This is a genomic window from Pseudomonas sp. NPDC089734 (assembly GCF_044748865.1).
Lineage (GTDB): Bacteria > Pseudomonadota > Gammaproteobacteria > Pseudomonadales > Pseudomonadaceae > Aquipseudomonas.
In genome coordinates, this window is record NZ_JBIVGV010000026.1 from 1 (window position 1) to 57,671 (window position 57,671).

The window sequence follows — 57,671 nt, forward strand, 5'->3', positions numbered from 1 at the left end:
TCGTCGCAGATAAAGACCGAGGGGCCGGCAATCAATTTGCGTACTTCATGCTGGCTTTTGCCACAGAAGGAGCAATAGAGCAGTTTGCCGTTGTCCTCGCCGTTGCGGGTGTCAGTCATTCGATCGATCCAATCCGGTAGGCTTGCAACACAAGATGAAGGCTATTGCGGGCTTTTTCAAGTCCGCAGGCGGCTGGTTGGCCCAACCACCTACATTTTGGGTCACTTAGGCAGGCATTTGACGTTTGCTGATCACGGAATCGATCAGGCCGTATTCCGCCGCACGGTCCGCGCTCATGAAGTTGTCACGCTCGGTGTCACGCTCGATGGTTTCAAGGCTCTGGCCGGTGTGGTGGGCCAGCAGCGAGTTCAGGCGATGACGAATGTGCAGGATTTCCTTGGCATGGATGTCGATATCCGACGCCTGCCCCTGGAAACCGCCCAATGGCTGGTGAATCATCATGCGCGAGTTCGGCAGGCAGTGACGCTTGCCCTCGGCACCGCCAGCCAGCAGGAAAGCACCCATGCTGCAGGCCTGACCGATACAGATGGTCGATACGTCCGGCTTGATGAACTGCATGGTGTCGTAGATCGACATGCCTGCCGTCACCGAACCGCCCGGCGAGTTGATGTAGAGATGGATATCCTTGTCCGGGTTTTCCGCTTCAAGGAACAGCAGTTGCGCCGCAATAAGGTTGGCCATGTAGTCCTCTACCGGACCAACCATAAAGATCACTCGCTCCTTGAGAAGGCGCGAATAGATGTCATAGGCGCGTTCGCCACGGGCGGACTGCTCGATAACCATCGGGACCAGGCCGCCAGCGGCCTGGATGTCAGAGTTCTGCTGAATATAAGAATTGCGGGACATGTCCTGCATTCACTCCCAAATAGTCGAGTCTTGAATACGCACAAGCCAGCGCGAAGGCTGGCTTGTGGGTGTTTTCGAACGAAAGGAGAAATCAGTCGGCTTTTGGAGCTTCTACCGGCTTGACCGCTTCTTCGTAGGAGACCGATTTGTCGGTCACGCTAGCTTTCTGCAAAACAGTATCTACAACTTGCTCTTCGAGCACAACCGAACGTACTTCGTTCATTTGCTGTTCGTTCTTGTAGTACCAGGCTACAACCTGCTCAGGCTCCTGGTAAGCGGAAGCCATTTCCTGGATCAGGTCGCGAACGCGAGCGTCATCAGGCTTGAGCTCGAACTGCTTGACCACTTCGGCAACGATCAGGCCCAGCTCGACACGACGCTTGGCTTGCTCTTCGAACAGCTCGGCCGGCAGTTGGTCAGGCTTGATGTTGCCGCCGAACTGCTGAACAGCCTGGACGCGCAGACGGTTGACTTCGTTTTCCAGCAGAGCCTTTGGCACTTCGATCGGGTTGGCGGCCAGCAGACCGTCCATGACCTGGTTCTTGACCTTGGACTTGATGGCCTGACGCAGTTCACGCTCCATGTTCTTGCGAACTTCGGTGCGGAAGCCGTCGATGCCGGTTTCCTTGATGCCGAACTGCTTGAAGAACTCTTCGTTCAGCTCAGGCAGTTTTGGCTCGGAAACGCTGTTGACGGTGACGGTGAACTCGGCAGCCTTGCCAGCCAGCTCCAGGTTCTGATAGTCCTCAGGGAAGGTGACGTTCAGAACGCGCTCTTCGCCCGCCTTGGCACCCACCAGACCGTCTTCGAAGCCCGGGATCATGCGGCCGGAACCCAGAACCAGCTGAGTGCCGGTGGCAGAACCGCCAGCGAAGACTTCGCCGTCAACCTTGCCAACGAAATCGATGTTCAGCTGGTCTTCGTTCTGGGCAGCACGATCGGCCACTTCAAAACGGACGTTCTGCTTGCGCAGGATTTCCAGCATGTTGTCCAGATCGCTGTCAGCCACGTCAGCCGACAGGCGCTCGACGGAGATGGACTCGAAACCGGCAACAGTGAACTCTGGGAACACTTCGAAAGTAGCGATGTATTCCAGGTCCTTGCCTTTTTCAAAGGACTTTGGCTCTACGGCAGGTGCGCCAGCCGGGTTCAGCTTCTGCTCGACCACAGCTTCGTAGAAGGTAGCCTGGATCAGATCACCCAGCGCTTCCTGACGCGCACCATCTTCATAACGCTGGCGGATCACGCTCATAGGCACTTTGCCAGGGCGGAAGCCCGGGATCTTGGCTTTACGTGCGGTCTGCTGCAGACGCTTGTTGACTTCAGTCTCGATGCGTTCGGCAGGCACGCCAATGGTCATGCGGCGCTCAAGAGCGGAAGTATTTTCAACAGAAACTTGCATGGATATTCCTCGTTGCACAGACGTTAGCCGGCCGTTTCCGACCCCAGAATCAAGGGCATGCATTCTAGTGGGTCAAACTCAAGAAGTCACCCTACTGAAAAAGGGCAGGTTTAAGAGGATGAAATCGGACTGCCAGCAAGCAAAGACACCAAAGCCTTCGCTTCAATGGCAACGCGTCTGGCACGGGCTATATAAAGGAAGCACGTGCACCGGACCGCTACCGACTCCATCCACGTAGCGCGCCCCGCTCGACCGGCGGCAATACACCAACCAGCCAGCGAGACGATAAAACCAACACGCTGAAACAAAAAAAGCCGCACTAGGCGGCTTTTCTTTAAATGGCAAAATCCAATCAGTTCGCCATTCATATCTTGGTGCGGACGGAGAGACTCGAACTCTCACACCTTGCGGCGCTGGAACCTAAATCCAGTGTGTCTACCAATTCCACCACATCCGCGTTACAAGCTTTTAAAGCAAAGGCGCCAGATTATCAGTAATAAGTCTGGCGCCTTTCCGAATATGGGGTGGACGATGGGGATCGAACCCACGACAACAGGAGTCACAATCCTGTGCTCTACCAACTGAGCTACGCCCACCATATTGCATGTAACTACTACAACTTACCTACCGTGCCAAAGCCGCCTTTAATGGCGCACCCGGCAGGACTCGAACCTGCGACCATCCGCTTAGAAGGCGGATGCTCTATCCAGCTGAGCTACGGGCACTTATATAATCTGCATTCTTTAACGATTACAAATTACAAGGCTTTTAATCACGTCGAGCTTAACTTCAGCTCCACCTGACTTACATCAACCAGCGCCGTCTTGTTTAGCGGTGCGGGGTGCTGCCCGGCAAGTGCGACGAATCTTATAGATGCCCCCATGGGTCGTCAACTCTTTTTTAAAAAAAATTCAGTCAGATAAAGGAGTTAGCTGAATATGCAGACCAAGCGCCTTTGCCCGTGCGTCATGTCATGCGAGAATGCGCGCTCATTTTTTTCCTCTCGATGGTTAATCACGCGTCATGACTGCACAACTTATCGACGGCAAAGCGATCGCCGCCAGCCTGCGCCAGCAGATCGCCAAACGTGTCGCCGAACGTCGCGAGCAAGGCCTGCGTACGCCGGGCCTCGCGGTGATTCTGGTGGGCAGCGACCCCGCTTCCCAGGTTTATGTCTCTCACAAGCGCAAGGACTGCGAGGAAGTCGGCTTCATTTCCCAGGCCTACGACCTGCCCGCCGAGACCACACAGGTTGCGCTGACCGAGCTGATCGATCGCCTCAACGACGACGCCAGTGTCGACGGCATCCTTGTGCAACTGCCATTGCCTGCACATCTGGACGCCTCCCTGCTGCTGGAGCGCATTCGTCCTGACAAGGACGTCGACGGTTTCCACCCTTATAACGTCGGCCGCCTGGCCCAACGCATCCCGCTGCTGCGTCCCTGCACCCCGAAAGGGATCATGACCCTGCTGGAAAGCACCGGTGTCGATCTGTACGGGCTGGATGCTGTCGTCGTAGGTGCCTCCAACATCGTCGGTCGCCCGATGGCCATGGAGTTGTTGCTGGCTGGCTGCACCGTCACCGTGACCCACCGTTTCACCAAGGATCTGGCAGGCCATGTAGCACGCGCCGATCTGGTGGTGGTCGCAGCCGGCAAGCCCGGCCTGGTCAAGGGCGAGTGGATCAAGCCGGGTGCCATCGTCATCGACGTGGGCATCAACCGTCAGGACGATGGCAAGCTGGTCGGTGACGTTGTGTACGAAACCGCCCTGCCCCGCGCTGGCTGGATCACACCAGTACCGGGCGGCGTTGGTCCGATGACTCGCGCCTGCCTGCTGGAAAACACCCTGTATGCGGCAGAAAGCCTGCACGACTGAGTGTTTATCCAATAAAAAACGGCACCTGAAACAGGTGCCGTTTTTATTTGGGTGACGGCTTACTTGCGCGCCGCCTCCCAGCTTTTCAGTAACTCGGAATACGCCACGGTCTCGCCTTTCGGTTTCTCGTTGGCCAGTTTGCGCTGCGGAGCCGCCCAGCCATCCGGGCTCGCCTCGCCTTTCTTGTACCACTCTTCAGCCGTGGTTTCCGGGTTCAGCTTCGGTGCGCAGCCGCTCTTTTCCTGGGCCTTGGAGCGTTCAAGCCGCATCAGAATGGAATCCTGATCCTTGGCCAACCCGTCCAGTGCCTGCTGTGCCGTCTTCTCGCCGGTGACCGCTTCCGCCACATGACTCCACCACAGCTGAGCCAGTTTCGGGTAGTCCGGGACGTTGGTACCAGTCGGCGACCATTGCACCCGTGCCGGGCTGCGGTAGAACTCCACCAGACCACCCAGTTTGGGCGCCAGCTCGGTCATCTCTTTGGAGTTGATGTCCGACTCACGAATCGGCGTCAGACCCACGATGGTTTTCTTCAGGGACACGGTTTTCGAGGTCACGAACTGCGCGTACAGCCAAGCGGCCAACCGTTGCTTTTCAGGTGTCGAGTACAGGAAGGTCCACGACCCCACATCCTGATAGCCCAGTTTCATGCCGTCTTTCCAGTACGGCCCCTTGGGCGAAGGCGCCATGCGCCACTTGGGCGTGCCGTCGGCATTCATCACCGGCAAACCGGGCTTGGTCATGTCGGCGGTAAAAGCGGTGTACCAGAAAATCTGCTGTGCGACGTTGCCCTGGGAAGGCACCGGACCGGACTCCGAGAACGTCATGCCCGCGGCTTCCGGCGGCGCATAAGCCTTGAGCCAGTCGATGTATTTCTGAGTCGCGAACACCGCAGCCGGTCCGTTGGTATCACCGCCACGGGTGATGCTGGAACCCACCGGACGGCAGTTTTCGACCCGAATCCCCCACTCGTCCACCGGCAGACCGTTCGGCAACCCTTTGTCACCGCCCCCGGCCATGGAGAACCAGGCATCCGTAAAGCGCCAGCCCAGAGAAGGGTCTTTCTTGCCGTAGTCCATGTGGCCATAAATGCGCTTGCCGTCGATTTCCTTGACGTCTTCACTGAAGAATTTGGCAATGTCTTCGTAGGCGGACCAGTTGACCGGCACGCCCAGCTCATACCCGTACTTGGCCTTGAACTTCTCTTTCAGGTCGGCACGCTCGAACCAGTCGGCACGGAACCAGTAGAGGTTGGCGAACTGCTGATCAGGCAATTGGTAAACCTTGCCATCCGGCGCAGTCGTGAAGGACAGGCCAATGAAATCCTTCAGATCCAGCGTCGGCGACGTCACCTTCTTGCCTGCATCACTGGCCATCAGCTCCGTCAGCGATTGCGCCTTTCCATAACGGAAATGGGTGCCGATCAGATCCGAATCGTTGACCCAGCCGTCATAGATGTTCTTGTCCGACTGCATCTGGGTCTGGATCTTCTCGATCACGTCCCCTTCCTGCACCAGGTCGTGGGTGAGCTTGATGCCAGTGATTTCGGTAAACGCCCTGGCCAGGGTCTTGGACTCGTACTCATGGGTGGTCAGGGTCTCCGACACCACCTTGATTTCCATCCCGCGAAACGGTTCAGCCGCCTTGATGAACCATTCCAGCTCGGCCATCTGCTGCTCGGGGGTCAGGGTCGAAGGCTTGAATTCGGCGCCGATCCATTTCTTGGCGGCATCCTGATAGGCATCAGCCCACGCCGTCACGCTCAATCCACTGCACGCCAGCATCGAAGCCAGCGCCACGCTATGTCTCAGCTTGTTGTTTTTGTAGAACATAGACACCTCCAGATGATTATTACCCAGGGCACGTTGCCGCCTCCCGGACAGTCCCGGCATAAAACAGTGATTCGGCTACCCCCAACGCATTACGACAAACAACCACACCAGCGATACCAGCGAGGCGATCCAGATGCTCCAGTCCGTCACGCCGATGACCAGCAAATGCAGGTAGGCACTTGCCAGCAATCCAATGAACAGACGGTCGCCACGGCTGGTTTCGATCGGCAGAAAACCGCGACGCTCGACGCAGGGCGAGCTCAGTTCCCACACCGTCATGCCAATCAACAGCACTGCAATGGCCGCGAAGAAGCCTGCCGTCAGTGAAGTCCAGGCCATCCATTCCATATCCCGTCTCCTCAGACCCGGCCCAGGGCAAAGCCCTTGACCACATGATTGCGCACGAACCAGATCACCAGCATGCCTGGCAGAATGGTCAAGACCCCGGCTGCCGCCAGCACTCCCCAGTCGATGCCCGACGCAGAAACCGTGCGGGTCATGACCGCTGCAATGGGCTTGGCGTTGACCGATGTCAGCGTGCGCGCCAGCAACAATTCGACCCAGGAAAACATGAAGCAGAAGAACGCCGTGACACCGATGCCGGAGCCGATCAGCGGCACAAAGATCTTCACGAAGAAGCGTGGAAAGCTATAGCCGTCGATGTAGGCGGTTTCATCGATTTCCTTGGGAACGCCTGACATGAAGCCCTCCAGAATCCATACCGCCAGTGGCACGTTGAACAAACAATGGGCCAGCGCCACAGCGATATGGGTGTCGAACAGGCCGATCGAGGAGTAGAGCTGGAAGAACGGCAGCAGAAATACCGCCGGAGGTGCCATGCGATTGGTCAGCAACCAGAAGAACAGGTGCTTGTCACCCAGAAACCGGTAGCGAGAAAACGCATAGGCCGCCGGCAAGGCCACCGCCAGGGAAATGACCGTATTCAGGCAAACGTAATACAACGAATTGATATAACCGCTGTACCAACTGGGATCGGTGAAGATCACCCGGTAATTGGCCAGCGTGAAGTCTTGGGGCCACAGGGTCAGGCTGCCGAGAATTTCCGTGTTGCTCTTGAACGACATGTTCAGCAACCAGTAGATCGGCACCAGCAGAAACAGGATATAGATCAACAGCGGCACCGCCTTTCGCGCATTCATGACCGATCCTCAGTTCTTGTCGTTATGGGTCATCGCGGTATAGAACAGCCACGACACCAGCAGAATGATCAGGAAGTACACCAGCGAAAACGCCGCCGCCGGCCCCAGGTCGAACTGGCCGATCGCCATTTGCGTCAGGGTCTGGCTCAGGAAAGTCGTGGCATTACCCGGCCCGCCACCGGTGAGGACAAACGGCTCGGTGTAGATCATGAAGCTGTCCATGAAGCGCAACATCACCGCGATCAACAGCACGCTTTTCATCTTCGGCAACTGGATATGCCGGAACACGGCCCAGCTCGACGCCCGATCGATACGCGCCGCCTGGTAGTACACATCCGGAATGGCCCGCAGCCCCGAATAGCACAGCAGCGCGACCAGCGAGGTCCAGTGCCAGACATCCATGACCAGCACCGTCACCCAGGCATCCATGGTGTTGGCCGCATAGTTGTAGCTGATGCCCAGTTGATTGAGGCTCCAGCCCAACAGGCCGATATCGGCGCGACCAAAGATCTGCCAGATGGTGCCGACCACATTCCAGGGGATCAGCAGCGGCAGGGTCATGATGATCAGGCACAGCGATGACCATCGCCCCTTGGTCGGCATGGTCAGGGCGATGGCGATACCCAGCGGAATCTCGATCAGCAGCACGCAGCCCGAATAAATGAACTGCCGTAACAGAGAGTCGTGCAGGCGCGGGTCCTGCAAGACCTGGCGATACCAGTCTGCGCCCACGAAATAGCGGTTGGACTGGTCGAAGATGTCCTGCACCGAGTAATTGACCACCGTCATCATCGGCACGATGGCACTGAACGCCACCAGCAGGAAAACCGGCACCACCAGCCACCAGGCCTTGTTGTTATGGACCTTGTTCATGGCGTCCCCCGCTCCTGACCGGATTCAAGCAAGAAATCGTCGGCGTACAGCATCAACCACTGCCCCGGAAAACTGATCCAGGCCTGGCCCTGAGGCACCGGCTTGTCTTCGGGCAGGCGCACCTTGAGCTTTTGCCCGGCCAGCGACAGGGTCAGGATCTTGTAGGTGCCCAGATCCTCCACATACACCACCTCGGCACACATCGCCTCATCGTAGGGGCCGTCCCAGACATGAATGAACTCGGGGCGAATACCGATCTTCAGACTGGTGAACGGTGTATGAGCGATCAGTTGCTGCAAGGGGCCGGACAACGGCACATGCACGTCCCCGAACACCACGCCGTCGCCCTGCGGCCGGACCTCGATCAGGTTCATGCCCGGACTGCCTATGAAATAACCGACGAAGGTGTGGCGTGGCTTCTCGAACAGCTCCCGGGGCGTGCCGAACTGCACGATCTGGCCGCCGTACATCACCGCGATCTTGTCGGCGAAGGTCGAAGCCTCCAGTTGATCGTGGGTGACGTAGACCATGGTGATATTGAACTGCTCATGGATCTGCTTGAGCTTGCGGCGCAGTTTCCATTTCAGATGAGGGTCGATCACCGTCAGCGGCTCATCGAACAGGATCGCCGAGACGTCATCGCGAACCAGCCCGCGCCCCATGGACACCTTCTGCTTCTCGTCGGCCGTCAGATTGCGTGCCTTCTTTTTCAGCAAAGGCTGCAAATCCAGGACCTCGGCGATTTCCAGCACCTTGGCCTGAACCCGCTTGTCATCCAGCCCCTGATTGCGCAACGGAAAAGCCAGGTTATCGAAGACCGTCATGGTGTCGTAGACCACCGGAAACTGGAAAACCTGAGCGATGTTGCGATGTTCGGGACTCAGTGCGTTGACCTCTCTGGAGTCGAACAGCACCTGCCCCTGGGACGGGCTCAACAGGCCGGAAATGATATTGAGCAACGTGGACTTGCCACACCCGGAAGGCCCCAACAGTGCATAGGCACCGCCCTGCTCCCAGACATGGGTCATTTCCCGGATGGCGTAATCGTCAGGCCCCGGGTTGGCGCTGTAACTGTGGGCCAGGTTCTGCAAACGGATCTCGGCCATCAGGCAACCCTCGCCATGCGCAGACCGGGCGCCTGAATCAGACGCCCCTGCTGATCGAACACAAAGAGCTTGTGGGTCGGGATATACACCCGGATCGCCGCATCCACGTCATAGCCATGCACGCCCGGCAAGTGCAGGACCAGTGCAAACAGCTCGTTGCGCACATGCAGAAAGGTCTCGGAACCGCTGATTTCCGCCAGCTCGACCGTGACGGCCAGCTCCAGATCGTCATCATTGGAGGGCACAAGGCTCAGATGACTGGGCCGCACACCGAAGCGGTATTCACCGTCACCGATCTTGCGCAGGTCCGCATTGAGAGGGAAATGCACGAAATTGGCGAAACTGACTTCGTTACCCTCGATACGACCGGGCATCAGGTTGATGGGGGGCTCGGAGAACAGCTCGGCCGCCAGCACCGTGCCTGGTCGCTGATAGACCTCGGCAGCCTTGCCACTCTGGATCACACGACCTTCGTGGAGAATGGTGGTCGTACCGCCCAGCGCCAGGGCTTCGTTGGGTTCGGTGGTGGCATAAATGGCGATGGTGTGGCGCGCCGCGAACAGCTCGCGCATTTCCTGGCGCAGCTCTTCGCGCAATTTGTAATCGAGGTTGACCAGCGGCTCATCGAACAGAATCAGCTCGGCATCCTTGACCAGCGCCCTGGCCATGGCGGTGCGCTGCTGCTGCCCGCCGGACAGCTCCAGAGGATAGCGCTGGAGAAATCTTTCGATACGAAGCATCTTCGCAGTATCCAGCACCCGGCTCTGGATCACCTCTCTGGAGGCCCCCGCCTGACGCAATGGCGAAGCGATATTCTCGAACACCGTCATGCTCGGGTAATTGATGAACTGCTGATAGACCATCGATACATTGCGCTGGCGCACGGGGCGCTGCGTGACATCGACACCGTTCATCAGAATCCGTCCGCTGTCGGGCTTGTCCAGCCCGGCCATCAGGCGCATCAGGCTGGTCTTGCCGGACAGGGTCCGGCCCAACAGGACATTGAAGGATCCAGGCTCAAAACTCAGGGAGGCGTCGTCGACCCAGACCTGACCATCGACTGCACGACTGACGTGTTCCAGCGTAAGTGACATGGCGTGCCCTTTTTATTTTTTCTTCTCGGGATGCTGCTCGGCAGGTGCACAGAGCGACATTCGTGCCAGATCAACCTTCCGCTTCGAGAATGCCGGGCCAGAGCCTCTGACTTTTATGACGCTGCCAGACACTCTTCACAGGTGAACAAAAATGAACAGAAAACGCTGAACACTTGAACAGGTTGAACATTGACTTTGAACAGTTCTGAACGACACTGGATGAACGCTTCGGGCACGGATGCTCCCTGCAAGACCTGACACAAAAACAACAAGACAGCAGGGTCCATGCTCATGGCCACCTCCAGCTCATCGCTCGCTCACGACCTCATCATTCAGGACTCATGGACACGTTGCCGGGACTTCGGGCTCAGCCATCAGACGCGACCATCGTTCGACGTATTGCCGGACACGCAGATTTCACAGCTGCTCGAACGCCATCACTCCCTCGTACAGACCACCCATCAGGAGGTGCTGCCGTTCTATGAAAATATCCTGAGCAACTCCAATTGCCTGATCCTGCTGGCCGACAACCACGGTCAATTGCTCACCTCATGGGGCTCCCAGCGTTTTGCCAACGCGGCGCAGACTCAGGGCTTCATGGCCGGAGCCAACTGGAATGAACGCGGCGCGGGCACCAATGCCATCGGCACGGCACTGGTCTGCGAACAGGCGGTGCATATCGAGCCCGACGAACACTTCCTCAAGGCCAATCGTTTCATGACAGGCTCGGCCTCACCGATTTTCGATGCAGATCGACGCATGATCGCCATACTGGATGTCTCCAGCGACAGCTTCCTGCCACCCTCCCACACGCTGGGCATGGTGAAAATGATGAGCCAGTCGGTGGAAAACCGGCTGATTCTCGACCAGTTCCGCGACACTCACTTCCAGTTGACCTTCAATACCGGCCTGACCAATCTGGACAGCCAGTGGGCAGGCCTGCTGATTTTCGATGAAAGCGGCAGGATTCTGTGCGCCAATCGGCGGGCCGATAACCTGTTGGGGACGAGTCTGTCAGGGGTCAACATTGAAGACCTGTTCAAATGCCCGATCCTGCAACTGCTCAGCGAGCCCGAAGCCCGTCCCTTTGCGCTGCATGCCGTCGGCAATAACCGTTTCCAGTGCCTGCTCAAGCGCCCGCGACGCAAACCGGTCCACCTACAGGCCATTCCATCCAGCCCGCCTCCCCCTTCCCGCCCGGCACTGGATCTCCACGCCATCGACCTGGGCGATGCAAAAGTCGAAAAGGCGGTACGACAGGCGCAACGGCTGCTGGAAAAGGACATTCCGCTGTTGATTCACGGTGAAACCGGCGTCGGCAAGGAAGTCTTCGTCAAGGCCCTGCACCAGGCCAGTTCCCGCTCCAGCCAGCCCTTGATGGCCGTCAATTGCGCAGCCATCCCGGCCGAACTGGTGGAGTCGGAACTGTTCGGCTACAACAGGGGCGCGTTCACCGGAGCCCATCAGAAAGGCAGTATCGGGCTTATACGCAAGGCCGATAAAGGCACGCTGTTTCTCGACGAAATCGGTGATATGCCCCTGCCCGTACAGGCGCGTCTGCTGCGGGTATTGCAGGAACGCTGCGTTCAGCCCCTGGGTAGCAGCGAGCTGCATCCTGTGGACATCCGCCTGATTTCAGCCACCAATCACAGCCTGCGCGAGCGGGTACAGACAGGGCATTTTCGTCAGGACCTGTATTACCGGATCAGCGGGCTGAATATCGAACTGCCTCCCTTACGCGAGCGCACCGATAAACAGACGCTGATTCAAAGGATCTGGGAACGGCACCGCGAACCTCATCAACAGGCCGGATTTTCCAGAGAGGTGCTTGAACTGTTCGAGCATCACCCATGGCCGGGCAATATTCGTCAACTCAACAACGTGATTCAGGTCGCACTGGCACTGGCCGATGAGCAGACGATCATGCTGGAACACCTGCCGGAAGATTTCTTTCTGGATGCGCAGATCGATGAGAAGAGAGAGAAGCCCGTGACGCCGCGGCTGATAAAGGGAAGTTTTCCGTCTACCGATAACCTGAACCACCTGTTGCAGGAGGCTGGAGGCAATATTTCATTGCTGGCCAAACGGTTGGGGGTGTCCCGCAACACGCTTTACAAGCGGTTGCGGGAACAGGAGCTTCGCGGATAAATCCGCTCCTACGGCAGGAGCGAATTCATTCGCGAAGGCGTCAGCCAATCAATCCGCCAGACGCCAGGTCGTACCGCCCTTGCCATCTTCCAGCACCACGCCCATGGCGGTGAGCTGGTCGCGGATGCGATCGGATTCAGCCCAGTTCTTGGCGCTGCGAGCATCCAGACGCGCCTGGATCAAGGCTTCGACCTCGGCCGCATCGACACGCCCTTCAGCGCCGGCACGCAGGAAATCCTCCGCTTCGAGCTGCAACACGCCCAGCACGCTGGCCAGTTGCTTCAAGCGTGCCGCCAGACCGGCTGCCGCCGCCTGATCGCTGTCACGCAGACGGTTGATCTCACGCACCATATCGAACAGCACCGCACAGGCCTCTGGCGTGCCGAAGTCATCGTTCATGGCTGTCGTGAAACGCTCGACGAACGCCTCGCCACCCGAAGGCTCCGCCACTGGCAGGCCCTTGAGCGCATGGTAGAAACGCTCCAGCGCACTCTTGGACTCTTTCAGGCTGTCTTCGGAGTAGTTGATCGCGCTGCGGTAGTGGCTGGACACCAGCAGGTAACGCACCACTTCCGGATGATATTTTTCCAGCACGTCGCGAATGGTGAAGAAGTTGTTCAAGGACTTGGACATCTTCTCGCCATTGATGCGAATCATGCCGCAGTGCATCCAGGCATTGGCGTAGGTCTTGCCGGTAGCGGCCTCGCTCTGGGCGATTTCGTTTTCATGGTGCGGGAACTCGAGGTCGCTGCCGCCGCCATGAATGTCGAACGTCTCACCCAGGCAGCAGGTGGACATCACCGAGCATTCGATATGCCAGCCGGGACGTCCCGGCCCCCATGGCGACTCCCAGCTCGGCTCGCCGGGCTTGACGCCCTTCCAGAGCACGAAATCCAGCGGGTCGTCCTTGGCCTCTTCCACTTCGATGCGGGCACCGATGCGCAGGTCTTCGATTTTCTTGCGCGACAGCTTGCCGTAGCCCAGGAACTTGCCGACGCGGTAATACACGTCGCCGTTACCCGGTGCGTAGGCGTACCCCTTGTCGATCAGGGTCTGGATCATGGTGTGCATGCCCGCGATATGATCGGTGGCACGCGGCTCCATGTCCGGCTTGAGGATGTTCAGACGCGCTTCGTCCTCGTGCATGGCATCGATCATGCGCGCGGTCAGCGCGTCGAACGATTCGCCGTTTTCACGGGCACGATTGATGATCTTGTCATCGATATCGGTGATGTTGCGCACGTAAGTCAGGTCATAGCCGCTGAACCGCAGCCAGCGGGTCACCAGATCGAACGCCACCATGCTGCGCCCGTGGCCCAGGTGACAGAAGTCGTACACGGTCATGCCGCAGACGTACATCCGTACCTTGTTGCCATCCAGCGGCTTGAAGACTTCTTTGCTCTTCGTGAGCGTGTTGTAGATTGAAAGCACTTGGCTAACCTCAGCTCCAGGAATCCCGCAATGTCACTGTGCGGTTGAATACCGGACGACCTGGCTTCGAGTCCTTGATGTCCGCGCAGAAATAACCTTCGCGCTCGAACTGGAAACGGTCTTCCGGCTGCGCTTGCCCCAATGAAGGTTCAGCACGACAACCCGTCAGTACTTGCAGGGAATCGGGATTGATGTTTTCCAGGAAGGTGGCGCCGTCTTCAGCCTTGTCAGGCGTGGCAGAACGGAACAGACGATCGTACAGGCGCACTTCGCACTCGACGCTCTCGGCCGCCGGAACCCAGTGGATCACGCCCTTGACCTTGCGGCCTTCGGGGTTCTTGCCCAGGGTGTCAGGGTCGTAGGAGCAGCGCAGTTCGACGATATTGCCCTCGGCATCCTTGATGGCCTCGTCGGCACGGATCACATAGCTGCCGCGCAGACGGACCTCACCGGCTGGCTCCAGGCGCTTGTAGCCTTTTGGCGGCTCTTCCATGTAGTCGTCGCGATCGATGTAGATCTCGCGAGCGAACGGCAGTTCGCGAACGCCCAGGTCTTCCTTCGGATGACGCGGCAGTTCGAGCTTCTCGACCTGGCCTTCCGGGTAGTTGGTGATCACGACCTTCAACGGGCGCAGCACGCACATGGCACGCGGTGCGTTGCGGTCCAGGTCGTCACGAATGCTGAATTCCAGCATCGCGAAGTCCACCACGCCATCGGAACGGTTGGTGCCGACCATTTCACAGAAATTGCGGATCGAAGCCGGGGTGTAACCACGACGGCGGAAGCCCGACAGCGTCGACATGCGCGGGTCATCCCAGCCACTGACGTGCTTCTCGTCGACCAGTTGCTTGAGTTTGCGCTTGCTGGTGACGGTGTAGCTCAGGTTCAGGCGCGAGAATTCGTACTGACGCGGCTTGCTCGGCACCGACAGGTTGTCCAGGAACCAGTCGTACAACGGGCGATGGCCTTCGAATTCCAGGGTGCAGATCGAGTGGGTAATCCCCTCGATGGCATCGGACTGACCGTGGGTGAAGTCATAGTTGGGGTAGATGCACCACTTGTCGCCGGTCTGGTGGTGGTGGGCATGACGAATGCGATACAGGATCGGGTCGCGCATGTTCATGTTCGGCGAGGCCATGTCGATTTTGGCGCGCAGTACACGGGCACCGTCCTCGAACTCACCGGCCTTCATGCGGGCGAACAGGTCCAGGTTTTCCTCGACGCTGCGCTCACGGAACGGGCTGTTCTTGCCCGGCTCGGTCAGGCTGCCACGGTACTCGCGGGCCTGCTCGGGAGTCAGGTCGTCGACATAGGCCTTGCCCGACTTGATCAGCTCGACCGCCCAGTCGTGCAACTGGTCGAAATACTGCGAGGCGTAACGCACTTCGCCCGCCCACTCGAAGCCCAGCCACTTGACGTCGCTCATGATGGCGTCGATGTATTCCTGGTCTTCCTTGGCCGGGTTGGTGTCGTCGAAACGCAGGTGCGTCGAACCACCGAACTCGTTGGCCAGGCCAAAGTTCACGCAGATCGACTTGGCATGACCGATGTGCAGATAGCCGTTGGGCTCCGGCGGAAAGCGGGTCACGATTTGGGTGTGCTTGCCTGAATCCAGGTCTGCCTGCACGATCGGACGCAGGAAATTGGTAGGGACGACAGGGCCTGCCTTTGAATTCGCAGCGGGTTCTGGAGTGGGCTTGCTCATAGGATCCTTGGACATACAAGTGCGCGGCCAGGGTAGGCCGACTAAATCAAAGCGCTTATCATAGCCGAAGCTGTCAATCCCCTGACAACAGTGTGCGCATTAGAGGGGTATAAAAGCAGCAAAATACCTGAAATATGTAACCTCCCCTGTAAACTGCGCGTCAGGGAGATACTGCGCCCATTCATGAATGCCAAAAGAGCGACTTTCGATATGTCCAAAGTAAAACTGACTACCAACCACGGCGACATCGTTCTGCAACTGAACGCCGAGAAGGCTCCGATCACCGCTGCCAACTTCATCGAATACGTCAAGGCCGGCCACTACAGCAACACCATTTTCCACCGTGTCATCGGTAATTTCATGATCCAGGGCGGCGGTTTCGAGCCTGGCATGAAAGAAAAGAAAGACAAGCGCCCAAGCATCCAGAACGAAGCCAACAACGGCCTGCAGAACAAGAAGTACAGCATTGCCATGGCTCGCACCATGGAGCCGCATTCGGCTTCCGCGCAGTTCTTCATCAACGTGGCCGACAACAGCTTCCTGAACCACAGCGCACCGACCGTTCAAGGCTGGGGCTATGCCGTGTTCGGTGAAGTGATCGAAGGCTCCGAAGTCGTCGACAAGATCAAGGGCGTTGCGACCACCAGCAAAGCCGGCCACCAGGACGTGCCGACCACAGACGTCATCATCGAGAAAGCAGAGATCGTTGAGTGATACTGCTGATCTCCGACCTGCATCTTGAGGAAAAACGTCCGGACATTACCCGGGCGTTTCTGGATCTACTCTCTGGCCGGGCACGCCAGGCCAAGGCGCTGTATATCCTCGGGGATTTCTTCGAGGTCTGGATCGGTGACGACGCCATGTCGCCGTTCCAGAGCTCGATCTGCCAGGCCCTGCGCGAACTGAGCGACAGCGGCACCCAGGTTTTCCTGATGCACGGCAACCGCGACTTCATGATCGGCAAAGCCTTCTGCAAGGCGGCCGGCTGCACCCTGTTGAGCGATCCGAGCGTCGTGCCGCTCAATGGCGAGCCGGTGCTGTTGATGCACGGTGACAGCCTGTGTACACGCGATGAAGGCTATATCCGCATGCGCCGCTACCTGCGCAACCCGCTGACCTTGTGGGTCCTGCGGCACCTCCCTCTGAATACCCGGCACAAGCTGGCCCGCAAGCTGCGCAACGAAAGCCGTGCGCAGACCCGCATGAAGGCCAATGACATCGTGGATGTCACTCCCGAATTCATTCCTCAGGTGATGGCGCAATATGGCGTCCGCACCCTGATTCACGGGCATACCCATCGCCCGGCCATCCATAAACTGCAGATCGGCGACCAGACCGCACAGCGCATCGTGCTGGGCGACTGGGACCGTCAGGGCTGGGCCTTGCAGGTGGATGAACAAGGCTTTTCGCTCAATGCGTTCGATTTTCCGCCTGAGCAGATGGTTTTGTTGAACTGATTCGCTTGCGGGGCACAACAGGGCTCTGTAGGAGCGAATTCATTCGCGATGACCTTCGCGAATGAATTCGCTCCTACAGCATTAATGCCCGCCCGGCCCGGCCTTGGCAGCAAACGGGGGCCTGGCAAACCACACCAGCAGGATCAACCCCGCAAACACCCAGCCCAGCATGTAGAAATAGTCCACCGTGGACATCATGTAGGCCTGACTGTTGAGCGTCTGCTCCAGTTGCGCATAAGCCTGAGGGCTTGCGCCGCCCAGACTGTTCAGCGCATCGCGGGTGGCCGGTTCAAAGGTGCTGATGTTCTCGCTCAGGTAGGCATGGTGCTGATCGGCGCGACGAATCCAGATCCAGGTGGTGAGAGACGCCGCAAAGCTGCCGCCCAATGTCCTGAGGAACGTCGCCAGACCCGAGCCATCGGCAATCTGGTGGGGCGGCAGGTCCGACAGCAGAATGCTCAGGGTCGGCATGAAGAACAGCGCCACACCAATCCCCATGAACATCTGCACCAGCGCCACATGCTCGAAATCCACTTCATTGGTGAATCGCGCACGCATGAAGCAGCTCAAGCCCATGGCCAGAAAGGCCAGGCCCGCCAACAGACGAAGGTCGAAGCGATGGGCGTACTTGCCGACAAAAGGCGACAGCAGCACCGGCAGGATACCGATGGGCGCCACTGCCAGCCCGGCCCAGGTCGCGGTGTACCCCATCTGGGTCTGCAACCATTGCGGTAACAGCAGGTTGATCCCGAAGAACGCCGAATAGCCGCCGATCAGCACCAGCGTGCCGATCCGGAAGTTGCGATGGGCGAACAGGCGCAAGTTGACGATGGGATGCCTGTCCGTCATCTCCCAGATCACGAACACTGACAGCGCGACAAGAGAAATCAGCGAGCCGATCACAATGAAGTTCGACTCGAACCAGTCCATGTCGTTGCCCTTGTCCAGAACGACCTGCAAGGCCCCCACACCAATGATCAAGGTCAGCAGCCCGACATAATCCATCGGCTGACGACTGGTACTCACCGGACGCCTGGCCATCTGCGAACGCACCACCCAGGCCGCAAACAGGCCAATCGGCACGTTGATGAAGAAAATCCACGGCCAGCTGTAACTGTCGGTGATCCAGCCCCCCAGAATCGGCCCGGCAATCGGCGCGACCACCGTGACCATGGCCAGCAGTGCCAATGCCATCCCCCTCTTGGCAGGAGGGTACACCGCGATCAGCAGGGTCTGGGTCATGGGATAAAGCGGCCCGGCCACTACGCCTTGCAAGACCCGAAAGCCGACCAGTTCCGGCATCGACTGGGAAATCCCGCACAGGAACGACGCCAGCACGAACAGCAGGGTCGCCCACAGGAACAACTTGACCTCTCCGAAGCGGCGGCTGAGCCAGCCGGTCAGTGGCAAGGCAATCGCGTTGCTCACCGCAAAGGAGGTGATGACCCACGTCCCCTGCTCCGAACTCACGCCCAGATTCCCGGAAATGGTCGGCAAGGCGACGTTGGCAATGGTGGTATCGAGTACCTGCATGAAGGTCGCCAGCGACAGGCCGATGGTGCACATCAGCAGACTGGGCGGCGTAAACGAGGCTGGAGCGTTGTTGCTCATCGCAAATCCCTGGACACGAAAGCGGTACCCCGGCCGGAAGGTCGGGGCTTGCGGATTGGCGGATCAGCGCTGGGCAGTCGCCTTGCTGCCGGCGGCACTGTTGTCATGGATCAGACGGGCGATCATGGCGTCGGCATCGGCCAGTTGCTCCGCGTAGACCGTGGTGCTGAAAGTCGCCTTCTTCGGCGGTTGCTGGGCCAGCACGGGGCCGCTCTGGTCATGCAGGTCCACATCGACCATGGTCGACAGGCCGATCCGCAGGGGATTCTTCGCCAGCTCTTCAGGGTTGATATGAATCCGTACCGGCACACGCTGAACGATCTTGATCCAGTTACCGGTCGCGTTCTGGGCGGGCAGCAACGCAAAGGCACTGCCGGTGCCAGCACCCAGACTGTCGATGGTGCCGCTGTATTTCACATGGCTGCCGTACAGGTCAGAGGTGATTTCGACCGGCTGGCCAATACGCATCTTGCCCAGCTGGGTTTCCTTGAAGTTGGCGTCGATCCACAGCTGATTCAGAGGGATGACGGCCATGGTCGCGGTGCCCGGCTGGATTCGCTGACCCAGTTGCACGGTGCGCTTGGCCACATAGCCGGTGACGGGAGAAACCACGGTGGTACGGGCATCGGCCAGATACGCCTGACGCAATTGCGCGGCGGCCGCCTTCACATCCGGATGCGAGGACACGACTGTGTCGTCCACCAGCGCAACACTGCTGGCCAGTTGCTGCTGGAGATTGAGCAATGCGTTTTGCGCACTGGTCAGGTCGTCCTTGGCATGAGACAGCTCCTCCTTGGAGATCGCCCCGGTCACGGCCAGAGTCCGGCGACGGGCATAGTTGTCCTGAGCCTTCTGCACTTCGGCACGCTGCGCGGCCAACTGAGCCTTCATGCCATCGACATTGCTGTAGAGCCCGCGCACCTGGCGCACCACCTTGGCCAGATTGGCCTCGGCGCTTTGCAGGCTGACTTCGGCATCGCTGGGGTCGAACTTGATCAGCACCTGGCCCTCACGCACCAGATCCCCGTCATCGGCTCCGATGCTGATGACGGTGCCGGTGGTCAGAGGCGTGATCTCGACGACATTGCCATTGACGTAGGCATCGTCGGTACTTTCACTCCAGCGACCGTAGAACTCATGCCAGGCCCAGACCGCCGCGCCGCCAAGCAGGACGACAAAGGCAACCACCAGCAACATGAATCGGCGCTTGCCGGGGTTTGTATCCTGCGATGAACCGGCAGATGTTTTTTCAGTAGCGGCAGTGGCCATGAGTATTACCTTGTAGTCGGTGAAGCAGTCATTGCGGGAGATCGAAACGTGATCCGACGATGCCGGTCACAGCCATTCACTTCATGCCTGTGGACTTGAAGCTCAGGCGAGTGAGGGTGATGTGGTCGTCGGCGGCCACCAGCACCTTGGTCAGAATTCGCTGCAGGGTTTCGACTTCTTCCTTGTCCAGCGCAGCAAAGGTGTCGTTCATCGCATCGGCGCCGATCTGCGGCAACAGATCCGAAAGTTTGCGCCCCTGCTCGCTCAAGGCCACGTGCACCTGACGCCGATCGGCTTCCGAACGGGTGCGCACGATCAGGTCCTTTTGCTCAAGGCGATCGAGCATGCGTGTCATGGAGCCGCTGTCCAGCGACAGGTGCCGACACAATTCGACCGGCGTATCGAGCGAGAACTGGGCAATGATGATCAGCACCTTGAACTGCGAGAAGGTGACGTCATAAGGCAGCAGGTACTTGTCCAGCATGCGGTCCTTGAGAGCATTGGTGCGACCGACCAGTAACCCCATCAGGCTGGAATCGAAATTCTCGGGCGTAAAATGTTTCAAGAACTCACCATAAAAGCTGCTTAGGCAGTAATGTGGCGATATTACTGCCTAAGCAGTTAATGTCAAAATATTTATTAGCCGGCTAACGAATACCCACAAAAAAACGACCGGTGGTCAGGCGGTCGTTTTCAGGGAAGCCGGAACGCTCAAGCCTCGATGGGCACACCACTGTGGAAGCGGAACTCTTCATCGGGGCTTTCGATCAGTTCACGCTCGGCCAGACGAATTTCTTCGATCTTGGCATCGACATCGGCCTTGTCGCCGTAGGTGTAGGCCAGCTTCAGGTAATCCTGGAAATGCCGGGCTTCGGACTTCAACAGGCCGGAGTAGAACTTGGCGAGTTCTTCATCCAGATGCGGCACCAATGCAGCGAAACGCTCACAGGAACGGGCCTCGACGATTGCCCCGACAATCAGGGCATCGGTCAGCCGATAGGGGTTATGGTTGCGCACCAGCTTGCGCAATGAACCGGCATAGCGCGCCGAACTCACGTTCGCCATCGGGATTTCGCGCTTGCGGATGATGCTCAGCACCTGCTCGAAATGCCGCAGCTCCTCACGGGCCAGTCGCGACATCTTGCTCAACAGGTCGAACTTGTCGTTGTACTGAAACATGAACTGAAACGCCGCCCCGGCCGCTTTCTTCTCGTTGTTCGCATGATCGATCAACAGAATGTCCAGATTGCGCAAGGCGGCCTGAACCCAACTGTCGGGCGTGCGGCACAGCAGGAAGGCTTCGATTTCGGGGATCGGGTACATAAGCTCACGGATAGCGGGTTTGCAAGGCCGCGCATTATACGAGGGGTGCGCGTCTGCCGCGATAGAAATGCAGTGATCCAGATCAAACGACACCTCGATGCAGCACAACTATAGTTGTACGGCACAGCCCGCCTTGTGGAGGTCAGCCCCATGCAGTCGATTCGCAGCATTCTGGTGATCATCGAACCCAACCAGACCGAGAGCCTGGCGCTCAACCGCGCCAGACTGATTGCCGGCGTCACTCAGGCTCATCTGCATCTACTGATCTGCGACAAGGATCATCCTCATACGCAGCGGCTCAACGAGCTGAAAAGAAACCTGCTGGAAGAAGGCTTTACCGCCACCGCCGAGCAGCATTGGGAAGAGTCCACCCACAAGACCATCAGCAAGGTGCAGCAGGCGGAAGGCTGCGGGCTGGTCATCAAGCAGCACTTTCCCGACAACCCGCTGAAAAAGGCCCTGCTGACTCCCGACGACTGGAAACTGCTGCGTTATTGCCCAAGCCCGGTGCTGATGGTCAAGACGTCGCGCCCCTGGAGCGGGGGCGTGATTCTGGCGGCGGTCGATGTCGGCAATGCGGATGGCGAGCACAAGGCGTTGCACTTCGATATCGTCGATCATGGTTATGACATTGCGGCACTGGCCAAGGGGCATCTGCATGTCATTACGGCTCATCCGTCGCCCATGCTGTCGGCTGCCGACCCGATCTATCAGCTCAAGGAAAGTATCGAGGCCCGCTATCGGGAGCAGTGTCGGGCGTTTCAGACGGAGTTCGATATCGACGACAGTCATCTGCATATCGCCGAAGGTCCGGCCGATGTGTTGATTCCGTTCACTGCGCATCAGCTTGACGCAGCCGTCACCATTATCGGTACGGTCGCGCGTACGGGGCTTTCGGGGGCGTTGATCGGCAATACTGCTGAAGTGGTGCTTGATTCGCTGGAAAGCGATGTGTTGGTGCTCAAGACTGAGGAGATCATCAGGCATCTGGAGGATCATCTGTAGCCCGTAACAGGCACGTTTCTCATCGGTGCATATATCCGGATTTTGCTGTGTGGCGGGTATCTGGTTCCGCCTTTACGGCGGGCCCCTTTGTTACGGCAAAGGGGCCCGCCGTAAAAGCGCAAGGCGGCATCAAGCCGAACGAACCATCAAAGAACAGGTACGTTTCTCTACTGTGGGCATATCCGGATTTTGTTGTGTGGCGAGTACAGGTTCCGCCCTTACGGCGGGCCCCTTTGTTTCGGCAAAGGGGCGAAACCATCGGCTCCGGTTCGGCCCCGCCTGACGGCGGGGTTCCCTCGTTTCCGGCGTTGTTCCATGGGGCCGCGCCGATGGGCCATCCTTGGCCTGGCGGCGCTTGCTCGGCTCCTGCCTCGCACCCCACTCCACAACACCTGCACTCGGCCTTCACCAACGTCGCAGTTGGTGGTGTTTTGACTTTTTATGCTCAAAAAATCAAAAGCGAAAAAGAGCTAAAGAAAAAGAAAGCTCTTTGCCACGATGGTGCAGGCACCACTGAACGCGACGTTGGTGACGGCTGAGTGGAGGCGGTGATCCGGTGGGAATTCTGCAGGGATGCAGAATTAGCCGCACTGGGCCATGGATGACCCATTGTGGCGACCGCCGGATCAGCGCCGGAGCGAAGGAACCCTGCCGTCAGGCGGGGCCGAACCCGGAGCAATGGCTTTGCCTACTTTGTCCGAAAACAAAGTAGGGCGCCGTAAAGGCGCAAGGCGGCATCAAGTCGAACGAACCATCCAAGGAACAGGTACGTTCCTCTACCGTGGACATATCCGGATTTTGCTGTGTGGCGAGTATCTGGTTCCGCCCTTACGGCGGCCCCCTTTTGTTTCGGCAAAAGGGGGGAAAACCATCGGCTCCGGTTCGGCCCCGCCTGACGGCGGGGTTCCCTCGTTCCGGCGTTGTTCCATGGGGCCGCGCCGATGGGCCATCCATGGCCTGGCGGCGCTTGCTCGGCTCCTGCCTCGCACCCCACTCCACAACACCTGCACTCGGCCTTCACCAGCGTCGCAATCGGTGGTGTCTGGGCTTTTTGTGTTTGAAAAGCAAAGAAAAGCTAAAAAGCTCTGTGCCGCGATGGCGTGAACAACGCCAAACGCGACGTTGGTGAAGGCTGAGTGGAGGCGGTGATCCGGTGGGAATTCTGCAGGGATGCAGAATTAGCCGCACTGGGCCATGGATGGCCCATTGTGGCGACCGCCGGATCGGTGCCGGAGCGAAGGAACCCTGCCGTCAGGCGGGGCCGAACCCGGAGCAATGGCTTTGGTTCCTTTGGCCGAAACCAAAGGGACGCGCCGTAAAGGCGCAAGGCGGCCTGGAGCCAAACACATCATTAAGGATCAGGCACCCACCTCATCAGCCCCCGAGCGCATCCTTGAGAAAACCCGGCGCGATATAACGCTGATAATGGGCCTCGGACAGCAGGAAAAACTCACGATCGATGGCATCGCGCAATTCCGGCAGTGCCCAATCGCGAAACTCCGGCAGCAGAACGAAGCCATAAGCCTCGACCTGGTTGATGACCCGCGCCCCGCGAGCGATCAATTGATAAGCCCAGCAGTATTCGGATTGATGGGCCACAAAGCGGATCTTGCGTTGAACGAGTTGCATCCGCAGTTTCTCGATATCGAAGATCTCGAGCTTGGCGGTCATCACCTGAACCAGCAGATGCTCCAGTCGGAGCCAGACCGCTCGTTTCTCGTCTTCGTTATAGCCATTCCAGTGAATCACTTCATGGTGGAAACGCTTGCAACCACGGCAGACCAGGTCTCCGTAAACCGTGGAGCAGAGGCCGACGCAAGGCGTTTTGATGATTTGATCAGGCATGGCTGGCAGGACAGGGGCAGGCGAAACGAGCTGGCATGTTAGCCCTTTGTCTAACAGGGGTCACCCCCGAAGATGTAGGGTCTAACTTACCTTTAACGAAGTTTTGCCGTAGAATCAGCGTGCCTTACAAGGCGCCAATGTCCGTTAGAAGCTGTTTTCAAAGCGTCACGAGCACAGTCAAGTTAATCCCGCAGTACGGTGTCGACAGGCCGTTCCCTCATCACGAATGGCCGTGTCGACCTACACTTCCCCCGTCCTGCAGGCGTAAAACTTTGAAAACAGCTTCGTAAGGAATTGCCGATACTCTGCCAACAGGGCTCCAAAGCCTTGCGTGGGTACGGACAATTTCTGGATGAGCGTCCCGGACACCCATTTGGGACCACTGATGAGGGTAATACTGTGCTTGAAGCCTACCGTAAACACATCGAAGAGCGTGCCGCCCAGGGTATCGTGCCCCAGCCGCTTAACGCCGAACAAACCGCAGGCCTTGTTGAGCTGCTGAAGAATCCCCCAGCTGGTGAAGAAGCTGTCCTTGTCGACCTGATCACCAACCGTGTTCCGCCGGGAGTTGACGAGGCTGCCTACGTCAAGGCCGGTTTCCTGTCCGCCCTGGCCAAGGGCGAAGCCACCTCTCCGCTGATCGACAAGAAACGCGCAACCGAATTGTTGGGCACCATGCAGGGTGGCTACAACATCGTCACTCTGGTTGCCCTGCTCGACGATGCCGAGCTGGCTCCGGTCGCTGCCGAACAGCTCAAGCACACGCTGCTGATGTTCGATGCCTTCCACGACGTCGCGGAAAAAGCCAGAAACGGCAATGTCCACGCCAAGGCCGTCCTGCAATCCTGGGCTGACGGCGAGTGGTTCAAGAAGCGCCCTGTCCTGGCCGACAAGATCAGCCTGCGCGTCTTCAAGGTCACCGGCGAAACCAACACCGACGACCTGTCCCCGGCACCCGATGCCTGGTCCCGTCCCGATATCCCGCTGCACGCCCTGGCCATGCTGAAAATGGCCCGTGAAGGCATCGTTCCTGACGTGCAAGGCTCCATCGGTCCGATGAAGCAGATCGAAGAAATGCGCGGCCAGGGCTTCCCTATCGCCTACGTCGGTGACGTGGTCGGTACCGGTTCCTCCCGTAAGTCGGCGACCAACTCGGTGCTGTGGTTCTTCGGCGACGACGTTCCTTATGTCCCGAACAAGCGTGCCGGTGGTTTCTGCTTCGGCAGCAAGATCGCTCCGATCTTCTACAACACCATGGAAGATGCTGGCGCACTGCCAATCGAATTCGACGTTTCCAACATGCACATGGGCGACGTGATCGACCTGTACCCGCATGAAGGCAAAGTCACCAAGCACAACAGCGACGAAATCCTGACCACCTTTGAAATGAAGACCCCGGTCCTGCTCGACGAAGTTCGCGCTGGCGGCCGTATTCCTCTGATCATCGGTCGCGGTCTGACCGGCAAGGCACGTGCCGAGCTGGGTCTGCCACCTTCGGACCTGTTCAAGACACCCGAGCAGCCAGCTGCCAGCACCAAGGGTTTCACCCTGGCGCAGAAGATGGTCGGCAAGGCATGCGGCGTAGAAGGTATCCGTCCAGGCACCTACTGCGAACCGAAGATGACCACCGTCGGTTCCCAGGACACCACTGGCCCGATGACCCGCGACGAGCTGAAAGACCTGGCGTGCCTGGGCTTCTCCACCGATCTGGTCATGCAGTCCTTCTGCCACACCGCTGCTTATCCAAAGCCGATCGACGTCAAGACTCACCACACGCTGCCTGACTTCATCATGACCCGTGGCGGTGTTTCCCTGCGTCCGGGCGACGGTATCATCCACAGCTGGCTGAACCGCATGCTGCTGCCTGACACCGTCGGCACCGGTGGCGACTCGCACACCCGCTTCCCGATCGGTATCTCCTTCCCGGCCGGTTCCGGTCTGGTTGCCTTCGCCGCAGCCACCGGCGTCATGCCGCTGGACATGCCTGAGTCGATCCTGGTCCGCTTCAAGGGCAAGCTGCAACCTGGCATCACCCTGCGTGACCTGGTTCATGCCATTCCTTACTACGCGATCCAGGCTGGCCTGTTGACCGTCGAGAAGAAAGGCAAGAAAAACGCCTTCTCCGGCCGCATTCTGGAAATCGAAGGTCTGGAAAACCTCAGCATCGAACAGGCTTTCGAGCTGTCCGACGCCTCGGCCGAACGTTCGGCTGCCGGTTGCACCATCAAGCTGGCAAAAGAACCGATCATCGAGTACCTGAACTCCAACATCACCCTGCTGCGCTGGATGATCGAGCAAGGCTACGGCGATCCTCGTACCCTGGAGCGTCGTGCCAGGGCGATGGAAGCCTGGATTGCCAATCCTGAGCTGCTGGAAGCCGACAAGGACGCCGAGTACGCCGAAATCATCGAAATCGACCTGGCCGACGTCAAGGAGCCTGTGCTCTGCGCGCCGAACGACCCGGACGATGCTCGCCTGCTGTCTTCGGTACAGGGCGAGAAGATCGACGAAGTGTTCATCGGTTCCTGCATGACCAACATCGGCCACTTCCGCGCTGCGGGCAAGTTGCTGGATCAGGTCAAGGGCCAGTTGCCGACACGCCTGTGGCTGTCGCCTCCGACCAAGATGGACGCTCATCAGCTGACCGAAGAAGGCTACTACGGCATCTACGGCAAGGCTGGCGCACGCATGGAAATGCCGGGCTGCTCTCTGTGCATGGGTAACCAGGCACGCGTGGAACCGAACTCCACCGTGGTTTCGACCTCGACGCGTAACTTCCCGAACCGTCTGGGCGACGGCGCGAACGTCTACCTGGCTTCGGCCGAGCTGGCGTCCGTGGCTTCGATCCTGGGTCGCCTGCCGACCGTCGAGGAGTACATGAGCTACGCGAACCAGATCGACACCATGGCAACGGACGTGTACCGCTACCTGAGCTTCGATCAGATCGCCGAGTTCCGTGAAGCCGCTGCGAACGCCAATATCCCGGTCGTTCAAGCCTAAGCACGAAGCACTGCGTTAAAAGAACCCCATCCTTGTGATGGGGTTTTTTATGGCCTTTCAGATTGCCTTCCCGAATGAATTCGGTCCCACAGAGGATGTGCTAACGTAGGCATCTCATCATTTTATAGCCCTTCGCCATGTCCATCACCGACAGCCTTATCGCCTTCACCTTCGCCGCTACGCTGCTGACGCTGACACCCGGCCTCGATACGGCTCTGGTGCTGAGAACCGCTGCTGTGGAAGGCAGGCAGCAGGCATTTCGTGCCGCGTTGGGCATCAATGCGGGGTGTCTACTGTGGGGAGCGGCCGTTGCCTTTGGCCTGGGCGCCCTGATTGCGGTGTCGGAGCTGGCCTTCAACATCTTGAAGTATTGCGGCGCGGCTTATCTGTGCTGGCTGGGGTTGAACATGCTGTTGCGCCCACGTAGCGCACTCTCGCCTGTCGAAGCGGATGGAAAACCAGGTGCAAACTGGTTTCTGAAAGGAATGGCAGGCAACGTACTCAACCCTAAAGTCGGTATTTTCTACGTTTCCTTTCTGCCGCAATTCATCCCTCAAGGGCAGCCGCTGATTGCCTGGACCTTTGGCCTGGTCAGCATTCATGTGGTGATCGGCCTGATCTGGTCAATCGTATTGATTGGCGCGACCCGGCCACTCGCCGGTGTGCTGCGGCGTGAGAGCGTGATCAAGTGGATGGACCGCACGACCGGCCTGATCTTCGTGCTGTTTGCTGCACGTCTGGCCCTGAGTAAACGCTGAGTACCGGTTAGAGGCATTCCTGCGCTACGCGCTCGAACCTGGAAGGCATGAAACTCGCGGTCAGCAACTGACGCTCATACAGGAACACTTTCCCGCCTGTCGGGGCCTTGTAAGCCTCGATGACATTGTCGGCTGCGATCGCGCTGGAAACGACAATCTTGTAATGCCGCTGGGATTGCGACAGCGTCGGGGTCAGAGCCTCTTCCTGCAACTTCGGCACCACGCACTGCACATACTCATCAGGTGCCTTGCTCGTCTGCAAGGTGAGGGTCGGTTCATTCGGAGCCGAAGCACAGCCCCCCAACAACAGGGCTGCCGCGGTAAAGGCAGGGACAAGAAAAAGACGCATGGAGGGAATCCTGAAATAAAAACGGCTCATCGAGCCCTGTAATCAATGCCGGGCATTCTCCTTTTTTATCGAAACAAACAGAAAGTGCGAGTTCTGATAGTCACTATCATCAGAAGCGATGCGGGCCTTGAAACAAAAAGCCCCGCATCTTTCAATGCAGGGCCTTTCGTTTAACCGCAGATCAAGCCATCACACCGTAACGGCTTGCCCGCTCATGGCCAGGTCCAGCAACTCGCGGTTGGCAACGGCATACATGGCGTAGTCCGTGCCGCTGGCGGCACGCAGTTCGACCAACATGGCACGCCAGCGCTCGACCATAGGGGCATGCTGCTCCAGCCACAGGGCCAGGCGCTCTTCCACTTCGGCAGGACCTTCCGGCATTTGCAGGACGGAGATGGTGATCGCCCGCTGCTGCCAGTCGATGTCGTCGCGGAAGGCTTCGCGGGCCAGCGCCTGCCAGTTGTTTTCCACCGGCAGGTTGCTGATCTGTTGCAGGTACCAGGTCACGTCCAGCGCGCTACCCACCGCGAAGTACACCTTGGCCACGTCGGCAGCGTTATGCCCGGTGACATCGGATGCTTCGATGATCGGCAACAGGGTGTACAGGTGGCTGGTGCCAGCAACCATGCGGGCCAGCAACTCAGGCACGCCAGCTTCGACATAAGCTTCGTAGCGCGCCTGCCAGACTTCCCGGGTCGGGCCTTCCAGCAGTTCGTCCAGCTTGAGACCCAGCGCCGCGAGGTGCGGGCCGAAGTGAGCCACATCACGACCGGCATCCAGCTCGTTGCGACGGCTGCGCAGGAACCAGCGCGTGGCACGGCGGCCCAGACGCATCAGTTCATCCATCAAGGACAACTGGATTTCGGCCGGAACCTTGTAGTCCAGTGCCTCGATCTGACGGAACCAGTGCGGCAGGTGGAAGATGTCGCGCACGGTCACGTAGGCAGCCGCCACGTTAGCCGCGCTCATGCCGGTGGACTCCTTGAGTCGCTGCACGAAGGTGATGCCCATGTGGTTGACCAGATCGTTGGCGATCTGGGTGCTGACGATCTCGCGCTTGAGGCGGTGAGCCCGCATCGCGGTCGAGAACCTGGCGCCCAGGGAGGGCGGGAAGGCCGTTTCCATGTCGCGGGTCAGGTAGTCGTCATCCGGAACACGCGACTCCAGCAGCGCTTCCTTGAGGTCGATCTTGCTGTAGGAGATCAAGACCGACAGTTCGGCACGGCTCAGGCCATGACCGGCCGCCACCCGCTCGGCGATCTGGTCTTCGGCCGGCAGGAACTCGATGGCACGGTCCAGCTTGCCACGGCCTTCGAGGTCGTTCATCAGACGCTTGTACTCGGCGATCCGGTCGTAGGCACGACGCGCCGCCAGGGACAATGCCTGGGTCTGCTTGTAGTTGTTGCCCAACACCAGGTTGCCGACTTCGTCGGTCATGCTTTCAAGCAGCTGGTTACGCTGCTTCTCGGTCATGTCACCGGCCTGCACCACTTCGTTGAGCAGGATCTTGATGTTCACCTCGTGGTCGGAGCAGTCCACACCACCGGCGTTGTCGATGAAGTCGGTGTTGGTCGCGCCGCCATTGAGGCCGAACTCGACACGGCCCAGCTGGGTCATGCCCAGGTTGCCGCCCTCGCCCACCACCTTGCAGCGCAGCTCGTTGCCATCGACGCGCAGCGCATCGTTGGCCTTGTCGCCCACGTCGGCATGGGTTTCTTCGCTGGACTTGACGTAAGTGCCGATACCGCCGTTCCACAGCAGGTCGACCGGCGCCTTGAGCAACGCATGCAGCAGTTCGGTCGGGGTCAGCTTGTCGGCCTTGATGTCGAAGCGCGCTTTCATCTGCTCGGTGATCGCAATGCTCTTCGCACTGCGCGGGAAGATACCGCCGCCCGCCGACATGATGCTGGTGTCGTAATCGGTCCAGGCAGAACGCGGCAGGTTGAACAGGCGCTGACGCTCGGCAAAGCTGCTGGCAGGGTCCGGATTCGGATCGATGAAGATGTGCAGGTGGTTGAACGCGGCGACCAGTTGCAGCTTGTCGGACATCAGCAAGCCGTTGCCAAACACGTCACCGGCCATATCACCGATACCGATCACGCTGATGCTGTCCTGCTGAACGTTGATGTCACGCTCGCGGAAATGGCGCTGCACGCCGACCCATGCACCCTTGGCGGTAATGCCCATCTTCTTGTGGTCATAACCGGCCGAACCACCGGAAGCGAACGCATCGCCCAGCCAGAAGCCGTAATCGATGGCGATGCCGTTGGCGATGTCGGAGAAGGTCGCGGTGCCTTTGTCGGCCGCCACCACCAGATACGGGTCGTCATCATCGTGACGCACCACGTTGGCCGGCGGAACCAGCACGCCTTCCTTGAGGTTGTCGGTGATATCCAGCAGACCCGAGATGAAGATGCGGTAGCACGCAATGCCTTCAGCCTGAATGTCATCACGGCTGCCACCCAGCGGCAGGCGACGCGGCAGGAAACCACCTTTGGCCCCTACTGGCACGATGACCGAGTTCTTCACCTGCTGGGCTTTTACCAGACCCAGCACTTCGGTCCGGAAGTCCTCTTCGCGATCCGACCAGCGCAAGCCGCCGCGAGCCACGTTGCCGAAACGCAAGTGAACGCCTTCGACACGCGGCGAATAGACGAAAATCTCGAACTTCGGCACCGGTTTCGGCAGTTCGGGAATCAGGCGCGGGTTGAACTTGAAGCTGAAGTAGCTCTTGTTCTGGCCATTGGCGTCGGTCTGGTAGAAGTTGGTCCGCAGGGTCGCCTTGATCAGGTCCAGGTAGCGACGCAGGATGCGGTCTTCGTTGAGAACCTGAACGTTGTCCAGCGCGGTGAGAATCGCCTGTTCCAGACGCAGTTGCTTGTCGTCCAGATCATCGGTGCCCAGCTTGCGTGCCAGATAGAAACGGGTCTTGAACAGGCGCGTCAGTTCACGGGCGATGTCGGTGTGGTTGTTCAGGGTGCTGGCGATATAACCCAGGTCGAAGCCCAGACGAATCTGCTTCAGGTAACGGGCATAGGCACGCAGCAGCGCCACGTCGCGCCATGGCAGACCGGCGGTCAACACCAGACGGTTGAAGGCATCGTTCTCGGCATCGCCGCTCACGATATGCACGAAGGCATCCTGCAACGTGTCGTTGAGTTGCTGAATGTCGAGGTTCAGGCCTTCGCCGTAGGTAAAGGCAAAGTCGTGAATCCAGAACTCACGGCCATTGGCGTGCTGCAGACGATACGGGAACTCGCCCAGTACGCGCAGGCCGAGGTTTTCCAGGATCGGCAGCACATCCGAAAGCGCCAGCGGCGTGTCGGCGTGGTACAGCTTGCAGTGCAATTGCTGACGGCCACCGGCCAGCGGCTGGTAGAAGCTCATGACCAGCGGATTGGTTTCGCTCAGGCTCAGTACATGCTGCATGTCGACCACGGCCGAATGCGCAGCGAAACGCTCGCGGTAACCGGCCGGGAAGCCTTTGGGGAAGTCCGCCAGCACATTGGTGCCGTGGGCTTCGCCGAAGCTTTCGACCACCAGGCTGGAGTAGTCATCCTTCCACGAACGGCAGGCCTGGATGACTTCGTTTTCAAGTTGTACCGGGTCGATATCCAGGTTGACCTTGGGGTCCACACGCAGGATCAACTGCACGCGGGCCAGGACCGACTCGGAGAAGAAGGTCCAGAACTCGCAGTCGCTGGCCTTCAGACGCTCCATCAGGACATGCTGGATCTTCTGACGCACTTCGGTGGAATACACGTCGCGCGGTACATAAGCCAGGCAGTAGCAGAAACGGCCGTACGGGTCCTTGCGCAGGAACACACGGATCTTGTTGCGCTCCTGGATCTGCACGATGGACATCACCGTGCTGAACAGCTCGTCCACCGGCGTCTGGAACAGGTCGTCGCGGGGCAGCACTTCCACGACCTGAGCCAGTTCCTTGCCCAGGTGCGCCTTGGCATCGAAGCCGGAGCGGCGCTCGATTTCCGCGACCTTGCGGCGGATGTATGGAATCTGACGCACGCTCTCGCCATACACCGACGAGGTGTACAGGCCCATGAAGCGGCATTCCTTGATGACCTTGCCCGACGCGTCGATCTTGCGGATAGAAACGTAATCGGGATAAGCCGGACGGTGGACACGGCTTGGATGGGCTGCCTTGGCGAACGACAGCAGCGTCGGCTCTTGCAGGTAGTTCACTGCATAGCCTTCGATGTGCAGGTCTTCGCTGGTGAGGCCCGGGCGCAACAGCTTGGCCAGCCCCAGGAAAGACGACTCGTCATAGATCAACTGGCCGCCATCGCCTTCACCGCGAACCTCGAACTCTTCATAGCCCAGGAAGGTGAAGTGGTTGTCCACCAGCCATTGCAGGAAGACTTTGACCTCCGCCTTTTCGTCCGCATCGACGTTGTATTCGCTGGTGTCGATACCCGCCAGCAATTCATGCAGACGAGCCTTCATCGGCTCGAAATCTTCCACCGCAGCGCGGACTTCACTCAGCACCTGCTCCAGCTCACGTGCCAGCACGGTCAGCTCATTGGCATTGGCGCAGCGATCGATCTCCAGGTACATCAGCGATTCTTGCAGCACGCCCTCGCCCGTCGTGCCCTTGGGCAGCAGCTCAAGCAGCTCGCCCGCCGGCCCGCGACGCACACTCAGTACGGTGGTCTGCAGGGTGTGGATGCTGTAACCGCGGCGGTTCAGCTCGGTACGGACCGAATCGACCAGAAACGGCAGGTCATGATGCAGCACTTCGACGGCACTGTGAGTCGATTGCCATCCATGACGCTCGTAATCGGGGTTGTAGACCCGTACCTGGGGCTGACCGTGCTCGAAACGCTCCAGCAGGCGCCAGGCGGACAAGGTGCAGCCTGCCAGGTCGGAAAGACGACGCTGGGTCAGTTCATCCAGGGAAATGATGCCGAAGAATTGTTCAGCGAACAGCGCTACTTGTGGCAATGCCTGTTCGTTGATGTGCTGAGCCAGTGCCGATTGCAGTTGGTGCTGGAAGTCGGACTTGCTGGCTGCGGTGAAGAACGCCATCTGTGGTACTCCGCTTTGCTTTTATAAGGAGGAAGCTTGATGGAAGTGTCTCGTACCAGGCTGCACCGGGGATGTAACGGGCAGAGGCACAGCATGGCAGAGTGTAAAACTAAAGAAATAACGTTTGCCGCGAACGAGTCGTCACATCCGATCCGGAAATGGAATCGACGCGGCCAGGAGCAGCTCTTTGACCGCTCATCTGTTGGCAGCTTAACGAGAGCGCAGGCGTGGATACTTACAGGGCTGCGACATATTCGGACATCCACGAACAGCAACCGTCATACAAATCCTGTAGGACCGGATTTATCCGGGAAAGCATGCTTTCGGACGGTACAAATGGTGTAGATGTACGATCTCTTTCCGGAAAAATCCCGCACTGGGAGAATTACCCAGCAAGTTTCAACCGGGGCTGGCAAAATCGCCTCTTAGCCCAGCCAGGACACTGCCATGCAAATCAAGACCGCCCTTTTACTCGCCAATCCTTGCGACGACGAGAACGACGACATGGCACTGCTATGCTGCCATGACGAAAAACACGAGCTGTTTTCTCTGGCGCGCTTTCCGGACGAGGACGAAGTCGAGATCACCGTCTGCGATGACACGGTGTATGTGAACAGCCTGAAAGTTTCCCTGAGCGCCACACACCTGGTAGTGGAGATTTCAGCCGAGGATGCAGAAGCCCTGGGCGGCGATACCCGGTATGAAGTGCTGCATGCCACCTCGGCCGATGATCTGGGTGAAGTGCACGCAACGCTGCAAATTCTCCTTCAGGACATCGGTACGCTCGAAAGCGAGCTCATGTAAGTCGCTTCCAGGGCAGATAGCCATTTTGTAGAAAAAATGTGCATCAAAGCCGGGCTCCTGAACAACCTGTAAAGGGTGCCGCCGACATCGTCGTTTTTTGAAAATGTCGGTACATACTGCAACGAAATAAACCGGCATAAGAGAGTAAGGTTGAGCCTTCGCCACCCGGAGCCTCCCATGCAGCCCATCTTCGATGCCCATTGCCACATCATTGATCCGAACTTCCCACTCACGGCCAACAACGGATATCTGCCAGAGCCTTTCGGCGTCACCGACTACCTGGCGGCCGTCTCGCCACTGGGGGTCACAGGCGGCGCCGTGGTTTCCGGGTCATTCCAGGGCTTCGATCAGGGCTATCTGCTCGAAGCCCTGCGTCGACTGGGGCCTGACTTTGTCGGTGTGACCCAGTTGCCCGCCAGCGTCACCGATGCCGAGCTGGAAACCCTCAATGGCTTCGGCGTACGTGCCCTGCGCTTCAACCTCAAGCGCGGCGGTTCGGAACAGCTGGACCAGCTCGAATCCCTGGCCAGACGCGTGCATCGGCAGGTGGGCTGGCATTCGGAGCTTTATATCGATTCACGGGAACTGGCCGACATCGAAACCCGCCTGCTGCAATTGCCCGCCGTGAGCATCGATCATCTCGGGCTGAGCCGCGAAGGCTTGCCCACGGTGCTTCGACTGGCCGAACGCGGCGTGCGTATCAAGGCCTGTGGTTTCGGGCGTGTCGACTTTCCCGTGGTTCAGGCACTCAGGGACATCCACTCGGCCAACCCGAATACCCTGATGTTCGGAACGGACCTGCCTTCGACACGCGCACCTCGAGCATTCCAGGCGAGCGATATCGAAGTGGTCGTGGAGGCATTGGGTGAAAAGGCAGCCCAGAAGGTGCTGTGGAGCAATGCCGCAGACTTCTACCGGCTATGACACTGTCATCGGGAGGGCATGATCGAAACCGATAGCATGCCCTCCCCTCTACACATTTTCGACAAAACTCGTGGGACCATTCTCAAATAAACGCCACCCACTTCCTGAAAGCGTATAAAAAACACCACGGCGGTTAGTCGATCCCTACCGGGATGGATTAAAGTAGCGCCCCCAGCTCCGGTGTCATGTGACACCGCTGATTACCTTGCCAGGAACAGTCACCGATGGAACATCGTGAAGCGTTGATTGCGCTGCGAACATTTCTTTCAACGCAGATTCTCGGCCAGGAAAAACTGATCGAACGCTTGCTGATCGCCTTGCTTGCCGATGGCCACATGCTGGTCGAGGGCGCGCCGGGGCTGGCCAAGACCAAGGCCATCAAGGAGCTGGCGGAAGGCATCGAAGCCCAGTTCCATCGAATCCAGTTCACTCCCGACCTGCTGCCTGCAGATATCACCGGTACCGAGATCTATCGCCCGGAAACCGGCAGCTTCGTCTTTCAGCAAGGCCCGATCTTCCACAACCTGGTACTGGCCGACGAAATCAACCGTGCCCCGGCCAAGGTGCAATCGGCATTGCTGGAGGCCATGGCCGAACGTCAGGTCAGTGTCGGGCGCAGCACCTATGACCTGTCGCCCCTGTTTCTGGTCATGGCCACTCAGAACCCCATCGAGCAGGAAGGCACCTATCCCTTGCCGGAAGCTCAGCTCGACCGCTTCCTGATGCACGTCAAGATCGGCTTCCCGGATGCCGCCGTGGAACGCAAGATCCTGCAACAGGCCCGTGGCGAGGCACTCAACGGCGAAACCAAACCCGAACGCCGGATCAGCCAGCAGGCGATCTTTGCCGCCCGCAAGGAAATCCTCGGCCTGTACATGGCCGATGCAGTGGAGGAGTACCTGGTGCAACTGGTCATGGCGACCCGCACCCCGGCCAAGTTCGACCAGGAGCTGGCCGAATGGATCGGCTATGGTGCCAGCCCGCGAGGCTCCATTTCACTGGACCGTTGCGCACGCGCCCATGCATGGCTGGCCGGGCGCGACTTCGTCAGCCCCGAAGACATCCAGGCGGTGCTGTTCGACGTGCTGCGCCACCGCATCATCCTGTCGTTCGAGGCCGAAGCGGCCGGTATCGATCAGGACCGTGTGATTCAGCGAATTCTCGACGTCGTCGCTGTTGCCTGACGCCATGCAACCCTATCTGATCTCCCAGCCGGGCATTCGGGTCAGCCTCAGCGAGCTGATCGAAATGCGCCATCGCGTGCGGGAAGTGCAACTGTTCTCCACGCCGAGTCGACGCAGCCCCTTGATCGGCCTGCACCACTCCCGGCTGCGCGGCCGTGGCGTGGATTTCGATCAGGTGCGGGTCTATCAGGCCGGCGACGATGTGCGCAGCATCGACTGGCGGGTCACGGCCCGCACTCAGGAGCCGCATACCAAACTGTTCCATGAGGAGCGCGAACGGCCGATCTTCATCATGGTGGAACAAAGCCGACGCCTGTTCTTTGGCTCGGGCCTGATGTTCAAATCCGTGCTGGCCGCCCAGGCCGCCGCCCTGATCGGCTGGGCCGCGCTGGAGCATAACGACCGGATCGGTGGTCTGGTGTTCGGCGACAGCGAAAACTATGAAATCAAGCCCCGGCGCAGCAAGCAAAGCTTGCTGCAGCTGCTGAACCGGCTGGTACGCTTCAACCAGTCGCTGCACACCGAAACGGCTGCCGACCGCGATGCATTCGGCATTGCCCTGCGCCGCGCCCGGGAAGTGCTGCGGCCCGGCAGTCTGGTCATCGTATTGTGTGACGAACGCGCCCTGTCCGATGCTGCCGAACAACAATTGAGCCTGCTGTCACGCCACTGCGACCTGCTGCTGTTGCCCATGTCCGACCCTCTGGACCGTGCACTTCCTGCCGCTGGCCTGTTGCGCTTTGCCGAACGCGGAGCCCAGCTGGAACTCGACACTCTGGACCCGGAACTGCGCAAGGCCTATCGTGCCCAAGGGCAGGCCCGCGCCGATCGCTGGGAGCTGCTGGCGAAAAAGCTGCGCGTGGTGTTGATGCCCCTGAGCACTCAAGTCGGCATTGTCGAGCAGTTACGCGATTATCTGGACGCCCGGCGCCCGGTAAAAACCAAATGAACCCACTGGATCAACTGCAACCGCTGATCGCCCCCGCGCCGGTCGGCATCTGGCCACCGGCTCCGGGCTGGTGGCTGTTGCTGCTGTTGATACCAGCCGTGCTCTGGGGCGGCTGGCGGCTGCGTACCCTGCTGCCGGTAAAAACCGGCAAGCGCCGCAACGAACAGCCTCTGGACCCGGTGCGTCTGGCGGCGCTGGCCGAGCTGGCCAGCCTGCCCAAACCCTACGATGGCGCACCGGCGGGGGCCTGGCTGCAACAGATCAATGGCCTGCTCAAGCGTGTGTGCCGCAACCACTATCCCCATAGCCAGAGCCATACCCTCAATGGTCGAAAATGGCTGGCCTTCCTCGACAACCGCTGCCCCGCCGCCGGCCTGACCCGCTGGATGATTCTGGTCGAAGGGGCCTATAAGCCCGAATGCAAGCTCGACGACAAGGCCATTACCGGCCTGACCCAGTCGGTCGAAACCTGGATTCGCAAACATGTTTGAGTTCGCCTGGCCCTGGGTCTTCGTGCTGCTGCCACTGCCCTGGCTGATGCGCTTCGTGCTGCCCATTGCCGACAGCGGGGAAGCGGCGCTCAAGGTCAGTTTTCTCAACGAACTCGAAGCACTGAGCGGGCGCAGGGCCAAGGCCAACCTGCCCGCCTGGCGGCAACGCCTGCCTCTGCTGCTGATCTGGCTGTTGCTGCTGATCGCCTGCGCCCGCCCGCAATGGCTGGGTGAACCGCTGCCCATTGCCGCCAGCGGCCGGGATCTGCTGGTGGCCGTGGATGTGTCCGGCTCCATGGACTATCCCGACATGCAGTGGCAAGGCGAAGACGTCAGTCGACTGGTGCTGGTCCAGCATCTGCTGGGGGATTTCCTCGAGGGCCGCCAGGGTGACCGCGTTGGCCTGATCCTGTTCGGCAGCCAGGCCTTCCTTCAATCGCCGCTGACCTTCGACCGCCGTACCGTACGCATCTGGCTGGACGAGGCAAAAATCGGCATCGCCGGCAAGAACACCGCCATCGGGGACGCCATCGGCCTGGCCCTCAAACGTCTGCGCCTGCGCCCGGCCAACAGCCGGGTGTTGGTGCTGGTGACCGACGGAGCCAACAATGGCGGTCAGATCGACCCGGTGACCGCCGCACGGCTCGCCGCCGAGGAAGGCGTCAAGATCTACCCCATCGGTATCGGCTCCGACCCCGACAGCAGCGGCGTGCAGAGCCTGCTCGGGCTGAACCCCAGCCTGGACCTGGACGAACCCACCCTCAAGGAAATCGCAGAACTCAGCGGCGGTCAGTACTTTCGCGCCCGTGACGGCGACGAGCTGAGAAAGATCCGTCAGACCCTCGACTCACTGGAACCCGTTGCCCAGCAGCCCACTCAGGCACGTCCGGCCATGGCGCTGTATCCATGGCCTCTGGCTGTCGCGCTCCTGGCGAGTGTGCTGCTGGCCCTCCGTGACCTGTGGACCAACAACGCACTGCAACGCCTGCTCAACCGGCAACGTCTGGTTCGCCTGCGTGAACGTCTCGAACGCATGAGGAGGCCACGATGATCGCGCTCTGGCCTCACTGGCTACGTCCCTGGTGGCTGCTGATCCTTCCGCTGCTGGCTTTGCTGATATGGCATCTGTGGCATCGGCAGAAACGCGCCGGACGCTGGCAGATGATCATGCCGGTGGCGTTCCACTCCGTACTGCTCAGTGGCGGACGCGGGCGCAATAACAAATTGCCCTGGGTCGTTCTGGGCCTTTGCTGGGCTCTGGCGTTGCTGGCCCTGCTCGGCCCCGGCTGGCAACGTGTCGAGCAGGTCAGCCAGAAACCGGTCGACCCGCTGGTGGTCCTGCTAGAGCTGACGCCGCAAATGCTGGCCACCGACAGTCCGCCGACACGTCTGGAGCAGGCCCGTCGCAAACTGCTGGACCTGCTTCAGGCCCGCAGCGATTCACAAACCGCAATCATCGTCTACGCCGGTAGCGCTCATACGCTGGTGCCACTGTCCGACGACCTCGCAACCAGCCACAACCTGCTGGATGCCATCAAACCGTCGATCATGCCTCTGGCCGGTCAACGGGCCGATCTGGCGGTCAAGAAAGCACTCGATCTGCTCAAGCAAGGCGCACTGGGCCAGGGTCGCATGCTCTTGATCGGCTCGTCCTTGAGCGAACAGGAACGCCAGGGCATAGAGCAGCAGCTCAAGGGGCAGTCCCCGCCCCTGCTGATACTGGGCGTCGGAACGGCAGAAGGTGCGCCTGTCACGCTGGAGAACGGCAGTCTGCTCAAGGACGCCCAGGGCGCGATTCTGGTGCCGCGTCTGGACAACGCCAGCCTCAATGACTTTGCCAACAACATCGGTGGCAGCTACCGTCAGGCCCGGATGGATGACGAAGACCTGCGCAGCCTGGGCCTGTTTTCGGGTCCGCAACATTTGCGCAACGATGGCCAGATCCTGCATCTGGACACCTGGGCCGATCAGGGCCACTGGTTCCTGTTGCCCTTGCTGTTGCTGGCCGCCTGCGCCGGACGACGCGGCTGGCTGTTTTGCCTGCCCCTGCTGTTCATGCTGCCCCAGAACAGCCAGGCCTTTGAATTTCAGGATCTGTGGCTGCGCCCGGATCAACAGGGGCAGCGCCTGCTGGAGCAACATCGCCCGGCTGAAGCCGCCCAGCACTTTGAAAATCCACAATGGAAAGGCATGGCCTTCTATGCCGCGGGTGACTATGCCACCGCCGCCCAGCGATTCGCTGAAGGCAATACCGCCGTGGACCATTACAATCGCGGCAATGCCCTGGCCCACAGCGGAGAACTGGAAGCCGCTCTGGACGCCTATGAGCAGGCCCTGGAGCGCCAGCCGAACTTTCCGGCCGCCCAATACAACAAGGCCCTGATCCAGAGCCTTCTGGACCAGAGCAAAAACCCTGCGCCCACAGAGACCGGGCAGGACAAGACAAGCGAAAACGAAGAGGGCAACGAGGCTCCGCATCAACAAGCCAGTAACCGACCCGAAGCCGATCAGGCCCAGGCGCAACCCGGCGAAGAAAACAGCACGGACAGCCCGTCTTCGGACCTGCCGGGCAACGAGGCGGCGGACCCGACGCAAGAGGATGAACAGACGACCCGCCCTCCGATCCAGCCTGCCGACACCCAGCTCACCGGCGAACGGCGTCAGGCACTGGACCAATGGCTGAGACAGATCCCGGACGACCCCGGCGAACTGCTGCGGCGCAAGTTTCGCTACGAACAGCAACACCAGGAAAAGACCCGATGAGTCGCGCCTACACCTTACTGACAGGCCTGCTGCTGAGCCTGATTGCCTTGTCGTCACCGGCGGCAGAACTGATCGCCAAAGTCGACCGCACACGCCTCAATTCCGGCGAAACGGTGGAACTGACCCTGGAAACCACCGATGTCACGTTGTTCGGCAAACCCGACCTGACGGCCCTGGAGGAAAGCTTCGATGTGCGCGGCACCCGCCAGATCAACCGCCTGACCACCCTGGACGGCGGCAATCAGGCCACCACACGCTGGATCATCACATTGCTGCCCAGGCAATCGGGCATTGTCGTCATCCCCTCCCTGCAACTGGGTGAACTGAAAAGCCAGCCGGTCAGCCTGCAAGTCATGCAGGGCGACCTTCAGGAACAGGGCAGCAAACTGGCACCGGTCTTCATCGAAGCGAGCCTGGATCAGGAGAGCGTCTACGTACAGGCTCAGGCGGTACTGACCCTGCGTATCTACCACTCGGTTTCGCTGTTCGACGACAGCAGCCTGAGCCCCTTGCAGATCGCTGAAGCACGGGTCGACAAACTGGGCGAGTCGCGCACCTACGAGAAGCTGATCAACGGCGTACGCCATGGCGTGATCGAAATGCGCTATGCGATCTATCCACAGCAAAGCGGCACCTTGGAGGTTCCGGCCCTGGTGTTCAGTGCCACGCTGGTACAGACAGGAGCACAAAGTCAGGACGCCAGCCCGTTCGGTCCGCAACCGGGCAAGCTGGTGCGGGTCAACTCCGCCAAGATCCCCTTGAACGTCAAACCCCGCCCCGCCAGCTACCCGGCGGATGTCCCGTGGTTACCGGCACGCAGCGTGAGCCTTGAAGAGCACTGGAACCCCGAGCCGGGCAACAGCCAGGTCGGCGATTCCCTGACCCGGACCATCATCCTCAAGGCCGAAGGGTTATCCGGCTCCCAGTTGCCGCCGCTGCCCGCCACAGATGTCCCGGGGTTGCGTCATTACCCCGATCAGCCACAGATGAACAACCTGATCAGCGAACGCGGTCTGATCGGTACTCGCGAAGAGCGCGAAGCCCTGGTCCCCAACCGTGCGGGTGCCATTGATCTGCCCACCGTGGACGTAACCTGGTGGAACACCCGCGAAGATCACCTGGAACACAGCAGCCTGCCGGCCCGCACATTGCAGGTCAGCAATAATCCGGGGCTTGCGGTGGACACACCGGTCAACAACGACGCAGGCAGCCTGGCGGTCATTGGCCCGCCCGTCTGGCCATGGCAGCTCAGCACCCTGCTGTTTGCCTGCACGACCCTGCTGGGCCTGACCCTCTGGTGGCGGGCACGCGGGCAACCGGCAGTGACCCGCACCGTACAGAACGGGCCAAGCCCGCGCACCGTGCTGGACGACCTCAAGCGAGCCTGTCAGGCCAACGACCCTCAGGCGACCCGTCAGGCGCTGGATACCTGGGCACGCCAACAACCGGAGACTCTGGCCGATATGGCAGCCCGCTTCGTGCCGCTGTCCGATGCACTGGACGGGCTGAACGGTGCCCTTTATAGCGAAACCGGCCAGTTCTGGCTCGGTGAGGATCTGTGGCGTGCCATCCGCACCCTGCCCGCGGCCGAGCGGATTCAGGACCCGGCAGCGGATACCGGGTTACCGCCGCTTTATCCGAAGTGAGCCCTTCGCGAATGAATTCGCTCCTGGAGCTGTGGGAGCGAATTCATTCGCGAAGCGGCAATACCCATAAATACCGTTTACAGGTAACTCCATGCGTTTGTTTCACACCTCCGACTGGCATCTGGGTCAGAACCTCCACGGTCAGGAGCGGGATTTCGAGCATGCCAGCTTCCTGAGCTGGCTGCTGGCTCGTCTGGCCGAGCGTCAACCCGATGTGCTGTTGATCGCTGGCGACATCTTCGACACGGTCAACCCTCCGGTCAAAGCCCAGGAACGTCTGTACGACTTCATCGTCAACGCCCATGAACAACAGCCGAATCTGACCATCGTCATGATTGCCGGCAACCATGACTCCGGCTCGCGTATCGAGCTGCCTGCCCCGCTGATGCGCCGCTTGCGCACTCACGCCCTGGGTCGGGTCTTGTGGCTGGACGACGGCACGCTGGACGCCGACCGCCTGCTCTTGCCGCTGCCAGATGCTACCGGTGCAATCCGGGCGTGGTGCCTGGCACTGCCCTTTCTGCGCCCGGCCGAAGTCACGGGCGCGACACTGGGCGACGATTACCTGCGAGGTATCGCCAAAGTCCATGAGCTGTTGATCGAAGCTGCCCAGAGCAAGCGTGAGCCGGGCCAGGCCCTGATCGCGGTCAGCCATGCCCACATGGCCGGCGGTTCAGTATCCGAAGACTCCGAACGCAGCCTGATCATCGGCAATGCCGAAGCCTTGCCCGCCAGCCTGTTCGGCCCGGGCATCACCTATGTCGCCCTGGGTCATCTGCACAAGCCACAGCGCGTCAATGGTGAAGACCGCATTCGCTACAGCGGCTCGCCCATTCCCCTGTCATTCTCGGAAATCGGCTACCAGCACCAGATTCTGGAAATCAACTGCGACGGTGAACAACTGGTCAGTGTCGAACCCCGGCTGATTCCCCGCGCCGTCAACCTGCAACGCCTGGGTCCTGCTCCGCTGGCCGAGCTGCTGCTGCAACTCAAGGAGCTGCCGGACATCGACCTGCTGGCCGACATCGATCGCCAACCCTGGCTGGAAGTCCGTGTGCGCCTGGACGAACCTCAACCGGACCTGCGCAACCAGATCGAAACCGCCCTGCAAGGCAAGGCCGTGCGTCTGGTGCGCATCGGTGCCGAATATGCCGGCAAAGGCAGCGGTAACGATGGCGATGAAGAGGCTGCCCTGATCGAACTGGACCAACTGAGCCCGCAGGAATTGTTCAGCCGCGCCTGGGAGGACAACTTCGGTCAGGCCGTCGATGAACAGACCCTCACCGATTTCGCCACGCTGCTGCGTGAAGTTCAGCAGGAGAGCGAACAGCCATGAAGATCCTTGCCATTCGCCTGAAAAACCTGGCCTCGCTGGCCGGGCCGTTCGAGCTGGATTTCACCGCAGAACCACTGGCCAGTGCAGGCCTGTTCGCTATCACCGGCCCCACCGGGGCCGGTAAAAGCACCTTGCTCGATGCCTTGTGTCTGGCGCTGTTCGGGGCGATTCCGCGCCTGAGCAATATCGGCCAGTCCAAGGTTCCGGACGTCGAGGGAGAAATCACCACCAGCGATCCGCGCACCCTGCTGCGACGCGGTACCGGCAGCGGATACGCCGAGGTGGATTTCGTCGGTATCGACCAGCGCCGCTACCGTGCCCGCTGGGAAACCAACCGTGCCCGGGACAACGCTGCGAAAAAGCTGCAAGCCAGCCGCCAGACCCTGACCGACCTGGACAGCGAACAAGTCCTCAGCAATCAGAGCAAGCGCGAGTTCGAGCAACTGATCGAGCAACGCCTGGGCCTGAATTTCGAGCAGTTCACCCGGGCCGTGATGCTGGCGCAGAGCGAGTTCAGTGCCTTTCTCAAGGCCGATGACAAGGAACGCAGCGAACTGCTGGAGAAGCTGACCAACACGGCCATCTACAGCCAGCTCGGACGTCGCGCCTACAGCAAGAGCAAGGAAGCCGAAGAAGCGCTCAAAGCCCTCAACGCTCAGGCCGGCACTGTCATCCCGCTCGACCCTGAGCAACGCGCCGAACTGGAACAACACCTGAATGAGGCTCAGCAGCAGCTCAAACGCCATCAGGCCGAACAGCGGCAACTGGAACTCAAGCAACAGTGGCTGAGCGAACTGCACCGCCTGCAGGATGCACAGCTCAGCGCCACTGAAAGCCTGAGCAGCGCGCAACAGGAATGGGACAGCCTGAATGGTCAGCGCCAGACGCTGGGCCAACTGGAACGTCTGGGGCCGCAACGCCATCGCTTTGCCCGTCGCATTGCGCTGGATGCACAGCTAAAGCCGCTGGCTGAACAGATTCGTCAACATCAGGCCCAGGCGCTCACGCTCCAGACGCAGCAACAAACACTGGAAAGCGAACGCCATAACGCCCAGGCGCATCTGCTTGAAGCCCAGCAAAAACAGAACGATGCCAAACCGCTGTTACAGCAGGCCTTTGAAGCCCAAAACACCCTGAACCACCTGACTCAGGAACTGGCTCGCGTCGTTGCGCTCCAGCAACAGGTCGATCAGAGCTGCACTCAAGGCCAGAGCCAGTTGCAAGGCTTGCTCGATCAGCAACAGCAGGTTGCCCAGCGTCTTGAACGTATTGCGCAGCAGCTTGAACAGAGCAATGAACTCGCCCCGCTGGCACACGCCTGGAACGCCTGGCGCGACCGGCTGAAATCCCTGACGCTGACGGCCAATCGCCTGAAACACGGGCAAGACGAGTTGCCCGCTCTGCAACAACGCGCTACCGATGCCGATCAGCAATTGCTCCAGCAGCGCAACGAGCTGGAGGTGCTGTACCGAGAGGCCGATTGCGAAGCAGAAGCGGTCACCGAGCAAACCCAGCTTCTGGGCAACCTGTTGCAGGACAACCGCAAGCAGCAGCGCGCCTTCGAGGAGCTGGCGCGCCTGTGGGCCAGCCAGCAGGAGATCGACAAACAACTGCAGGCACTCGCACAGCAGCAACACGATGCCCAACAGGAACGCGAAAAGCTCAATGCAGAAGGCATCCAGACCCGGGACGATCTGAAAGTTGCCGAGCAGACCCTGAGCGTCACTCAGCAGTTGCTGGAGCGTCAGCGTCTGGCCCGCAGCGCCAGCGTCGAAGAGTTGCGTGCGCAGTTGCAGGACGATCAGCCCTGCCCGGTGTGCGGCAGCGTCGAACATCCCTGGCATCAGCCCGAAGCACTGCTGCAAAGCCTGACCCGCCACGACGAAACAGAACAGGCCGGTGCCCAGAAAGCGGTGGATGAATTAAAGGAAAAGTACAACCAGTTGCGCGAGCAGGTCGGCGGGGTCATTGCCCGTCAGAAAGAACTCATCCGTCAGCAGGAAAAATTGACTCTCCAGCAGCAAGCCCTGATGCCGGACCTTGAGGCCCATCCCCTCGCCGCCCAGCTGCTGGACCGTGATGCCACTCAACGTGATGGCTGGTTGAACCAGCAGCTCAGTCAGTTGAATGAGGTCATCGACCGCGATGAGCTGCGCCAGAATGCCTTGCTCAAGCTGCAAAAGGACGCCGCACATCTGCAACAACAGCTCCAGGTCGCCCATGAGGCCAGCCAGACTGCCGCACGACATGTCACCGACCAGCTCAAGCAACTGGAAGCCGACCGTGAGCGCCTGGAAGAAGAACTGACCGCGCTCTCCACCCTGGTATCGCCTCAACTTCTGAGCAACCTGCGCAGCGACGCTTCAAACACGGTGATGCAGCTTGAGCAACAAGTCATGCACCGTCTCGATCAGCTGGAACAGCAAGGCGAAGAACAGCAGGAACAACGCGACCGCCAGCAAAAGATCGAAAAGGAACAGGTCGAGCAACAGAACCGGGGGCAGCGCCAGAGCGAACTGCTTGAACAGGCTCAGGGCCTGAGCCAGCAACAACAGGCCAGCCAGCAACTTTTGAGCGATCTGCTGGGCACGCATACCGATGCCCGGCAGTGGCAACACGCACTGGAACAGGCCGTCGAACAGGCCCGACACGCGGAGATGTCGGCAGGCCAGACGTTGCAGGATGTTCACAGCCAATTGATCCAGTTGAACGCCGAACTCAAGGCCGGTCAGCAACAACAGCAGGCACTGGAGCTGGAATCCGGCGAGCTGGACGAGCAGATCCGCGAATGGCGCAGCAGCCATCATGAGCTGGACGACGCCACTCTTGAGGTTCTGCTGACTTATGACGACTCCCGTATCGATGAGCTTCGTCAGCAACTGAGCCGCAGCGAAAAGGCCCTTGAGCAAGCCAAAGTGCTACTGCATGAGCGCGAAGAACGTCTGCAACAGCATCAGGCACAACACAACGACGTCATCGATAGCGAACAACTGACCACGGCACTGCTACAAGCACAGACCCACTACGAAGCCAGCGAACAACACTGCGCCGACCTGCGCGCCAGACTGAGCGAAGACGAGCAGCGTCGCAACGCCAACAGCGAGTTGCAGGCGCGCATCGCACTGGCCACGAGCGAGTACCAACGCTGGGCCCGCCTGGCCACCCTGATCGGCTCGGCCGAAGGCGACAAGTTCCGCAAGATCGCCCAGGCCTACAACCTCGACCTGCTGGTCCATCACGCCAACGCCCAGCTCAAACAACTGGTGCGTCGCTATCGCCTCAAACGCGGCGGCAGCATGCTCGGCCTGCTGGTGCTGGACACGGAAATGGGCGATGAACTGCGTTCGGTGCATTCGCTGTCCGGCGGCGAAACCTTCCTCGTCTCGCTCGCCCTCGCACTGGGCCTGGCCTCCATGGCATCGAGCACACTGCGTATCGAATCGCTGTTCATCGACGAAGGCTTCGGCAGTCTGGACCCCGAATCCCTGCAACTGGCCATGGATGCTCTGGACGGCTTGCAAGCACAGGGCCGCAAGGTCGGCGTGATCTCACACGTACAGGAAATGCATGAACGGATTCCGGTGCAGATCAAGGTACGTCGACAGGGGAATGGGTTGAGCACGATTGAGGTGGGGGATTGAAAAATTTGCCTGTCCGAGCATCGATAGAAGAATAGGCTTCGTCCTTTTATTTTTCGTCGACAGTTCTGACCGGCAGCTACCTTTCATACTCAGCGCTTATCAACTCGTGGTGACCTCGATATGGATCAAGTCGATAACAGTCAGGATAAACAGTTCAATCATATGGCCGTGCGAGCGGGAGATATCATCTTTGTTCGTCCTCGTACATCCGGAATCGGCACGCTGATCCAATGGGGCAACGTCAAAGGGCAACGCATCCTGGCCAGCCTTCGCAGCACCGACAAGATTAGTCTGAAACCGATCATGCCCAAATTCTCACATGTGATGCTTGGGGCTGGGGATGGCCTCATCATTCACGCCGATGGCACAGAGGTCATACTCCAGGTCGTCTCCGACGCACTGAAGTTCAAGGACAGTACCTATGAGATTTATCGAAACCCTGGCATTTCCGAGGAAACAACGAAGAAAATCGCTGAGGCAGGCATTCATTACATAAAGCAAAAGTATGAGTTCACCCGATACTTCGGTGCGAGTAGCCCTCACGATTTCACCCAGTTCTGTTCAAGACTGGTTGCCCAGGCCTACCGCGTTGCCGGTATGCCCTTGAGCGAACTCCCTGACCATAAAGTGCTGCCCCTTGATCTTCACAGACGGTGCCAGCTACCTGACTGGCAAAACATCACCGCAGACTCACTGCTTTCGCCATTACCCCAAGGTAGTGCCCTGGAAAGCATGAACATCCCCATGATGGATGGGGCGCGCTCACTGCCAGACTTTCTCGATGAGAGCGATAACCTTCTGCTGAGCAGCCTCCAATTACAGGTAAGGATTGAAGAGGCGATACATGAAAGCATTCGCAACAACATGCAAGGACAAGACGTACTTACACACTTCTGCGCAGCTGAATTCAACAAGGTTCGACTTCTTCGCGATCAACCTGGATGTATGGATGAACAAGATGCCCAACGTATCGAGCGGGTGCTGTCCCAGATCGACAACATGTTGAGTCTCGCAGCACTGCCGGACCTGGAACTGTTGATCAAGGACAGCATGATCAATAGCGCCGACAGTACTGATCAACGTGGGATGTATGCGGGTCTCCCCACGAACAAGGAAACCAGGGACAGGGAAAAAGCGCGAGAAACGATCAGGTACCTCTCGTATCTGCTCATGATCGAAATTGGTCTTTTCAGCATTCTTGCCCAATATGATCAGAACGGCAGGCTTGCCCCGTTCAGAAAGGTCAACCCGACCTACGCAAGCGCATTTTTCAACGCCCTCCCTGATACATTAAGCGCAGCGCTCTACAACTCGGAGCATGTATTTCCATGGGTGACCAACCCGGATTTCCAGGCGACTTATCGAGTGGCATACTCAAATGTCATCAACGCCCTAAAATGCATCTACCCAGACAGGTGATTGGGGGATATCACTTTATTTCATACGCTTCAGTCTTATGACGAACATCGTCCGTAATAGCCTTCCAGTACTTGAGAAGGTCATAAGAAAAGAAAGATTGAATGAGCAATCCGGAGTGATTGTAAAAAGATGTCCTGCACGTTCCGTTTCTTCTGGAAGGATCGTTCGGCCAGACAACGCTGCAGAAGAATGCTGTGGGTTTAGCGTTACTGCCCGGCTCCCGTGCCCGGTAAATATAAGTTCGGGAGTTGTCAGCAGGAGCCGGGGAGTTTATGGGGTACTCGATCAGATCCAGATCGACCCGATCAACGGGCGTGCCGGTCTTTTCGTCGAGAGATAACAAGCGCTCTCCATGATCCGGGTTTCCCCTGGAGGAAATCTCTGTCCTGATCATGTGTTTTTCCCCCTTGCCTGCCGACCCCGTTCTGGGTGGGGTAAAGAGGAATCCCATATTGAGATACAAGGTCAGCTTATCGGCCTTTCCGGCCTGAATGGTGCCTGCTGTATACAGGTCGAACTCAACATCCCTAGGCAGGAGAAAGGTTGAGCCTGCAACTTGAACACTGTTCGGTTCGCCTTCGGTAATTCCGTGCGCAGCCCGGTACTCGGGGGTATTGATCCCGGGGGCTTCCTTGTTGCAGGCCGCCATGAACAAGAACAGGGGAATGAGAGCGAGACAGCGGCAGATCCTTGCATATGCGTCCTGAAGCATCGAAATTCCTTAGATTTTGTACGATCCGTATCCGCATTCAGTGATGCCCTGTCGAGAACAGGCACAGCCCCCCACCAAGCTGACCGAAATGTAATCCCCCCTGTCCGCTCGTTGTGGCATCTTCCCGCCTGAAAGCACGCAACTGACTGGATATGACATCGGCATGCACTCCAAAATATCAAGGCGATTTTTTGTAAAGGGGCTGACCGCCGGCAGCCTTCTGGGCAGCATCGGGCTTTGGCAAACCCCTGGCTGGGCTGTCACCCGCCCGGCCGGGCCGAATGTGCTGACCGGAACAGAGTTCGACCTGTTCATTGGAGAAAGCCCGGTCAACATCACCGGCACCCCGAAAACGGCGATGACCATCAATGGCGGCCTCCCTGGCCCGCTGCTGCGCTGGCGCGAAGGCGACACCGTGACGCTGCGGGTGAAAAACCGGCTCAAGGAAAACACGTCCATCCATTGGCACGGCATCCTGCTGCCCGCGAACATGGATGGCGTGCCGGGCTTGAGCTTTGACGGCATTGCGCCCGATGGCCTGTATGTCTATCGCTTCAAGGTCAGGCAGAACGGCACTTACTGGTATCACAGCCACTCCGGTTTTCAGGAGCAATCGGGGGTCTATGGCCCGCTGATCATCGATGCCCGGGAACCCGAGCCATTCCAGTACGAACGTGAACATGTGGTGATGCTCACGGACTGGACCGATGACGACCCGGCCAGTCTGATGAAGAACCTCAAGAAGCAGTCGGACTATTACAACTACAACAAGCGCACGGTGGGTGATTTCATCCACGACGTCAGTGAGAAAGGCTGGAGCAAGACAGTCGCTGATCGTGCGATGTGGGCCGAGATGAAGATGAATCCCACCGATCTGGCGGATGTCAGCGGTGCAACCTACACCTACCTCATGAATGGCCAGGCACCGGACATGAACTGGACGGGTGTGTTCAAGCCGGGCGAGCGGATCCGTTTGCGCTTCATCAACGGCTCGTCCATGACCTATTTCGACGTACGGATTCCCGGTCTGAAGATGACCGTCGTGGCCGCCGATGGCCTGCACGTCCAGCCTGTCAGCGTCGATGAGTTCCGCATCGCTGTCGCGGAAACCTTCGATGTCATTGTCGAGCCCACTGAAGAGGCGTACACCCTGTTCGCCCAGTCGATGGACCGCACAGGTTTCGCGCGCGGCACGCTCACCGGCAGACCGGGGGCAACGGCTCCCGTCCCGCCTCTGGACCCGCGCCCGCTGCTCACCATGGAAGACATGGGGATGGAGCATGGGCAGAGCCATGACAAGGCTCATGGACAGATGCCGGGCATGGATCACGGCAACATGGGTGGTCACGCCATGCATGGCATGAGCCACAGCCAAACGAACACGATGCAGACCCATCCGGAAACCGAAGACGACAATCCGCTGGTGGACATGCAGGCCATGAAGACGTCCCCGAAACTGAACGACCCCGGCATTGGCCTGCGCAACAACGGTCGTCGGGTGCTGACCTATTCGGACCTGCGCAGCACCTTCAAGGACCCGGACGGACGTGAACCCGGACGCACCATTGAATTGCACCTCACCGGCCACATGGAGAAATTCGCCTGGTCGTTCAACGGTGTGAAGTTCTCGGACGCCGAGCCACTGAAACTCAAATATGGCGAGCGCATCCGGGTCGTGCTGGTCAACGACACCATGATGACTCACCCCATTCACCTGCATGGCATGTGGAGCGATCTCGAAGACGAGCACGGGCAATTCATGGTCCGCAAACACACCATCGACATGCCGCCGGGCTCAAGGCGCAGCTATCGCGTCACGGCCGATGCGCTCGGGCGCTGGGCTTATCACTGCCATCTGCTGTATCACATGGAAATGGGCATGTTCCGTGAAGTGCGCGTGGAAGAATGAGAACCTCAATGAACAGAATCCTTGATCCCCTGCGCCTTTCCTTGCTGGGCACGGTCATGACGATCACTCCCGCCATGGCCTCTGACATGCATGGCATGGATCACAGCCAGCACGGCATGAACCACGAACACATGCCGTCCATGTCGTCGACCGACACTGAAAGCCGAACACCGGTCCCCGCATTGACCGATGAGGACAGAGCCGCCGTTTACACCAGCCATGCTGGCCATATGATCCATGATAACGCTCTCAACACCTTCACCCTGATCGACAAGCTGGAATGGCAGGATGCCGACAAGGGCAACACACTGGCCTGGGATGTCACAGGCTGGGTCGGCGGTGATGTCGATCGTTTGTGGATACGCTCCGAAGGCGAACGCACCGACGGCAAGACCGAAAGCGCCGAAGTCCAGGCCTTGTGGGGCCATGCGATCAGCCCATGGTGGGACCTGGTCGCCGGTGCGCGCCAGGATTTCAAACCGGGCGAGCCACAGACCTGGGCCGCCTTCGGGCTTCAGGGCATGGCCCTGTCCAACTTCGAGGCTCAGGCCACGGCCTTTCTTGGTGAGGGCGGCCAGAGTGCCGTACGCCTTGAAGGTGACTATGACCTGTTGCTGACCAACCGGCTCATCCTTCAGCCCACGGCCGAACTCAACCTCTATGGCCGAAACGATCCTCAGCGCGGCATGGGGTCAGGCCTGGCGACCAGCGAAGTCGGTCTACGGCTGCGTTATGAAATCCGCCGGGAGTTTGCACCTTACATTGGCGTGAGCTGGAACCGGTCTTACGGCAAGACTGCCGACTATGCCCGCGAAGACGGTGAGGATCGCAGCGAGGCGAAGCTGGTCCTGGGCGTGAGGATGTGGTTCTGACAGGCAGGTGTCCGTTTCTGCCATGCGTTCTGCCGTATAATCCCGCGTTTTACCCAGAGCACCCATCACGTGGCAAACAAACGGTACGCCTGCATCGGTCTTTACAACCCGAAATCCCCGGAAAACGTCGGCTCGGTGATGCGTGCCGCTGGCTGTTATGGCGCCGCTTCGGTCTTCTACACCGGCAAACGCTATGAACGAGCGAAGGATTTCATCACCGACACCAAGAAGATCCATCAGGACATCCCCCTGATCGGCATCGAAGACCTCAAGAGCATCCTGCCGCTGGGCTGCATTCCGGTTGCAGTGGAACTGGTGGAAGGCGCACGCGCCCTGCCCGAGTACACCCACCCCGACCGTGCCCTGTATATCTTCGGCCCGGAAGACGGTTCGCTGGATCAGGAGATTCGCGACTGGTGCGAAGATGTGGTCTACATCCCCACCGAGGGTTGCATGAACCTGGCGGCGACCGTCAACGTCGTGCTCTATGACCGCATGGCCAAAGGCAACAATACCCGTTCAGGCCCTCAGTTCGGCCGTGAAAAGCCTGACCGCTGACCACAATGCAGTGAACAGTTTCAGCGATGGGCAGTCTGTTTCGTTGAACCGACTCATCACATCATGGAGAGCCATCATGAGCGACACCCCGATCATTGAAAGAATCGACACTCCGCGGCTATCCACCCCTGTGCAGCAGAACGTCCAGGGCTGGGAGCGGATCGGCTCCCTGGCCACCGGCGTGACCCTGATGGGCAAAGGGTTGCGCCGAGGTGGTCTGCTGGGCCTTGTTCAACTGGCCATCGGTGGCGCGGTGCTGGCGCGTGGCATCACCGGGCATTGTTCGGCCAAGAGCCTGATCGAAAGAAGCCGCAGCAACCTGCACAGCGTCCGCTCGGATATCGAACGTGCCGGCATGGAGTTGAGGCACCTCAAGAACAATGCAGAAGAGGCCGCCAAGGCTTCGGTCATCAACGGCATCGATGCGCTGAAAGATCCCAAAGCCGGCGTCTGAATACGCTAGCCGGCGCGGAAGATCAGATAATCCTCCCAGTCATCCTCGGATACGCTGCTCTCACTGAGCATGCGGCCTGACTGGGAGATCCGCTCGTGATGCACCGCCTCGCGGTCACCACAGACCAGATGGTGCCAGAGGGGCAAATCCTTCCCCTCGCTGACCAGACGATAACCACAGGTAGGCGGCAGCCATTTGAACTCATCGGCCTGACCGGGAGTGAGCTGGATGCAGTCCGGTACGGACGCCCGACGGTTGCTGTAATCGGAACACTGGCAGGTTTTCAGGTCCAGCAGCTTGCAGGCGATGCGGGTGTAATAAACGCTGTTGTCCTCTTCATCCTCCAGCTTTTGCAGGCAACACAGGCCGCAGCCATCGCACAGCGACTCCCATTCCTGCCTGTCCAGCTGTTCGAGGGTCTTGCGTATCCAGAAGGGTTCAACTTTAGCGGCCATGGTTCGGACAAGGGTATCGACAATTGAAAAGGCCGTAAGTCTAGTGGCACATCCCCTGCGGGCCAAGCGTTGGCGACTACCGGTGCGCAAGTCTTGTCAGCAAGAAGGCAAAACAGTAGCGTTAGAGCGTTTTGTAACGTGTCAGCCCATGCCTGCCATGCGCCATGACTCACACATCCCTCTACAGGACCAGACCTACATGAGCAGTAACACTCGCATCGCCGATCACGCCATCGACCCACAGTTCACCCAGCGCTGGTCCCCTCGCGCCTTTACCGGTGAAAGCATTCCACAGGAAACACTGCTGAGCTTCTTCGAGGCCGCACGCTGGGCACCTTCCGCCTACAACTCGCAGCCATGGCGCTTTCTGTACGCTCGTCGCGACACGCCGAACTGGGAGCGTTACCTGGGCCTGCTCAATGAATTCAACCGCAACTGGGCACAACACGCTTCGGCACTGGTGATCGTCATTTCCAAGACCACCTTCACCGCACCGGGCGCGACCGAGGAAGGCCCGGCACTGTGGCACACCTTCGACACCGGCTCGGCCTGGGGATACCTGGCCCTGCAAGCGAGCCTGAGCGGCTGGTACACCCACGGCATGGCCGGCTTCGATCAGGAGCGGACCCGCAAGGAACTGAACATTCCGGAAGGCTATGACCTGCACGCAGCTGTCGCCATCGGCAAACTGGGGGATAAATCGACCCTGCCCGAATACCTGCAAGGCCGTGAAGTCCCGAGCCCACGCAAGCCCGTGACAGAACTGGCTGCCGAAGGCGATTTTTCGCTGTAGGTTTAAGAAAGCTGCAAGCTGCAAGCTGCAAGCCTCAAGCCTCAAGCCTCAAGCCTCAAGCCTTTGACTTGTAGCTTGTAGCTTGTAGCTTGTAGCTTGTAGCTTGTAGCTTGTAGCTTGTAGCTTGTAGCTTGTAGCCCCCCCTCCTCAATACCCCCGCGAAAAATCCACCTCCCCACGCAATGGCTCGCCAGCCTCAAAGGCCTTCAGGTTTTCGACGAACAACTCCATCATGGCCACGGGTGAGGTCGGAGCCGAGCTGTGCCCGGTCAGCAACAGGCCATAGGCGGTCCAGAAAGGATGGCGCTGCGGCAGAGGCTCCTGACGGCAGACATCGATCACCGCACCCGCCAGATACCCTTCCTTCAAGGCTTCGACCAGATCCGCATCCACCACCGCCACACCGCGACCGACGTTGATGAACAGTGCCGTGGGCTTGAATCGGGCAAACAGCTTCAAGTCATAGAGATCGTGGGTTGCAGGCGTGTTGGGCAACAGGTTGATGACGTAGTCCATCTCCCCCACCATCTGGTCCAGATCCGCCAGGGCTCCGACCTCGATGAAAGGCTCCTGGACGCGCGCCGACGAAGCCACACCGTAGACATCCACGCCAAAAGGCACGAGGAACTGCGCCACACGCAGGCCAATGTCACCCGCCCCGACAATCAACACCTTGCGACCGGACAGGCTCTGCCCCGGACGGTTGTCCCATCTGCGTTCAACCTGACTCATCAACCGGGCCAGCACTTCACGCTCATGGCCCAGCATGTAGGTCAACAGAAACTCGGCCATGACCTGACCGAAAATACCCACCGCCCTCGTCAGCCGATAATCCCTGGATACTCCCTCGACCAGCAGCGGCGTAATCCCCGCCCAGGTCGATTGCAGCCATTGCGGTTTGTGTCCCTGACGCAACAGATTGGCCAGCAGGTCAGGCTGCCCCAGCCAGACCGGGCATTCGCCCGCCATTCGGGACAGCTCGGCAGAATCGCCGCTGCTCATGACTTCCACGTCTGGCGCGGCCTTGCGCAACAACCGGGTATAGATGGGGTAATCGTGTTCGGCAATCAGAACGCGCATGCTTCAAAAACCTTAAAAACAGGACAGACAACCAACAACAGGTATCGCCGCTCGAACCCGCCGATATCAGAAGACTGGCGGGAAAAGCGGCATGACATGGCGCTATAGCGACTCAGACGGGATCATTGCGACGCAATAATTCTTCGGGCAAATGCTGGATGTATTCCTCTTCGGCAGGCGGCATTTGCAAGTGATAGCCCTGGGTGTCGAGGTTTTCCAGCACCTTGTTGATGTCTTCACGGGCCAGTGTGCGCTCGGGGCTGAGCACCAGATCGAACGCATGTTGAGGCGTGCCGAACGCCACCAGCAATTCTGCCGGTACGCGCTTGAGCACATCACTCTTGAGCACGTACAGGTACATCTCGTTCTTTTTCGGGCTGCGATAAATGGAGCAAATACGTTTCAAGACTGTTCTCCTGCATTGGCCAGGCTGTCGAGCAGCGCCTGGCCCATCAATTCACGGCGCCAGCCACGCAGCGAATCGGGCAATGTATAAGGGCCATCGGGGTAGCCACTCTTGAGCAAGACCTCGAGGGTCTTCTTGCGCAGCATCAGTTCGGGCGCCATCTCCAGCTCCTCGGCATACCGCTGGCCGATAGCCCGCAGCCCCTTGAGAATGCCGGCGGCCTCGATCGGCAAAGGCTCGGGCAGTGCCGGGGGCCATTGATCCGGAGGAAGGTTTCCGGATGTCTTGATCAGTTCCAGCAGAAACTCACCGTCCTGGCGCACGGTCCGGGGATGCATGTCTTCGATCCTGGCCAGTGCGCCCAGATTGTCAGGCTGGGTCCTGGCCAACGGCCACAGGGAGTGCTCGCGCACAATGCGGTTACGTGGCAGGTTGCGCGAACGCGCCTGTATTTCGCGCCAGGCACAGAGTTCACGCAATACCGCCAACTGGGCACGCGACAGTTTCCAGGCCAGCTTGGCGTCACGGTAAGTCTCGTACGGATCGACTTCGCGACGCAGGTTGGCAACCAGCTCGGCACCGTCCTCAAGCACCCAGAGGTACTTGTCGTCCGAAAGCCGAGGGCGCAACAAGGTGAAAAGCTCGGCCAGATGCACCGCATCTTCTGCCGCATAGCTGATCTGGGTTTCCGACAACGGACGCTGCAACCAGTCGGAGCGGGTCTCGCCCTTGGGCAGGTCGATGTTCAGCACCTCCTGCACCAGCCGCGAATACCCCATGGAGAACCCGATGTTCAGGTAGGCAGCCGCCAGTTGTGTGTCGAACAACGGAACCGGCAGGCTGCCCGTGAGGCGCAGCAGCACCTCCAGGTCTTCGCTGCAGGCGTGGACAACCTTGATGACATCAGGGTTTTCAAGCAAGGCGGACAGAGGACGCCAGTCGCTGATGAGCAATGGATCGATCAGCCAGGCGCTGGAACCGTCACCGATCTGCAGCAGCGCGGCAATCGGGTAAAAGGTATCGACCCGCATGAACTCGGTGTCGAGTGCAACAAATGGCAGCGACTGCCACTGCTGGCACTGCCGGGCGAGGCTGTCGTCGTCGCGAATCCAATGAATATCGATGGCCACACGGCTCTCCCTTCAACAATGGCGCGCAGTATATATCGCCACTGCGGGTTATCGCGCGTCTGTCCTGAAACTCTTGGCTATCTTCATGAAGATAGCCGACAAAGAGCAGCGGCGATTCCCGCCTGAAGGGATGGAGCCAGGCTTGTGCGAGCGGTTATCCGCCTCTCGCACTTCTGCACCCTGAAAACATGTCCAGGTTCGGGTCATAAACCTTGGTATCGACTTTCAACAGGCCCAACAGGGAATGAAAGAGATTGTCCTGGCTCAGTGGTGCATTACGTTCTTTGGCCAAGCATTCGGTGTTAACGGCAAAGGACTTCTGATAACTGTCGGACAGCCAGATCATCATCGGTACATGCTTCTGTTGATCGGGAGCCAGCAAATAAGGTGTACCGTGCAGAAACAGATTGTACTCACCCAATGACTCACCATGGTCGGAAAGATACATCATGGCGGTGTCCACTTTATCTTGACGGCTGCGCAGTACATCAATCAGCCGGGACAGCACATGGTCGGTATACAGCAGGGTATTGTCATAACCGTTGACAATACTGTCCCGACTGCAGTTATTCAGGGCATTGCTTTCACACACGGGCGTAAACTTCTCGAATGCCTTGGGATAACGCTTGAAATACTCGGGGCCATGGCTGCCCATTTGATGCAATACCAGAACAGTGTCTTTATCCAGGCTGTCGATAAAGTTTTCCAGCCCCTGCAGAAGTATCTCGTCATGGCACTCATTGTTGGCGCACAGCGACGGGTCCTTGAGGTTACTGACATCCTGGAAAGTCACCCGATCACAGGTGCCCTTGCAGCCCGACTGATTGTCACGCCACACCACTTCGATACCGGCACGCTTGAGTACATCAAGCAGCCCTTCCTGATTACGGGCCTTGGCCGCGTTGTAGTCCTTGCGCCCCATATTGGAAAACATGCAAGGCACCGACACGGCAGTCTCCGTTCCGCAGGAGTAGACATCCGTAAAG

Annotated in this window: 46 protein-coding genes, 3 tRNA genes and 3 pseudogenes (1 of these 52 running past the window's edge); 25 read left to right on the forward strand and 27 right to left on the reverse strand. The window is 59.2% G+C overall.

Features of this window, described 5'->3' with window-relative positions; genetic code table 11:
- The 6 genes from ACIPY9_RS23130 to ACIPY9_RS23155 form a co-directional block, all read right to left on the reverse strand.
- On the reverse strand, window positions 1-119 hold a 119-nt coding region (locus ACIPY9_RS23130; protein WP_400707236.1), incomplete at its 3' end, for a ClpX C4-type zinc finger protein.
- Window positions 120-225: 106 nt separating this feature from the next.
- Entirely contained in the window at window positions 226-867 is a 642-nt protein-coding gene (gene clpP / locus ACIPY9_RS23135) for an ATP-dependent Clp endopeptidase proteolytic subunit ClpP (protein ID WP_122315766.1), read from the reverse strand.
- Window positions 868-958: 91 nt separating this feature from the next.
- Entirely contained in the window at window positions 959-2,269 is a 1,311-nt protein-coding gene (tig, locus tag ACIPY9_RS23140) for a trigger factor (protein WP_400707108.1), read from the reverse strand.
- A gap of 372 nt (window positions 2,270-2,641) precedes the next feature.
- A tRNA-Leu gene (locus ACIPY9_RS23145) sits at window positions 2,642-2,726 on the reverse strand.
- Window positions 2,727-2,789: 63 nt separating this feature from the next.
- Window positions 2,790-2,865: transfer RNA gene (locus tag ACIPY9_RS23150), tRNA-His, on the reverse strand.
- A 52-nt stretch (window positions 2,866-2,917) separates the two neighbouring features.
- Window positions 2,918-2,994, reverse strand: a tRNA-Arg gene (locus tag ACIPY9_RS23155).
- 298 nt (window positions 2,995-3,292) lie between these two features.
- Here ACIPY9_RS23155 and folD point away from each other — a divergent pair.
- Window positions 3,293-4,147 (forward strand): bifunctional methylenetetrahydrofolate dehydrogenase/methenyltetrahydrofolate cyclohydrolase FolD, encoded by an 855-nt coding sequence (gene folD / locus ACIPY9_RS23160; protein ID WP_400707111.1) that lies wholly within the window; start codon window positions 3,293-3,295, stop codon window positions 4,145-4,147.
- Window positions 4,148-4,206: 59 nt separating this feature from the next.
- On the opposite strand, the gene ACIPY9_RS23165 is transcribed toward folD, so the two are convergent.
- The 6 genes from ACIPY9_RS23165 to ACIPY9_RS23190 all read right to left on the reverse strand — a co-directional run bounded on the left by ACIPY9_RS23165 (window position 4,207) and on the right by ACIPY9_RS23190 (window position 10,212).
- Window positions 4,207-5,979 carry a carbohydrate ABC transporter substrate-binding protein gene (locus ACIPY9_RS23165; RefSeq protein ID WP_400707114.1) on the reverse strand — a complete coding sequence of 591 codons (1,773 nt, stop codon included), beginning with the start codon at window positions 5,977-5,979 and terminating at the stop codon, window positions 4,207-4,209.
- 75 nt (window positions 5,980-6,054) lie between these two features.
- On the reverse strand, window positions 6,055-6,327 hold the full coding sequence (locus ACIPY9_RS23170; protein ID WP_400707117.1) for a DUF2160 domain-containing protein: 273 nt from the start codon (window positions 6,325-6,327) through the stop codon (window positions 6,055-6,057).
- Between the two features lie 11 nt (window positions 6,328-6,338).
- On the reverse strand, window positions 6,339-7,139 hold the full coding sequence (locus ACIPY9_RS23175; RefSeq protein WP_400707120.1) for a carbohydrate ABC transporter permease: 801 nt from the start codon (window positions 7,137-7,139) through the stop codon (window positions 6,339-6,341).
- A 9-nt stretch (window positions 7,140-7,148) separates the two neighbouring features.
- Complete coding sequence (locus ACIPY9_RS23180) at window positions 7,149-8,012, reverse strand: carbohydrate ABC transporter permease (RefSeq protein WP_400707123.1); 864 nt, start codon at window positions 8,010-8,012, stop codon at window positions 7,149-7,151.
- On the reverse strand, window positions 8,009-9,118 hold the full coding sequence (locus ACIPY9_RS23185; protein WP_400707126.1) for an ABC transporter ATP-binding protein: 1,110 nt from the start codon (window positions 9,116-9,118) through the stop codon (window positions 8,009-8,011). The genes ACIPY9_RS23180 and ACIPY9_RS23185 overlap by 4 nt, the downstream gene beginning before the upstream one ends.
- Window positions 9,118-10,212 (reverse strand): ABC transporter ATP-binding protein, encoded by a 1,095-nt coding sequence (locus tag ACIPY9_RS23190; protein ID WP_400707129.1) that lies wholly within the window; start codon window positions 10,210-10,212, stop codon window positions 9,118-9,120. Before ACIPY9_RS23190 ends, ACIPY9_RS23185 begins: the two co-directional genes overlap by 1 nt.
- 291 nt (window positions 10,213-10,503) lie before the next feature.
- Between ACIPY9_RS23190 and ACIPY9_RS23195 the strand changes: the two are divergent.
- Together ACIPY9_RS23195 and ACIPY9_RS23200 are read left to right on the forward strand one after the other, a co-directional pair.
- Window positions 10,504-12,187 (forward strand): annotated as a pseudogene (locus tag ACIPY9_RS23195) (sigma-54-dependent Fis family transcriptional regulator); the annotation flags it as partial.
- Between the two features lie 65 nt (window positions 12,188-12,252).
- Window positions 12,253-12,360 (forward strand): annotated as a pseudogene (locus ACIPY9_RS23200) (helix-turn-helix domain-containing protein); the annotation flags it as partial.
- 48 nt (window positions 12,361-12,408) lie between these two features.
- On the opposite strand, the gene cysS reads toward ACIPY9_RS23200, so the two are convergent.
- A complete protein-coding gene (gene cysS / locus ACIPY9_RS23205) occupies window positions 12,409-13,791 on the reverse strand; it encodes a cysteine--tRNA ligase (protein WP_400707132.1) in 1,383 nt (460 codons plus the stop codon).
- A 10-nt stretch (window positions 13,792-13,801) separates the two neighbouring features.
- Window positions 13,802-15,496: a glutamine--tRNA ligase/YqeY domain fusion protein gene (locus tag ACIPY9_RS23210; RefSeq protein ID WP_400707135.1), complete on the reverse strand. Its 1,695-nt coding sequence runs from the start codon at window positions 15,494-15,496 to the stop codon at window positions 13,802-13,804.
- A gap of 210 nt (window positions 15,497-15,706) precedes the next feature.
- On the opposite strand from ACIPY9_RS23210, the gene ACIPY9_RS23215 reads away from it, so the two are divergent.
- Together ACIPY9_RS23215 and lpxH are read left to right on the forward strand one after the other, a co-directional pair.
- On the forward strand, window positions 15,707-16,210 hold the full coding sequence (locus ACIPY9_RS23215; protein WP_400707138.1) for a peptidylprolyl isomerase: 504 nt from the start codon (window positions 15,707-15,709) through the stop codon (window positions 16,208-16,210).
- Window positions 16,207-16,953: a UDP-2,3-diacylglucosamine diphosphatase gene (gene lpxH, locus ACIPY9_RS23220; RefSeq protein ID WP_400707141.1), complete on the forward strand. Its 747-nt coding sequence runs from the start codon at window positions 16,207-16,209 to the stop codon at window positions 16,951-16,953. The genes ACIPY9_RS23215 and lpxH overlap by 4 nt, the downstream gene beginning before the upstream one ends.
- Before the next feature lie 81 nt (window positions 16,954-17,034).
- Here lpxH and ACIPY9_RS23225 read toward each other — a convergent pair.
- From ACIPY9_RS23225 to ACIPY9_RS23240, 4 genes and pseudogenes are all read right to left on the reverse strand, one after another.
- Window positions 17,035-18,585 (reverse strand): annotated as a pseudogene (locus ACIPY9_RS23225) (DHA2 family efflux MFS transporter permease subunit); the annotation flags it as partial.
- Window positions 18,586-18,627: 42 nt separating this feature from the next.
- Window positions 18,628-19,833 carry an HlyD family efflux transporter periplasmic adaptor subunit gene (locus ACIPY9_RS23230; protein WP_400707144.1) on the reverse strand — a complete coding sequence of 402 codons (1,206 nt, stop codon included), beginning with the start codon at window positions 19,831-19,833 and terminating at the stop codon, window positions 18,628-18,630.
- Window positions 19,834-19,909: 76 nt separating this feature from the next.
- Window positions 19,910-20,398: a MarR family winged helix-turn-helix transcriptional regulator gene (locus ACIPY9_RS23235; protein ID WP_400707146.1), complete on the reverse strand. Its 489-nt coding sequence runs from the start codon at window positions 20,396-20,398 to the stop codon at window positions 19,910-19,912.
- Window positions 20,399-20,544: 146 nt separating this feature from the next.
- Window positions 20,545-21,156, reverse strand: coding sequence for a tRNA-(ms[2]io[6]A)-hydroxylase (locus ACIPY9_RS23240; RefSeq protein WP_400707149.1), 612 nt, complete (start codon window positions 21,154-21,156; stop codon window positions 20,545-20,547).
- 150 nt (window positions 21,157-21,306) lie between these two features.
- Between ACIPY9_RS23240 and ACIPY9_RS23245 the strand changes: the two genes are divergently transcribed.
- Complete coding sequence (locus ACIPY9_RS23245) at window positions 21,307-22,161, forward strand: universal stress protein (RefSeq protein WP_400707152.1); 855 nt, start codon at window positions 21,307-21,309, stop codon at window positions 22,159-22,161.
- Window positions 22,162-22,490: 329 nt separating this feature from the next.
- Window positions 22,491-22,700 (forward strand): hypothetical protein, encoded by a 210-nt coding sequence (locus tag ACIPY9_RS23250; protein WP_400707155.1) that lies wholly within the window; start codon window positions 22,491-22,493, stop codon window positions 22,698-22,700.
- An 835-nt stretch (window positions 22,701-23,535) separates the two neighbouring features.
- Here ACIPY9_RS23250 and ACIPY9_RS23255 read toward each other — a convergent pair.
- Window positions 23,536-24,006 carry a DUF1289 domain-containing protein gene (locus tag ACIPY9_RS23255; RefSeq protein WP_400707158.1) on the reverse strand — a complete coding sequence of 157 codons (471 nt, stop codon included), beginning with the start codon at window positions 24,004-24,006 and terminating at the stop codon, window positions 23,536-23,538.
- Between the two features lie 399 nt (window positions 24,007-24,405).
- Between ACIPY9_RS23255 and acnB the strand changes: the two genes are divergently transcribed.
- Both acnB and ACIPY9_RS23265 read left to right on the forward strand, forming a co-directional pair.
- Window positions 24,406-27,006 carry a bifunctional aconitate hydratase 2/2-methylisocitrate dehydratase gene (gene acnB / locus ACIPY9_RS23260; RefSeq protein ID WP_400707161.1) on the forward strand — a complete coding sequence of 867 codons (2,601 nt, stop codon included), beginning with the start codon at window positions 24,406-24,408 and terminating at the stop codon, window positions 27,004-27,006.
- Window positions 27,007-27,143: 137 nt separating this feature from the next.
- Entirely contained in the window at window positions 27,144-27,764 is a 621-nt protein-coding gene (locus ACIPY9_RS23265; protein ID WP_400707164.1) for a LysE family translocator, read from the forward strand.
- A gap of 7 nt (window positions 27,765-27,771) precedes the next feature.
- Here the strand turns inward: ACIPY9_RS23265 and ACIPY9_RS23270 are convergent, their stop codons facing one another.
- Both ACIPY9_RS23270 and ACIPY9_RS23275 read right to left on the reverse strand, forming a co-directional pair.
- Window positions 27,772-28,113, reverse strand: a complete 342-nt coding sequence (locus ACIPY9_RS23270) for a hypothetical protein (protein WP_400707167.1) — start codon at window positions 28,111-28,113, stop codon at window positions 27,772-27,774.
- 189 nt (window positions 28,114-28,302) lie between these two features.
- A complete protein-coding gene (locus ACIPY9_RS23275) occupies window positions 28,303-33,159 on the reverse strand; it encodes an NAD-glutamate dehydrogenase (protein ID WP_400707170.1) in 4,857 nt (1,618 codons plus the stop codon).
- 447 nt (window positions 33,160-33,606) lie between these two features.
- Between ACIPY9_RS23275 and ACIPY9_RS23280 the strand changes: the two genes are divergently transcribed.
- From ACIPY9_RS23280 to ACIPY9_RS23330, 11 genes are all read left to right on the forward strand, one after another.
- Entirely contained in the window at window positions 33,607-33,963 is a 357-nt protein-coding gene (locus ACIPY9_RS23280) for a hypothetical protein (RefSeq protein ID WP_400707173.1), read from the forward strand.
- Window positions 33,964-34,140: 177 nt separating this feature from the next.
- Window positions 34,141-34,887: an amidohydrolase family protein gene (locus ACIPY9_RS23285; RefSeq protein ID WP_400707176.1), complete on the forward strand. Its 747-nt coding sequence runs from the start codon at window positions 34,141-34,143 to the stop codon at window positions 34,885-34,887.
- A gap of 224 nt (window positions 34,888-35,111) precedes the next feature.
- Complete coding sequence (locus ACIPY9_RS23290) at window positions 35,112-36,071, forward strand: AAA family ATPase (protein WP_400707179.1); 960 nt, start codon at window positions 35,112-35,114, stop codon at window positions 36,069-36,071.
- A gap of 4 nt (window positions 36,072-36,075) precedes the next feature.
- Window positions 36,076-37,020 (forward strand): DUF58 domain-containing protein, encoded by a 945-nt coding sequence (locus ACIPY9_RS23295; protein ID WP_400707182.1) that lies wholly within the window; start codon window positions 36,076-36,078, stop codon window positions 37,018-37,020.
- On the forward strand, window positions 37,017-37,511 hold the full coding sequence (locus tag ACIPY9_RS23300; RefSeq protein ID WP_400707185.1) for a DUF4381 domain-containing protein: 495 nt from the start codon (window positions 37,017-37,019) through the stop codon (window positions 37,509-37,511). The genes ACIPY9_RS23295 and ACIPY9_RS23300 overlap by 4 nt, the downstream gene beginning before the upstream one ends.
- A complete protein-coding gene (locus tag ACIPY9_RS23305) occupies window positions 37,504-38,562 on the forward strand; it encodes a vWA domain-containing protein (RefSeq protein ID WP_400707187.1) in 1,059 nt (352 codons plus the stop codon). Before ACIPY9_RS23300 ends, ACIPY9_RS23305 begins: the two co-directional genes overlap by 8 nt.
- Window positions 38,559-40,274: a VWA domain-containing protein gene (locus tag ACIPY9_RS23310; protein WP_400707190.1), complete on the forward strand. Its 1,716-nt coding sequence runs from the start codon at window positions 38,559-38,561 to the stop codon at window positions 40,272-40,274. The genes ACIPY9_RS23305 and ACIPY9_RS23310 overlap by 4 nt, the downstream gene beginning before the upstream one ends.
- Window positions 40,271-41,920 carry a BatD family protein gene (locus ACIPY9_RS23315; protein ID WP_400707193.1) on the forward strand — a complete coding sequence of 550 codons (1,650 nt, stop codon included), beginning with the start codon at window positions 40,271-40,273 and terminating at the stop codon, window positions 41,918-41,920. The genes ACIPY9_RS23310 and ACIPY9_RS23315 overlap by 4 nt, the downstream gene beginning before the upstream one ends.
- A 91-nt stretch (window positions 41,921-42,011) precedes the next feature.
- Entirely contained in the window at window positions 42,012-43,256 is a 1,245-nt protein-coding gene (locus ACIPY9_RS23320; RefSeq protein ID WP_400707196.1) for an exonuclease SbcCD subunit D C-terminal domain-containing protein, read from the forward strand.
- Window positions 43,253-46,897, forward strand: coding sequence for an AAA family ATPase (locus ACIPY9_RS23325; protein ID WP_400707199.1), 3,645 nt, complete (start codon window positions 43,253-43,255; stop codon window positions 46,895-46,897). The genes ACIPY9_RS23320 and ACIPY9_RS23325 overlap by 4 nt, the downstream gene beginning before the upstream one ends.
- 120 nt (window positions 46,898-47,017) lie before the next feature.
- A complete protein-coding gene (locus tag ACIPY9_RS23330) occupies window positions 47,018-48,316 on the forward strand; it encodes a YiiX/YebB-like N1pC/P60 family cysteine hydrolase (RefSeq protein WP_400707202.1) in 1,299 nt (432 codons plus the stop codon).
- A gap of 10 nt (window positions 48,317-48,326) precedes the next feature.
- Here the strand turns inward: ACIPY9_RS23330 and ACIPY9_RS23335 are convergent, their stop codons facing one another.
- Window positions 48,327-49,028: a hypothetical protein gene (locus tag ACIPY9_RS23335; RefSeq protein ID WP_400707205.1), complete on the reverse strand. Its 702-nt coding sequence runs from the start codon at window positions 49,026-49,028 to the stop codon at window positions 48,327-48,329.
- A 163-nt stretch (window positions 49,029-49,191) separates the two neighbouring features.
- Between ACIPY9_RS23335 and ACIPY9_RS23340 the strand changes: the two genes are divergently transcribed.
- From ACIPY9_RS23340 to ACIPY9_RS23355, 4 genes are all read left to right on the forward strand, one after another.
- A complete protein-coding gene (locus ACIPY9_RS23340; protein WP_400707208.1) occupies window positions 49,192-50,937 on the forward strand; it encodes a copper resistance system multicopper oxidase in 1,746 nt (581 codons plus the stop codon).
- Entirely contained in the window at window positions 50,934-51,809 is an 876-nt protein-coding gene (locus ACIPY9_RS23345; protein ID WP_400707211.1) for a copper resistance protein B, read from the forward strand. The genes ACIPY9_RS23340 and ACIPY9_RS23345 overlap by 4 nt, the downstream gene beginning before the upstream one ends.
- 69 nt (window positions 51,810-51,878) lie before the next feature.
- A complete protein-coding gene (locus ACIPY9_RS23350) occupies window positions 51,879-52,367 on the forward strand; it encodes an RNA methyltransferase (protein WP_400707214.1) in 489 nt (162 codons plus the stop codon).
- Between the two features lie 76 nt (window positions 52,368-52,443).
- Entirely contained in the window at window positions 52,444-52,821 is a 378-nt protein-coding gene (locus tag ACIPY9_RS23355; RefSeq protein WP_400707217.1) for a DUF2892 domain-containing protein, read from the forward strand.
- Between the two features lie 5 nt (window positions 52,822-52,826).
- On the opposite strand, the gene ACIPY9_RS23360 is transcribed toward ACIPY9_RS23355, so the two are convergent.
- Window positions 52,827-53,276, reverse strand: a complete 450-nt coding sequence (locus tag ACIPY9_RS23360; protein ID WP_400707219.1) for a YcgN family cysteine cluster protein — start codon at window positions 53,274-53,276, stop codon at window positions 52,827-52,829.
- A gap of 199 nt (window positions 53,277-53,475) precedes the next feature.
- Between ACIPY9_RS23360 and ACIPY9_RS23365 the strand changes: the two genes are divergently transcribed.
- The gene (locus ACIPY9_RS23365) at window positions 53,476-54,069 is read left to right on the forward strand and encodes a nitroreductase family protein (protein ID WP_400707221.1); all 594 of its coding nucleotides are present in this window, start codon (window positions 53,476-53,478) and stop codon (window positions 54,067-54,069) included.
- Window positions 54,070-54,216: 147 nt separating this feature from the next.
- On the opposite strand, the gene ACIPY9_RS23370 is transcribed toward ACIPY9_RS23365, so the two are convergent.
- The 4 genes from ACIPY9_RS23370 to ACIPY9_RS23385 form a co-directional block, all read right to left on the reverse strand.
- Window positions 54,217-55,149 (reverse strand): D-2-hydroxyacid dehydrogenase, encoded by a 933-nt coding sequence (locus ACIPY9_RS23370; protein WP_400707224.1) that lies wholly within the window; start codon window positions 55,147-55,149, stop codon window positions 54,217-54,219.
- A gap of 112 nt (window positions 55,150-55,261) precedes the next feature.
- Window positions 55,262-55,555 carry a YcgL domain-containing protein gene (locus tag ACIPY9_RS23375; RefSeq protein ID WP_400707227.1) on the reverse strand — a complete coding sequence of 98 codons (294 nt, stop codon included), beginning with the start codon at window positions 55,553-55,555 and terminating at the stop codon, window positions 55,262-55,264.
- On the reverse strand, window positions 55,552-56,685 hold the full coding sequence (gene rnd / locus ACIPY9_RS23380) for a ribonuclease D (RefSeq protein WP_400707230.1): 1,134 nt from the start codon (window positions 56,683-56,685) through the stop codon (window positions 55,552-55,554). Before rnd ends, ACIPY9_RS23375 begins: the two co-directional genes overlap by 4 nt.
- A 154-nt stretch (window positions 56,686-56,839) precedes the next feature.
- On the reverse strand, window positions 56,840-57,671 hold the 3' portion of the coding sequence (locus tag ACIPY9_RS23385) for a phosphoethanolamine transferase (RefSeq protein WP_400707233.1). 800 nt of this gene lie beyond the right edge of the window; only the last 832 of its 1,632 coding nucleotides appear in the window; the start codon falls outside the window, past its right edge — the gene reads right to left on this strand; its stop codon occupies window positions 56,840-56,842.

Excerpts from the sequence above, each read along its gene's own strand:
- clpP (WP_122315766.1), bottom strand. The coding sequence starts at position 867 with ATGTCCCGCAATTCTTATATTCAGCAGAACTCTGACATCCAGGCCGCT.
- tig (WP_400707108.1), bottom strand. The coding sequence starts at position 2,269 with ATGCAAGTTTCTGTTGAAAATACTTCCGCTCTTGAGCGCCGCATGACC.
- folD (WP_400707111.1), top strand. The coding sequence starts at position 3,293 with ATGACTGCACAACTTATCGACGGCAAAGCGATCGCCGCCAGCCTGCGC.
- ACIPY9_RS23165 (WP_400707114.1), bottom strand. The coding sequence starts at position 5,979 with ATGTTCTACAAAAACAACAAGCTGAGACATAGCGTGGCGCTGGCTTCG.
- ACIPY9_RS23170 (WP_400707117.1), bottom strand. The coding sequence starts at position 6,327 with ATGGAATGGATGGCCTGGACTTCACTGACGGCAGGCTTCTTCGCGGCC.
- ACIPY9_RS23175 (WP_400707120.1), bottom strand. The coding sequence starts at position 7,139 with ATGAATGCGCGAAAGGCGGTGCCGCTGTTGATCTATATCCTGTTTCTG.
- ACIPY9_RS23180 (WP_400707123.1), bottom strand. The coding sequence starts at position 8,012 with ATGAACAAGGTCCATAACAACAAGGCCTGGTGGCTGGTGGTGCCGGTT.
- ACIPY9_RS23185 (WP_400707126.1), bottom strand. The coding sequence starts at position 9,118 with ATGGCCGAGATCCGTTTGCAGAACCTGGCCCACAGTTACAGCGCCAAC.
- ACIPY9_RS23190 (WP_400707129.1), bottom strand. The coding sequence starts at position 10,212 with ATGTCACTTACGCTGGAACACGTCAGTCGTGCAGTCGATGGTCAGGTC.
- ACIPY9_RS23210 (WP_400707135.1), bottom strand. The coding sequence starts at position 15,496 with ATGAGCAAGCCCACTCCAGAACCCGCTGCGAATTCAAAGGCAGGCCCT.
- ACIPY9_RS23215 (WP_400707138.1), top strand. The coding sequence starts at position 15,707 with ATGTCCAAAGTAAAACTGACTACCAACCACGGCGACATCGTTCTGCAA.
- ACIPY9_RS23230 (WP_400707144.1), bottom strand. The coding sequence starts at position 19,833 with ATGGCCACTGCCGCTACTGAAAAAACATCTGCCGGTTCATCGCAGGAT.
- ACIPY9_RS23240 (WP_400707149.1), bottom strand. The coding sequence starts at position 21,156 with ATGTACCCGATCCCCGAAATCGAAGCCTTCCTGCTGTGCCGCACGCCC.
- ACIPY9_RS23245 (WP_400707152.1), top strand. The coding sequence starts at position 21,307 with ATGCAGTCGATTCGCAGCATTCTGGTGATCATCGAACCCAACCAGACC.
- ACIPY9_RS23250 (WP_400707155.1), top strand. The coding sequence starts at position 22,491 with ATGGGCCATCCTTGGCCTGGCGGCGCTTGCTCGGCTCCTGCCTCGCAC.
- ACIPY9_RS23255 (WP_400707158.1), bottom strand. The coding sequence starts at position 24,006 with ATGCCTGATCAAATCATCAAAACGCCTTGCGTCGGCCTCTGCTCCACG.
- ACIPY9_RS23265 (WP_400707164.1), top strand. The coding sequence starts at position 27,144 with ATGTCCATCACCGACAGCCTTATCGCCTTCACCTTCGCCGCTACGCTG.
- ACIPY9_RS23270 (WP_400707167.1), bottom strand. The coding sequence starts at position 28,113 with ATGCGTCTTTTTCTTGTCCCTGCCTTTACCGCGGCAGCCCTGTTGTTG.
- ACIPY9_RS23275 (WP_400707170.1), bottom strand. The coding sequence starts at position 33,159 with ATGGCGTTCTTCACCGCAGCCAGCAAGTCCGACTTCCAGCACCAACTG.
- ACIPY9_RS23280 (WP_400707173.1), top strand. The coding sequence starts at position 33,607 with ATGCAAATCAAGACCGCCCTTTTACTCGCCAATCCTTGCGACGACGAG.
- ACIPY9_RS23285 (WP_400707176.1), top strand. The coding sequence starts at position 34,141 with ATGCAGCCCATCTTCGATGCCCATTGCCACATCATTGATCCGAACTTC.
- ACIPY9_RS23290 (WP_400707179.1), top strand. The coding sequence starts at position 35,112 with ATGGAACATCGTGAAGCGTTGATTGCGCTGCGAACATTTCTTTCAACG.
- ACIPY9_RS23295 (WP_400707182.1), top strand. The coding sequence starts at position 36,076 with ATGCAACCCTATCTGATCTCCCAGCCGGGCATTCGGGTCAGCCTCAGC.
- ACIPY9_RS23300 (WP_400707185.1), top strand. The coding sequence starts at position 37,017 with ATGAACCCACTGGATCAACTGCAACCGCTGATCGCCCCCGCGCCGGTC.
- ACIPY9_RS23305 (WP_400707187.1), top strand. The coding sequence starts at position 37,504 with ATGTTTGAGTTCGCCTGGCCCTGGGTCTTCGTGCTGCTGCCACTGCCC.
- ACIPY9_RS23310 (WP_400707190.1), top strand. The coding sequence starts at position 38,559 with ATGATCGCGCTCTGGCCTCACTGGCTACGTCCCTGGTGGCTGCTGATC.
- ACIPY9_RS23315 (WP_400707193.1), top strand. The coding sequence starts at position 40,271 with ATGAGTCGCGCCTACACCTTACTGACAGGCCTGCTGCTGAGCCTGATT.
- ACIPY9_RS23320 (WP_400707196.1), top strand. The coding sequence starts at position 42,012 with ATGCGTTTGTTTCACACCTCCGACTGGCATCTGGGTCAGAACCTCCAC.
- ACIPY9_RS23325 (WP_400707199.1), top strand. The coding sequence starts at position 43,253 with ATGAAGATCCTTGCCATTCGCCTGAAAAACCTGGCCTCGCTGGCCGGG.
- ACIPY9_RS23330 (WP_400707202.1), top strand. The coding sequence starts at position 47,018 with ATGGATCAAGTCGATAACAGTCAGGATAAACAGTTCAATCATATGGCC.
- ACIPY9_RS23335 (WP_400707205.1), bottom strand. The coding sequence starts at position 49,028 with ATGCTTCAGGACGCATATGCAAGGATCTGCCGCTGTCTCGCTCTCATT.
- ACIPY9_RS23340 (WP_400707208.1), top strand. The coding sequence starts at position 49,192 with ATGCACTCCAAAATATCAAGGCGATTTTTTGTAAAGGGGCTGACCGCC.
- ACIPY9_RS23345 (WP_400707211.1), top strand. The coding sequence starts at position 50,934 with ATGAGAACCTCAATGAACAGAATCCTTGATCCCCTGCGCCTTTCCTTG.
- ACIPY9_RS23355 (WP_400707217.1), top strand. The coding sequence starts at position 52,444 with ATGAGCGACACCCCGATCATTGAAAGAATCGACACTCCGCGGCTATCC.
- ACIPY9_RS23360 (WP_400707219.1), bottom strand. The coding sequence starts at position 53,276 with ATGGCCGCTAAAGTTGAACCCTTCTGGATACGCAAGACCCTCGAACAG.
- ACIPY9_RS23365 (WP_400707221.1), top strand. The coding sequence starts at position 53,476 with ATGAGCAGTAACACTCGCATCGCCGATCACGCCATCGACCCACAGTTC.
- ACIPY9_RS23370 (WP_400707224.1), bottom strand. The coding sequence starts at position 55,149 with ATGCGCGTTCTGATTGCCGAACACGATTACCCCATCTATACCCGGTTG.